The sequence below is a fragment of the Ruegeria sp. H6 genome, assembly GCF_056532975.1.
This window is the reverse complement of the sequence record NZ_JBQFOA010000017.1, coordinates 1-56,566: the sequence shown is the minus strand read 5'-3', so window position 1 is coordinate 56,566 and position 56,566 is coordinate 1. Positions and strand designations below refer to the sequence as shown.

Sequence of the window (56,566 nt, the reverse complement as noted above, 5' to 3'; positions counted from 1 at the left end):
AGCAGGCTGCCGACCACAGCAATCACATAAAATACCAACGAACCGGCTATGGCCTGAAGTTCGGGGTCCGGCAAGGGAAACAGGAAATTTGACAAAAGATGCAAGATCGCATTCAAAACGACGGCCAATGCCATAGCGATCCAAAGCGTTTCGCGCGCCAGGTTGAGACCCAACAGCCACCGGGCGGCTTCGGCGGGGTTAGTGACTGTCGTGGTAACAAGCGTGCGCAGAGAAATCGGTGTCATGCCTTGCGGCCCTCCGCCCGGATCAGTCCGGATATCCAAAACCACACGAACACCGCAAACCACAAAAAGCCCACGATGGAAAGGGCTGGGCTGGGGCCAATGAATCCGGCCACCAAGCCGTTCAGCAGGATCAAGGGTGCAGTGGCCAAAAGCGCCCAGAACAGCGCCAGCCGTGCACCAAATGAGGTGCCGGAGCCGCCGAACAAGCGTGCAATCAGATGCGAGATCCAGGCGATCAGATAGAAGACCAAGGGCAGAATGATCACGGTTCCCAAAAGTGCGCCACCCATCTGAGCGCTCAGATCCAACCCCTCAAGATGCGCTTTGCGCGCCAAACCGGGCAGCTGTGCGACAAAGGCGATCACACAGAAGGCCATCACAAAAGCCAAAGCCCGATCTTCGCGTTGCCCCATATCCAGAAGCCGGCGCACAACACGCCCCGGCCCCAGATAGGTTGCCACTATGTCAGACGTCAGCGGCATCAGCGGCGGCGGGCCAACCAGCCTTGCAACCGCGTCACGATGGCCTCGGCAAGCCCCTCATCTTCGATCTCTTCTACCGCTTCGGCCAAAAACGCCAGGGTCAGCATATCGGTTGCATCCTGCACCGGCACGCCGCGCGAGCGGAGGTAGAACAAGGCGGTCTCGTCGATTGCGCCCGAGGTCGACCCGTGCGAACAGGCAACGTCATCGGCATAGATCTCAAGCTCGGGCTTGGCCAGAAACTGGCTATCGTCATCCAGCAACAGCGACTGGCTGATCTGATAGCCATCTGTTTTCTGAGCGCCTTCCTTGACCAGAATCTTGCCCTGAAACACGCCGGTGGCGCCGTTGCGCAGCACTTTCTTGAAAACCTGGCGGCTTTCGCAATTCACCGCGTCATGGGTAACAAAGACCGTGTCATCATGGTGAAACTCGCCATCGCCGACACAGGCCCCGGCCACATGCGCCACGGCATCGTCACCGGTCAGTTCAATCACCTGTTCATTTCGGGTCAGAACACCATTCACCGTCAGTGTGAACGATTTGTAAACGGACTCTGCCCCCAAACGGGTGAACATATGAGTCGCCGCGCGACGTTCGTGATCCCGCCCTTGCGCGCGCACATGGTGGAGCGTTCCGCCATCTGCGATATCGATCTCCATACACTTGTTGAACCGCGACGCTGCAGGCCCATTTTCGAGGATTGTCGCCTCGGCCCCGGTCTCCACGCGAATGACATGGTGCAGGATTGCGTCCGAGGTTTCCGATTCATGACGGTAGATCAAGCTGATCGGCTTGGACGGCTTGCCGGTTACGTGAATGACCACGCCATCCGAGGCAAAGGCCGTGTTCAGGGCCGCCAATGGCCGTTGAACCGGCACCTGCCCGTTCGCTTCTAGCGTGCCATACAGGTCCTTGGCCCAATGGATGTCCTTGCAGCACACATCCTCAAGCCGGTCGATGGTCACGCCTTCCAGGGTCAGGTCGTCAGATAGATCGGGATTGAACACGCCATCGACAAACACGATCTTGAGGCGATCAAATTCATCGAACATCGGGCTTTCGTCGTTTGAAAAAACGGCTGCCGAAGGTGCCTCGGCAGACACCAGAGTGTCCGGGCGCGTGTATTTCCAGTATTCGTCCCGACGGCCCGGCAGGCCCATGGCCCGAACCCGCTCCAATGCCGCTTCGCGCGCTTTGCGCGTGCACCCGGCGTCAGGTATGGTCAGAGCGGCCAGACGCTCTTCGGTGGCGGTCTGTTTTGCTTGCGGCAGGGCCATCAGTTCACCTCGGCCAGAATATCTGCATAACCGTTGTTTTCAACTTCCAGTGCCAGTTCGGGGCCACCGGATTTCACGATCCGACCGTCAGCCATGATGTGAACGACATCCGGTTTGATGTGGTCCAGAAGACGCTGATAATGCGTGATCACCAGGAACCCACGCCCTTCATCGCGCAAAGCATTCACGCCTTCCGACACCAGTTTCATCGCGTCCACGTCGAGGCCCGAGTCGGTCTCGTCCAGAATGCACATTTTAGGTTCCAGCATGGCCATCTGAAGGATTTCGTTGCGCTTTTTCTCACCGCCCGAAAAGCCGACATTCACCGGCCGTTTCAGCATATCGGCATCGATCTTCAGCGCCTTGGCTTTCTCGCGCACCAGCTTCAGGAAGTCCGCCGCCGACAATTCCTCTTCTCCACGCGCCTTGCGCTGCGCATTTACCGCGGTGCGCAGGAACGTCATGTTACCCACACCTGGGATCTCGACCGGGTATTGGAACGCCAGGAATACACCCGCTGCCGCGCGCTCTTCCGGCTCCATCTCCAACAGGTCTTCTCCGGCCAGAGTGGCCGACCCATCGGTGACTTCATACCCATCGCGGCCAGAAAGCACATAGCTGAGCGTCGACTTGCCCGACCCGTTCGGCCCCATGATCGCATGTACCTTGCCAGCCTCGACCGTCAGGTCCACACCTTTGAGGATCTCTTTGTCTTCTTCCTCAAGTTTCACGTGCAGGTTTTTGATTTCCAGCATGTTTTTCTCTCTATCTCATAAGCGCCGCTCTTTTGCGGACGGTATTTGTTGACGATCTTGGTCAGTCTTCAACCAAGAAGTTTGATCGCTCCAAGCCCAACTGCCATGCCAGCAAAAGCTCCAAGTGCGAAACTGCTAGGGGTCTTTCCATTTGCCGAGATTAAGTGTCGCGCGGTCAAAACAAACCAAATCGGAATAACCACGAACCATGCTATCGACAAAAGCGCCACTGGGGCTCCATACAGGCCCGGTGTATCGCTATTTCGAATGCTCTCGGGTGCCATATCCGAAATCCGTTGGATGTTGTTGAACAACCAGCAGACGCCAAATGATGCGACCAATCCCCAGCTAAACATACCGGCATTAATCGTCCGGATATTACTCGCAGGCCTTACTAGTTCAGTTGCCGATGTGTTGCTTGCGCCAATTCTTTCCAGACGCGCCTGAAAATTCTCATTGGGCATGTTCAGCCAACCGACCCTTCAAGCGAGATCGCTACCAGTTGCTGCGCTTCCATGGCGAACTCCATCGGCAGCGCTTGCAGGACGTCCTTGCAGAACCCGTTGACGACCAGCGCCACGGCCTCTTCTTCGTCCATGCCACGCTGACGGCAGTAGAACAGTTGATCGTCATCCACCTTGGATGTCGTCGCCTCATGCTCCACGCGCGATGAGTTGTTCTTGACCTCGATATACGGGACCGTATGCGCCCCGCATTTATCCCCGATCAGCAAACTGTCGCACTGGGTATAGTTGCGGCTGTCCTTCGCCTTGGGATGCATCGACACAAGCCCGCGATAGGTGTTTTGCGCCTTGCCGGCACTGATCCCTTTCGACACGATCCGCGACTTGGTGTTCTTGCCCAGATGAACCATCTTGGTGCCGGTATCAGCCTGCTGATAGTTGTTGGCGATGGCGATCGAATAGAACTCACCCTGGCTGTCATCGCCGCGCAGGATGCAGGATGGGTATTTCCAGGTCACGGCCGAGCCGGTTTCGACCTGCGTCCACATCACCTTGGACCGGTCGCCCCGGCAATCGGCGCGTTTGGTCACGAAGTTATAGATGCCGCCCTTGCCGTTCTCATCCCCGGGGAACCAGTTCTGAACGGTTGAGTATTTCACCTCGGCGTCTTCTTCGATGATGATCTCGACCACCGCGGCGTGCAGCTGTGCGGTATCACGCTGCGGTGCGGTGCAGCCTTCCAGATAGGACACGTAAGAGCCCTTGTCGGCGATGATCAGTGTCCGCTCGAACTGGCCGGTGTTCTCCGCATTGATCCGGAAATAGGTGCTCAGCTCCATCGGGCAGCGCACACCCGGCGGCACGTAAACGAAAGACCCGTCCGAGAACACGGCCGAGTTCAGAGTCGCATAGAAATTGTCGGAAACCGGCACAACAGACCCGAGGTATTTCTTGACCAGTTCGGGATGCTCGCGAATGGCCTCAGAGATTGAACAGAAAATGACCCCGGCCTTTTTCAATTCGGCTTGAAAGGTCGTGCCGACCGACACCGAGTCAAACACGGCATCGACAGCCACCTTGCGGCCTTCCGCCGGCGCGTCCTCGGCGCCTTCGACACCGGCCAGAATCATCTGTTCTTTCAGCGGGATACCCAGCTTTTCATAAGTCGCCAACAGTTTGGGATCGACCTCGTCCAAGGATTTGGGCTTTTCCTCCATCGATTTCGGACGGGCATAGTAATACTGATCCTGAAAGTCGATCTTGGGATAGCTGACCATCGCCCAGTTCGGCTCATCCATCTGAGTCCAGCGTTCAAACGCGGCCAGACGCCATTCGGTCATCCACTCGGGCTCTTCGTTCTTTTCCGAGATCAGACGGACGATATCGGGGTTCACGCCCTTGGGCGCGTATTCCATTTCGATATCGGTTTCCCAGCCGTATTTATATGTGCTGACCTCGCGCACCGCATCCACGGTTTCCTGATCGACACCCTCTTTCACCTGGGTCTGGTCCAAAGCGGCCATAAGTTACCCTCCGTCAGATCACGCGGCGCGCGCGCGATGCTTTTTCTCTTTTTCCAGCCACGTTTCGGCGAAACGCAGCACGTCTTCTTCCGTCGTCTCCGGCCCCAGCGACACGCGTATTGCGCTGGCCGCTGTCACCTCGTCGTATCCCATCGCGGTCAGAACGGCGCTTGCGCGCACTTTCCCGCTTGAGCAGGCAGAACCAGCGCTGATCGCAAATCCTGCCAGGTCCATCTGCATGACCTGTGTTTCGCCCTTCCAGCCCGGTGTCGCAAAACACAGCGTGTTCGGCAGCCGATCCTGACCTTTCCCGACAAAAATAGTCGCTTGTGATCCAGCCTCAAGGGCCTTTTCTAGAATATTTCTAAACTCCGCAACCTTTTCCCAAACACCATTTGCCAAGTCTTTGGACGCAGCTTCAGCTGCGGCCCCGAACCCCGCTATTCCAATGACATTTTCCGTGCCCGAGCGCCGACCCATTTCCTGACCACCGCCTTTGATTTGTGCGGGCAGATCCGTGCCGCGTTTCATCACAACCGCACCGATCCCTTTTGGCCCGCCCAGTTTATGGGCCGAGACCAGAGCCATCCGCACACCAAGCCAGTTGAAGGCCACGGGCAGCTTGCCAAAGGCCTGCGTAGTATCGGTGACGGCAAGACCTTCGGGTAGCTGCTGGACAATACCGGTTTCGGAATTGGCCAGTTGCAAGGTCGCCTGCGTCGGCTCGAGCACCGACACGGTGCCATCTTTAGAAACGGGTAAATCTTCAATAATCCAGGATCTTACGGCATCATGCTCGACTGCAGCGCCGTGCAATCCCTGCCCAGCCAGTGACAGCGCTGCGCCTTCCGTCGAACCCGAGGTAAAGACGATATCTGCACCATCCGCCCCAAAAGCCGCAGCGACCTGCGCCCGCGCACGTTCGATTACCGCCTTGGCAGCGCGACCTTCGGCATGGACCGAGGACGGATTCCCGCACTGCTCCATCGCTGCGATCATGGCTTCGCGCGCTTCGGGGCGAAGCGGGGTGGTCGCATTATGATCCAAGTAAACACGCTTCATAGATATATCTTTTTCGACGGGCATCCGGGCCCAGTTTCAAAAACCGCTCGGGTCACGAGGCTAGTCGTCCACGACGGCAAACAGGTTGGGCACCGCAGGACACGGGGCAAGGCCGTTGTCGATCACGTCAGACAACCGGGTCTGATGCAGGAATACGTACACATTTGCGCTCAGGCTCTCCCACAGACGATTCGTCAGGGATTGCGCACGGCTGCCGGAGGAACCGCCAGAGGCACCTGCCCCTTTGTGCATCGCGTCCACCGTCTCGTCCACAGCGGCCAGAATGTCGACCACGCGGATATCTTCAACCGGACGCGCCAGCCTGTAGCCACCGCCCGGGCCGCGCACTGAAGATACCAGTTCGGCCCTGCGCAGCTTGACGAACAACTGCTCAAGATAGGGCAACGAGATATCCTGACGGTCCGAGATTTCACCCAGGGTCACCAGCTTGTCCGACGGCTGCAGCGCGATGTCAGCCAGCGCAACCATGGCATAACGGCCTTTCGTCGACAGCTTCATTTCATTCCCCTTCGGCAAGAACAGCGCGAAAACATTGACGCCGCCGCAGCCAGTGCGTATCTCCCACTGACAGCGTATTTGCGCAACATAGATGTAATTAGAACCGTTCTAAAGTACCCGATGATTACCGTCAAGATAGTCTCGGGTCCGATACGGCAAAAAACAGGACCAAAGCACACATGCCCGAGGTGATTTTTCCCGGACCCGAAGGCCGTCTGGAAGGCCGCTACCACCCGCAAAAGGAAAAAGACGCGCCGATCGCCATCGTGCTGCACCCGCACCCCCAATTCGGCGGGACCATGAACAACAAGGTGGTCTATAATCTGCACTACGCGTTCTACAATATGGGCTTCACCGTGTTGCGGTTCAATTTCCGCGGCGTGGGCCGCAGCCAGGGTGAATATGACCAGGGCGTGGGCGAGCTGAGCGATGCCGCGTCAGCGCTGGATTATCTGCAATCCATGAACAACAACTCCAAGCATTGCTGGGTTGCCGGGTTCTCGTTCGGCGCGTGGATCGGTATGCAACTGCTGATGCGGCGGCCCGAGATCACGGGCTTTATCAGCGTATCGCCCCCCGCCAACATGTATGACTTTTCGTTCCTTGCGCCCTGCCCTTCGTCGGGCCTGATCATCAACGGAATGTCTGACCGTGTCGCGCCGCCCTCGGACACAGCGGCTTTGGTCAACAAGCTGCACGAACAAAAGGGCATCACCATTACCCACAACGAAGTCGAAGGCGCGGACCACTTCTTTCAGGATCGGCACATGGACACGCTGATGACCGATGTGACCGACTACGTCAAACGCAGGCTCACCGAGAATACGCGCTGATGTCGGATACGATCGGAACGCTGGCCGCAAAGCTGGCCGAAGACACAATGAAAGTCATGGACGAAACCGGCGAAGATCGATTCTACGTCGAAGTCGGCGAAGTGCTGGGCGCAGCCTCGCAATCTCTGGAAGAGGCGTTTTTGACTGAAATCCGGGTCCGTTTGGCCGAACGTACCGCACGTCAATACGTTGTCAAAAAGCTGACGGATCATCGATCAAAGCTCAAGGCGATCGAAAAGAAATAGCCTCAGAATACTTCCGTAACCCACTGAGAAGAAATAATAAGGAGCACACGTGCTCCTTATTAGTGTCGCTCGGCCGGCGCTACACAGGAAACTCTATCAACCGTTCAACACTTTGGGCTGCATCTATGTCGACGGACCCCCCGTCTGCAAGCCACCCTAACGCCGCGATCAAAACCGAAACGATGATGATCGACTTTGCAAAAGTCGTCATTTTATCAAACTCGTTACAATGTTTACTAAAAACTGCCCCTTCCTTATCACAGACTTACACACGTGCGAAGTCGGGATTACCTGACCTTTGGTCAACCTTACCCCTGCCACGCATGCCAGGACTTCATCTGCCGAGCCTTCGGGATCTTGTTTAAACCATGTCGCCAATGCGCGCTGAGGACATTGAGAATGCCCAAAATCTATCTGATCCTTTTGCTGGCTGTTGCCGCTGAAACCATCGGAACCACCGCCTTGCAGGCGAGCCAGCAATTTACGCGGTTGCTGCCGTCGGCTGTTGTTGTCGTGGCATATGGCATATCTTTCTATCTTTTGGGTCTGACCTTGAAACACATGCCTGTTGGTATCGTTTACGCGATATGGTCCGGGCTTGGGATCGTGCTGATCGCGCTGATCGGATTCGTCGTGTTTGGCCAGAAACTGGATTGGCCCGGAGTGTTGGGTCTGGCGCTGATCCTGTCCGGCATTCTCATCATCCATGTTTTTTCCAAGACCGCAGGGCATTGAACACGGGTTAGGGCTGGTAACTTTGAGCAAGCCGCGATATGCGCCGGGCCAACTTCCCGTTCAAAGGCTGACCTCTCATGGACCTGCGCAATATCGCCATTATCGCTCACGTGGACCACGGCAAGACGACCCTGGTGGATGAGCTGCTTAAACAATCCGGTGCATTCCGGGAAAATCAGGCCGTGGCTGAGCGCGCCATGGACAGCAATGATCTGGAGCGCGAACGCGGCATCACCATCCTTGCCAAGGCTACGTCGGTCGAATGGAATGGCACCCGGGTCAACATCGTTGACACCCCGGGCCACGCCGATTTCGGTGGCGAGGTTGAGCGTATTCTCAGCATGGTCGATGGCGTTGTCCTGTTGGTGGATGCCGCCGAAGGCCCGATGCCACAGACCAAGTTCGTGACCTCCAAAGCGCTGGCGCTTGGCTTGCGCCCGATCGTGGTTCTGAACAAGGTCGACAAACCCGACGCCGAGCCAGACCGCGCTCTGGACGAATGCTTTGACCTGTTTGCCAACTTGGGCGCAGATGACGACCAGCTTGATTTCCCGGCCATGTATGCCTCGGGCCGTTCGGGTTGGGCCGATATGGAGCTGGACGGACCGCGCAAGGACCTGAGCGCCCTGTTCGATCTGATCGTTGATCACGTCCCCGCCCCCAGCCAGGTCGAGAAAAAAGACGAACCGTTCCGCATGCTGGCCACAACCTTGGGCAGTGACCCGTTCATCGGCCGTATTCTGACTGGTCGCGTTGAAAGCGGTACGCTGAAAGCAGGCGACAGCCTCAAGGCGCTAAGCCGTGACGGCACGGTGATTGAAAGCTTCCGCGCGTCGAAAATTCTGGCCTTCCGCGGCCTGGCACAGCAGCCGATTGATCAGGCCGAAGCGGGTGACATCGTCACGATTGCGGGCATGAGCAAAGCCACCGTGGCGGATTCGCTTGTGGCCCCGCAGGTTGAAGAGGCCCTGCCCGCACAGCCCATCGATCCGCCCACCATCACGGTCACTTTCGGTATCAACGATTCACCGCTGGCAGGTCGTGACGGTAAAAAGGTGCAATCCCGTGTGATCCGTGATCGCCTGATGAAAGAGGCGGAATCGAATGTGGCCATCCGCATTACAGACACTCCGGGCGGCGAAGCCTTTGAGGTTGCCGGTCGTGGCGAGCTGCAGATGGGCGTTCTGATCGAGAACATGCGCCGTGAGGGGTTCGAACTCAGCATCTCGCGCCCACAGGTTCTGTTCCGCGAAGAGAACGGTCAGCGGCTGGAGCCTATCGAAGAAGTCACCATCGACGTGGATGATGAATACTCCGGTTCGGTGATCGAGAAGGTCACAGGCGCGCGCAAAGGTGAGCTTGTCGAAATGCGCCCCGCAGGCGCCGGCAAGACACGCATCATCGCTCATGTGCCCTCTCGGGGTCTGATCGGCTATCACGGCGAATTTCTCACCGACACGCGGGGAACTGGCGTTCTGAACCGCGTCTTCCACGACTGGGCCCCACACAAAGGGCAGATCCCGGGTCGCCGCGCCGGTGTGCTGATATCGATGGAGAACGGTCAGGCCGTGGCTTATGCGCTTTGGAACCTCGAAGAGCGTGGTCGCATGTTTGTTGGCCCCCAGACAGACGTTTATCAGGGCATGGTGATCGGCGAACACTCGCGCGATAACGATCTTGAGGTGAACCCCCTCAAAGGCAAGAAACTGACAAATGTGCGGGCAAGCGGTTCGGACGACGCTGTGCGCCTGACGCCGCATGTACAGTTTTCGTTGGAAGAAGCTATCGCGTACATTGATTACGACGAACTGGTCGAAGTGACGCCGAACGCGATCCGTTTGCGTAAGCGACACCTTGACCCGCATGTGCGCAAACGCATGGCCAAAGCGTCCTGATATCGTCCACGGAACGGCAACAATCGAAGCTCTGTGACATTTTTGCTTACCTTAGGAGAATTCCGTCAAAACCTAAGCCTCAGCGCAGTGGGGGCTTAGGTACTGATTAATCACACTACTCCCCCATAGGTAGAGTCACATTTGATGCTTCCTTAAGCTTTTTCCCCTTGTGTTTCGGGCCAAAGCAAGATGAATGTGTGTTAATAATATGGCGTCGTGGCTTAAGCGACATCGAGTTTTTAACGAGTTCCAAGGAGTAGCGAGATGCGTTTTCTGCCTCGTGTATTTACTATTGCAGTTGCGACAGCAGCCTTCCCGGTGCTGTCATCCCTTCCGGCCCAAGCTTCGGAAATGTGTACCGTGCGCACCGCGAAACAATCGGTTTCGTCGAAGACTTTGTGCGCATGTGACGTGGTCAGCTCGCGAATGCTGAAATACATTCAGCGCCGTGCCGATTTCGAGAGCATTCTGGAAAGGACGCTGATTGATTGTCCCGCCTTTGCTTCGGTCCTGACGGATTTCCCGACAGCCAGCACCAACGCCAACGCTCAGCGTTCCGGCGACGGTCCGGCTGACGAAAGCGAAGTTTCCGAGCTTTCGACAACAGTCACAAGCGGTGGTCCGAATAACAATCCGCCGTCGGACAACCCACCAAGCGATCCGCCGCAAGATCCGCCAAGCAACCCGCCGCAGGATCCGCCGGAAGATCCTCCAGCAAACCCAAAGCCGCCGACCAAAGATGATGATGTAAAGAAGCACAAGAAAGAAGCCAAAAAGAACAAAAGACGCGCTGACAAGCACAGAGACAAGGCTGACGGCTACAGAAAAGAGGCCCAGGACAATCGGTCGAAAGCCAAGGACCTGGCGGACCAAGCCAAGGAACAACGCGACAAGGCGAAACGGAAGAAGGCTGACATAGACTTCCTGCGTTCGCACGGTGACAAGGAAAGTGCCAAAAATCTGAAAGATGATTTGGTTCGTTACCGTGAAAAGGCCAAGGAGCTGAGAGAAGAAGCTAAAGCCTCCCGCAAGGACGCCAAGAAAAACTCCAGCAAGGCCAAGCGGCAGCGGGACAAGGCCAAAGCTCATCGGCAAAAGGCACGTGAACACCGCGCAGCGGCCAAGAGTAAAAAGAACAAGTCTTAATACTCTGACTTTCCACTAAAAAAGGCGGCCCTCGGGTCGCCTTTTCTCGTCTTCAATTTGCTATGTGATCAGCTGCGGCCGTAAACGCCAACCCAGTTGCGCGGCTGATTGGGGTCCTGCATCCGCAGGAACAGATATCGGGTCGCGGCCCAGGGTTTGATGCGGTTGGTCAGATTGTCCAGGACGAGGTCACCTTGGCTGGATCGATAGACCAACACCGCATGTGCGTTGCGCCGCGTGTCCAATACGGTGGCCAGTAGTAGTTTGCTGGGGTCGATCCCGGCCTTGATCAGATCCCGTTTCTTCAAGAGCGCGAAATCTTCGCAGTCACCGCCCAGCGAGGTCGGTAACGCCCAATGTTCGCGCCGTTTATATTGAGACTGATCCGTAATTTCGCGCGTCGAGGCATTTACCCGCCGGTTGATCTGTTTGACCAACTGCAGCTCATGATGGCTGGACATGCGGACCGAAGTTGTCTTGGCGCAGGCCCAGTCATACTGATAGCAAAGCTGGCGCGCGCCAGATGGCGGTGGCGAGGCGACCGCACTTTGAATAAAGGCTGACCCGGTGGCCGATGCGACAGTGCCTGTGAAGAGCGATGCACACAGCACTGCGGCGGCGCAAATTGCGCGTCCTGAAAACCCAGCAGCGTGCTCTGAGACGCCGTCTCGATCAACTTCCACGGTTGTCATGCCTGTCCCTCAATCCTGTTTTTCCGTTCGAGCAGAGTACCGCAGGATTTTATTCGGCTTTTGGAAAGTATCCGTAAACCTGACACCCTGAGCAATCCTCCGTCAAGCTGAGTGGGAAAAACGGCGGAATTTCGTCATTTTTGATGACCATTTCCGCGCAACAAAATGGCAAACCGCGTCACAATGTTGTTGTCCACAATGCCTGAGCAACAAGGCACAAGATTTAACGTATTGAAAATAAACAAAACCCCACCAAGCGAAGGCTCGGCGGGGTCATATACGTGTCAATTTTGAATTATCGCGATCAGGCGATGCCCGACCCTTGGGTGATTCTCAATCAGTGATCTCAACCACGACAAGTTCACGCTCGCTCGCGCCGCGCGCATGATCTAGGGCTTTCTGGTACTCGGGCGAATGATAGCAATCGACCGCGGCCTCAACCGACGGAAAACGCGCGACGACATTTCGGGGCCGTTCTTTGCCCTCAAGCTGCACATACCGTGCAGCGCGCGCGATGAAAGTACCGCCATGCGCGGCGATGGCCGGACCGGCCAATTCCGCATATTTCCCATACGCATCCGTGTCGGTAACCGTAACATGCGCGATCCAGAGTGCCGCCACTTTATCCTCCCAAAACGTGTTCTGCCGCCTTGATCGCCGCATCGGCGTTCGAAGCATCCTTGCCACCGCCCTGGGCCATGTCGGGCCGGCCTCCGCCGCCCTTACCGCCCAGTTCAGCAACCGCCGCGCGCACCAGATCCACCGCAGACAGCGTGTCGGTCAGGTCCGGAGTAACTCCCGCGGCAACAGCGGCCTTGCCACCGGTATCCGCGATCAAGAGCACCGCGCCAGACCCAAGCCGGCTTTTGTGTTCATCGATCAAAGCAGGCAAATCCTTGCCGGAAACCCCGCTCAGTGCCTGCGCAAAGAACGCAACACCATTCACATCGCGGGCCTCGGAAACTCCCTGCCCGGCACCGCCTGCCATGGCCAAGTCCCGGCGCAATTGCGCGACTTCGTTCTGCAATGCCTTGCGTTCGTCCAGCAGACTTTTGACACGCGAAACCACATCATCGGGCTGCGCCTTCAATTCAGTTGCGATCTGGGCCAGGCGGTGATCCTGGGCCGACAGATATTCAAACGCTCTGTCCCCGGTCAGGGCCTCAATCCGGCGCACACCCGCGCTGCTGGCGCTGTCACCCAGCACAACGAACGTGCCAATGTCGCCGGTCTGGCGCACATGGGTGCCACCGCAGAGCTCGATCGACCAGGTTTCGCCGTCCTGCCCTTTGCCGGTCGGGGCCTTGCCCATCGACACGACGCGCACCTCATCGCCGTATTTCTCGCCGAACAACGCTTGCGCGCCGAGCTCGCGCGCATCGTCCGGCGTCATGATACGCGTTTCAACGGTCGAGTTCTGACGGATGAAATCATTCACCTCGCGCTCGACCTTTTTGACTTCTTCCGAGGTCAAAGCTTTGGAGTGGCTGAAATCAAACCGCAGCCGGTCCGAGGCGTTCAGTGACCCACGCTGCGCGACGTGATCGCCCAGCGTTTCGCGCAGCGCCTCGTGCAGCAAATGCGTGGCCGAGTGGTTGGCCCGGATCGCAGTGCGCCGCGCATGATCCACCTCAAGCTCGACCGAGTCGCCTTTTGTGATCGCCCCATGATCGACACTCACGCGATGGGCATAGATTTTGCCTTCGGCGAACTTCTTGGTGTCTTCCACTTTGGCCACATCGTTGCGGTCATCAAGGCGGCGGATCTCGCCCGAGTCGCCGACCTGACCGCCGGCTTCGCCGTAAAACGGGGTCTGGTTCACAACCACCCAACCGCTGTCGCCCTGCTTGATCTCATCCACCAAAGCGCCGTCAATCACCAGCGCGGCAACCTGTCCTTCGGCCTTCTCGGTCTCATAACCCAGGAAGTCTGTCGCCCCGGCGCTGTCCAGCACATCAAACCAAACCGCAAGGTCGGCAGATTCACCCGAACCGGCCCAGGCCGCGCGTGCCTTAGCCTTTTGCTCGGCCATGGCGGCATCAAACCCATCCGTATCGACCGTGCGCCCTTTTTCCCGCAGCGCGTCCTGCGTCAGGTCCAGCGGGAAACCATAGGTGTCATAGAGTTTGAAGGCAGCCTCACCCGGCAAAGGGGCATCCTCGGCCAGGCCCGCAACCTCGTCGTCCAGCAGTTTCAGACCCCGATCCAGGGTCTGTTTAAACCGGGTCTCTTCCAGCAGCAGCGTTTCTTCGATCAGCGCCTGCGCCTGTCCGAGCTCAGAATAATGAGCGCCCATCAATTGCACGAGGGTCGGGACAAGGCGGTGCATCACCGGGTCTTTCGCCCCAAGCAGATGTGCATGGCGCATCGCGCGTCGCATGATCCGCCGCAGCACATATCCACGCCCGTCATTCGACGGCATGACCCCATCGGCAATCAGGAAAGAGGTCGACCGCAGGTGATCGGCAATCACACGGTGATGCACGTTCTGATCACCATAAGGGTCAACGCCCGTCACGTCCGCCGACGCCTCGATCAGCGTTTTGAACAGATCGGTGTCATAATTGTCATGGCTGCCCTGCAACAGTGCACCGATCCGTTCCAGCCCCATGCCGGTGTCGATTGATTGCATATCCAGCTCGACCATCGAACCGTCTTCGAACTGTTCGTTCTGCATGAAAACGATGTTCCAGATTTCGATGAACCGGTCACCGTCTTCTTCGGCCGATCCCGGAGGGCCACCCCAGATATGGTCGCCGTGGTCATAGAAAATCTCGGTGCAAGGTCCGCACGGGCCCGTCGGCCCCATCTGCCAGAAATTGTCACTGGTGGCGATACGTATGATCCGGTCTTCGGGCACGCCGACCTTTTTCCAGATATCAAATGCCTCGTCATCGGTGTGATACACCGTGGCCAGCAGGCGGTTCTTGTCGATGCCGAATTCCTTTGTGATCAGGTTCCAGGCAAACGGGATCGCCTCGGGCTTGAAATAATCACCGAACGAGAAATTCCCCAGCATCTCAAAGAAGGTATGGTGCCGGGCGGTATAGCCGACATTGTCCAGGTCATTGTGTTTACCACCGGCGCGCACACATTTCTGCGCGGTGGTCGCGCGCTTGTAGTCGCGTGTTTCGACGCCGGTAAACAGGTTCTTGAACTGAACCATGCCCGAGTTGACGAACATCAAGGTCGGGTCATTTCGCGGGACCAGAGGGCTGGACGCAACCACCTCGTGCCCCTGCTTGTCAAAATAGTTCAGAAAGGTCGATCGGATATCGTTCAGCGTGGGCATCTGGGCTCTCTCGGCGGGCAATCTGTTGTTCGAACCTCGGTTTATCCCCGTCCCTGCGGAGTGTCCACAGGATAGACCCGTGCTTTGAAGGACTAATCCGGTATCTTCACAGATGGCCAACTATGCTTAGAAACTGCGAATGCCCCGCGCCGCGCCATCCTGGAACGAAACAAGGCGGCCCGACCGGACCGCCCTGCTCAACGTATTCTCAGCACTTTTGGGGTGCCGGGGGATTTCTGCTGTTCCCATCAGCGACTGTTCAAGCCTCTAATATATCGTCATCCTCAGCCGCGGCACCGGGTGGCATGTCAAAGTCCAGACCATGGGCCGCGCGGATTTTGTCTTCGATCTCAAAGGCTATGCGGTCATTGTCCCGCAGGTATTGCTTGGCGTTCTCACGCCCCTGCCCGATCCGTTCGTCGCCATAGCTGAACCATGATCCCGACTTTTCGACCACACCGGCCTTGACGCCCAGATCCAACAACTCACCCATCTTGCTGATGCCTTCGCCATACATGATGTCGAATTCCACCTGCTTGAACGGCGGCGCCACCTTGTTCTTAACAACCTTGACGCGGGTCTGGTTGCCAACAACTTCGTCACGATCCTTTATCGCGCCAATGCGGCGAATGTCCAGACGGACCGAGCTGTAGAACTTCAGCGCGTTCCCACCAGTTGTGGTTTCCGGGCTGCCGAACATCACGCCGATTTTCATCCTGATTTGGTTGATGAAGATCACCATGCAGTTCGAGCGACTGATTGATCCGGTCAGCTTACGCATCGCCTGGCTCATCAAGCGGGCCTGAACGCCCACGTTGCTGTCGCCCATGTCGCCTTCCAGCTCGGATTTCGGCGTCAGTGCCGCAACCGAGTCGACCACAACCATGTTCACCGCTCCCGAGCGTACCAGCGTATCGGTGATCTCAAGCGCCTGTTCGCCGGTATCGGGTTGCGAGATCAGCAGCTCATCCAGATCGACACCTAGTTTGCGAGCATATTGCGGGTCCAGCGCGTGTTCGGCATCGACAAAGGCACAAACCCCTCCGCGTTTCTGCTGTTCCGCGATACAATGAAGCGTCAGCGTGGTTTTGCCGGAGCTTTCCGGCCCGTAAATCTCGACAATCCGGCCCATCGGCAAACCGCCGATACCTAGCGCAATATCCAGGCCCAGAGAACCGGTCGAGCTGGCCTCGATATCCTGTTTGGCATCTTCGCCCAGCTTCATGATCGAGCCCTTGCCGAACTGCCGTTCGATCTGTGCCAGCGCGCTGTCGAGCGCCTTTTGCTTGTCTGCGTTTTTCTTGTCGCTCATCGTCAGAAGATCCGCCATTGTCCTGTCGCTTTCCCTTTTGTCACACCCTTGAACGGGCGGCAATCGCTGCTTTGTTCGCCTCTTGTTCCTTATGGGACCAAAAAGAGAACATTTCAATAAAAACTTACAGAACCAACTGTTCTTCAATTGTATTAAAGACTCGTTTACAACACTCAGAAAGAACAAGAGCGTTGATAGCAAAGGGCAAAATGCTGATTTTTTACAAAGAGCGACTCGCGCTTTTGTCCGTTCCCAAGACCGGCAGTACCGCCTATCAGGCTGCGTTGCGCGATCGGGCCGATCTGGTTGTCAGCAACCCGCCCGACCTCAAGCATGCGACTGTGCGCAGATTTGACAGATTCTTTCAGACCATGTTCCGCAAGGTCTGCCATACCGAGATGGAGATCATGGGCGTTGTGCGTGACCCGATTGACTGGTTGGGCAGCTGGTACAGATATCGCAGCCGTCCGGATCTGGCCGGTCATCCCAATGGCACCCATGATCTAAGCTTTGATGACTTTGTGCGTGGATACCTGCAATCTCCGCGCCCGTCCTTTGCCGATGTCGGCAGCCAAAGCACCTTTTTCGAAACACGCAGCAATGATGCGGGTGAAACACATGTCTTTCGCTATGAGAGTCAGGACAAAATCCTGAATTTCTTGCAGAGCCGCCTGAGCTATCGCATCGACCTGCCCAGGCTGAATGTTTCACCCGACCGCCCGCTTGCCCTGAGCGATGAGACATTGCAGCGATACCGCAACACATGTGCGGTCGAGTTCGACCTGCACGCCGCGGCGCAATAAGCCCCCTAGTTCAACTGCTGGAACACGGCTTCGGTCAACTGGGTCAGGGAAAACGGTTTGGGCAGAAACGCCGCGTCCGGGATCTCGGGGCCGGACGCGCCAAACGCACCTTCGGTATAGCCCGACATAAAGACGACCTTTACCTCGGGCCGGGTTTCCTTGGCCTGGCGCACCCAGGTGGGTCCGTCCATTCCCGGCATCACGACATCGGTGACGAAGAGATCGACATTGAGATCCGCATCCTCCAACAGCCGTAGTGCCTCTTCTGCTGATTCCGCCTCAAGCACAGTGAAGCCTTTCAGGCGCAGCGCTCGGGTTGCGAAAGCGCGCACCGGGGCTTCGTCTTCGACCAGCAAGACAACACCTTCACCCTGACGTGCCGGTTGTTCTTCGGGTTTCTGCGCGACTTCCGGCTCTAGCGTCTGAGCAGCGCTGCAGACAGGCAGAAAGATCGAAAACTCGGTGCCGCGCCCCTGAATGCTGTCCACAAAGATGAACCCACCGGTCTGTTTGACGATGCCATAAACGGTCGAAAGCCCCAGCCCGGTCCCCTCGCCCGTTCGCTTGGTCGTAAAGAATGGCTCGAATATCTTTTGCAGTTTGTCGGCCGGGATACCGACGCCACTGTCCACCACTTTGACCGTCACATATTCGCCGGACGGCACCGTAGCGCGATCCCGGGTCAGCGGTTGTTCAAGCGTCAGCACTTCGGTCTCGATCCTGATCTCTCCGCCCTCGGGCATCGCATCGCGCGCGTTGACCACAAGGTTCATCAAAACCTGTTCCAATTGGCGCTTGTCGGCCCTGACCGACTTTAGAACCGGGTCGTGGCTGAGTGTCAGCCTGACTTTTTCGCCAACCAACCGGTTCAGCAAATGGATCAGATCCGATATCGTGTCGCGCAGGTCCAGAACCTCGGGGCGCAGGGTCTGTTTCCGGGAAAACGCGAGCAATTGGCTGACCAGCGCAGCCGCGCGATTTGCATTCTGGTTGATCTGGATAAGGTCACCATAGTCGAGGTCGTTTTGATCATGACGCAACAGCAACAGATCGCAATGTCCCGAAATCGCAGTCAACAAGTTGTTGAAATCATGCGCCACACCACCCGCCAACTGCCCAACGGCTTGCATCTTCTGGCCCTGGACAAACTGAGCCTCCATCGTCTTGAGCTCGGTCGCGTCGTTCAGAATGGCAATCAGGCAGTCCTCGGCCCCCTGGGTGTAGCGAGACAGCGTGACCTGAACAAACACCTCCTGATCCCGGCGATTAAGGCGCAGAAACTCGGCCCGCGGAACAACGTCTTTCTCATTTGACCGTTCCAGCCAGTCATCCACCGGGTGTCCAAGTGGCTGCATGATGTCGCGAATATTCACCTGACTGGACAAGTGCTCGCCAACCAGACGAACGGCGAGCCGGTTGGTTTCAAGAATGTCCCCGTTCAAGGATAGACGCATTACGGGCACCGGCAAATCAGCCAGAGAGGTGAACCCCTGATGCAGAACGCTGCCGTCCAACTCAGCCAACAGAAAATGCCGCACCGCGCTGCCCTGATCCAACGCGGCGGCGTGAACAGGTATCGCACGATCCGCAGTTTTGACTTGCCCGATACCACCGTTCCAGGGCAATCCGGCCTGAACCATCTGCGGTCTCAGACCCAACAAGTCAGCCGCGGCCGGATTGGTGCTTTGTACGGTTCCGCATTTCGCAAGGGTCACAACGGGGAAATCCGCCGTTTGCCAGCGGTCGTCCGAAAGGGTCTGAAACCGCCAATGAACAAGGTCCTTGTTCAGCCGCGTAGCGGTAACAGCGATTGTTCCGTCACGCATGGCGATCCGGTCCTCGGCCTTGTCATGTTGATCCAGTCGTGATTGCAGTCGCAACAGAACAGATGCCGGAACAGGCAAAAGCGCACGCAGGCTATGTTCAAGGCTTTCCCCCGGAAAAGCGCGAAAACGGATTTGTGCGTGAGAATTCGAAACCTGTACCACCCCTCGCAAGTCAGCGACAACGCTGGGATGGTCATCCGGTTCGATCATCGAAGCCAATGCCGCGCGCACCTTTGACCGAGTAGCGCGGTTAAACCAATACCTGGCTTTGACGCCAACCGCGGTCAAAATCAGAGAAAGCCCCACTACAAGGAACGTCGCATTCAGATATTGAGGAAAGGAACCGACCAGTGAGAGCAAGCAAAGTATGACCGCAAAAACCGACAAAGTCAGGCAGCGCGGGATTGTCGACAGGAAGGGGCCCCCGACCCACGGGGAGGACTCTGCGGTATTCGACATAAAGGGCTCGAAACTGTTTTTGATATGAAAGACTCGAAGTGGTTAACCTCGACTTAACAGCGAGCAAGAAGATCACACAATCAAGAGTTGATGACTAAACTACAGCTTTCGCCTTAAGTGTGACGAAAAGAACCCGTCTGACGAAGGCGAAACCGTCCAGGTTTTCTGGAAGCATGCTTCCCATAACGGCATCTCGGACAAAAACTGCGCGACGGCCGCGGCATTCTCGGCGTGCAGAACCGAACATGTGGCGTAAGCCAGAATGCCATCTACACTGACCAAAGACTGAGCATCGCGCAAAATCTCACCTTGTATGCGCGTCAGCTCGACCAAACGCTCAGATGTGAGCGCCCATTTCCCGGCCGGTGCCCGACGCCAGGACCCGCTGCCAGAGCAAGGCGCATCTGTCAGCACGATGTCAAAAGGCGCCGCCTCTGTCAGCTTTTCCGAAGACAGAAGCTTGATCTGCGCCCCCGCGCGTTCAGCGCGCGCAGGCAGATCTTTCATGCGGTTTGGGGATTTGTCATGGGCAAAAACCTCGACCCCCTCGGGTCGAGCCGCCAGCGCAAGGGCCTTGCCGCCCCCGCCAGCGCAATAATCCAGCACCCGCATGCCCGGGCGTAACGGCAATTCCGCGACAACAGCCTGACTGGCCGCGTCCTGTAACTCGACGAGCCCGTTCTGATAGGCCGCACTCTGGGCGATTTTCCGGGCGCCTGCCGTAACCTCAAGCGCGGTGTCGCATAGGGCATGGGACCGGGTTTCGATCCCATCGGCTGCCAAGCTTTCAGTGGCGCGGTTCAAGTCGGATTTCGCCAGATTGACACGTAGGTGAACCGGTGCCCTGGTTTGCAACGCTTGGGCGGCGACTTCGGTTTCACCTGCAAGAGACCGCGAAAATTCGGGCCACAGCCAATCGGGAATATCCAGACGCTCGGCCTCTGATTCAAAGTCACGCATGTCATCGTGAACGGTCAGAGCGTCCGGCGCATATCGCTCGCCCGTGAACAGATCGGATGGGTCGCGCGCTTGCGCTCGCAATGCACCGATCATCAAACCCCGCCCGGTGCCAGACCCACCAAGCGCCGCAAAGGACCGCTTGCAACGCAACGCATCAAATACATGATCACGGATCGCTGCCCGGTCTTTGGACCCCGCAAAACGACTGCGCCGCGCCCAGCCGGTCAGCGCTTTCTCAACCGGGCTTCCGGCAAGAATGTCATCGAGGATTTCAATCGATGCCTGAACACGGGCCGCGGGTGTCATCGTCTGATGGGTCCTTTGGGTCGAGCCCTCTACATCACGCGGTAGTTGGGGCTTTCACGGGTGATCTGTACGTCATGCACATGGCTTTCCTTCAGGCCAGCACCCGTGATCTTGACGAAATTGCAGTTCTTGCGCATCTCGTCGACGGTTGAACATCCGGTATAGCCCATGGCAGCGCGCAGGCCCCCGACCAATTGGTGAATAACCGCGCTGGCCGAGCCCTTGTAAGGCACCTGCCCTTCGATCCCTTCGGGCACCAGCTTGTCGTTGGCCGCGTCCTTCTGGAAATAACGATCTGCCGAACCGCGCGCCATTGCCCCCAAGCTGCCCATGCCGCGATAGGATTTGAAAGACCGGCCCTGATACAGGATCACTTCTCCGGGGCTTTCATCCGTGCCCGCGATCATCGACCCGACCATGGCACAGGACGCGCCTGCCGCGATGGCCTTGGCGAAATCACCCGAAAACTTAATGCCTCCATCCGCGATCACCGGCACATCGCCGGCAGCAGATGCGCAATCCATGATTGCCGTCAGCTGAGGAACGCCGACACCGGCCACCATCCGCGTCGTACAGATTGAGCCCGGGCCGATGCCCACCTTGATCGCATCCGCGCCTGCATCGATCAGCGCTTTGGTCGCCTCGGATGTTGCCACGTTTCCGGCGATGATCTGTACTTCGTTCGACAGGGTTTTAACACGCTTCACCGCATCCAGAACGCCCTGAGAATGCCCATGTGCGGTATCCACCACAATGATATCAACACCGGAATCCACCAACTGTTCGGACCGCTCAAAACCCGCGTCCCCGACCGAGGTTGCAGCGGCGACCCGCAAGCGACCCAACCGGTCCTTGCACGCAGTGGGGTTCAACACGGCTTGTTCTGTATCTTTCAAAGTCAGCAGACCGGTCAGCTTACCCGCGCCATCCACAACCAGCAGCTTTTCGATGCGGCGGGCCCGCATCAGGCTTTTGGCCTCTTCCAGATCCGCAGGCTCTTGCAGCATCGCGAGATTGTCTGAGGTCATCATCGCCTTGATCGGCGTATCGTCAGAGGTTGCAAAACGCATGTCGCGGTTGGTGACGATACCGACAACGCGGCCATCTTCTTCCACAACCGGGAACCCGGTGAAGTTATAACGTTCAACCAGCGCCTGCGCATCAGCAAGCGTCTGATCGGCGCGCAGGGTCACGGGATTGTAGACGATGCCGGATTCGAACCGTTTGACACGGCGCACCTCCCGGGCCTGCTCTTCGACCGAAAGGTTCTTGTGCACCACCCCGATCCCGCCGGCCTGCGCCATCGCGATTGCCATGCGCGCCTCGGTCACCGTGTCCATGGCCGAGCTGAGCAAAGGTATGTTCATGGTGATTTCTCGCGTCACGCGCGTTGCCGTATTCGCCGTTGCAGGCAGCACGGAAGATGCGCCCGGAACCAGAAGAACGTCGTCGAAGGTAAGTGCCTCACGAATCTGCATTTGAAAACCCCATGCAAAAGCCCGTTTGACGGCGACCCTATTGCATGGATTGCAGCCAAGGAAAAGCCCTTGCGACCAAGTTGTTGTAACCCGCGCGGTGTTGCCGCGGCAGAAAACGACGCAAGCGGTGCAAAACGTGCCGCTGAATGCCCTTTCCCTTCGCGTTCAAACCCATATGTTCCCCGGCATACGCGCGAATACAAAGGCAGGCCATCCATGACCACCGATCCACTTGTCGTCTTCACCCCATCCGGCAAACGCGGGCATTTTCCGGTGGGCACTCCGATTTTGACCGCTGCCCGTCAGCTTGGCGTCGATCTGGATTCGGTCTGCGGCGGGCGTGGAATTTGTTCCAAATGTCAGATCACGCCCAGTTATGGCGAGTTCCCCAAGCATGGCGTAACCGTCTCCGAGGATGCGCTGAGCGAATGGAACGCGGTCGAGCAGCGCTATGACGATAAGCGAGGCCTGAAACCGGGGAGGCGTCTGGGCTGTCAGGCATCCGTGCAGGGCGATGTGGTGATCGATGTACCGCCTGAATCTCAGGTCCACCGTCAGGTCGTGCGCAAGGCGGCTGCGGCGCGTGCCATCACCATGGACCCAGCCACGCGGCTATATTTTGTCGTGGTGGAAGAGCCCGACATGCACTCCCCCACCGGCGATCTGGAGCGGCTGGAACGCGCCCTGCGAGAGCAGTGGAAGATCGACGCCGTTACCGCTGATCTGTCGCTGATGTCCAAGCTGCAGCCTGTGTTGCGCAAAGGCAAATGGGAAGTGACCGTCGCGGTCCACAAAGGCCACAAGGATGAGGTTGCGCGTGTTGTCGAAATCTGGCCCGGTCTGCATGAACAGGGCCTCTATGGTCTGGCCATCGACCTCGGCTCGACCACCATCGCCGCGCACCTGACCGATCTGGAAACCGGTGAGGTCAAGGCGTCCTCGGGTCTGATGAACCCGCAGATCCGGTTCGGCGAAGACCTGATGAGCCGTGTGTCCTACGCCATGATGAACCCCGGCGGCGATGCCGAAATGACCAAGGCAGTGCGCGAGGCGATCAATGATCTGACCACCTCAATCGCCGAGGAAGCCGGGATCGACGCCGCGCTGATCGTGGAAACAGTGTTCGTGTGCAACCCCGTAATGCACCACCTGTTGCTGGGCCTAGACCCGGTAGAACTGGGACAGGCCCCGTTCGCGCTGGCCACGTCCGAGGCGATGGCCCTGCCCGCCCGCGAAATGGACCTAACCAATATGAACCCGCGCGCGCAGGTCTATATCCTGCCCTGTATCGCGGGCCATGTGGGGGCCGATTGCGCCGCCGTGGCGCTGTCGGAAGAACCCGGCAAATCCGAAGACCTTGTGTTGATCGTCGATGTGGGCACCAACGCGGAAATCCTGCTGGGCAACACCACCCGCGTTCTGGCCTGTTCCTCGCCCACCGGCCCGGCATTCGAGGGCGCGCAGATCAGCTCCGGACAGCGCGCCGCGCCCGGCGCCATTGAACGGATCGAAATCGATCCCATCACCAAAGAGCCCAGATTCCGCGTCATCGGGTCCGACAAGTGGTCGGATGAGGACGGGTTTGACGTCGACATCGCCACCACCGGCATAACCGGCATCTGCGGTTCGGGTATTATCGAGGCGGTGGCCGAGATGCGCATCGCGGGTCTGCTGGACGAAAGCGGCCTGATCGGATCGGCCGAGCAGACCGGCACCGCGCGCTGCATCCCTGAGGGCCGCACCCATTCCTATCTGATCCACGATGCCAGCGCCGAAGGCGGTCCGCGCATCACCGTGACCCAAGGCGATATTCGCGCCATCCAACTGGCCAAATCCGCGCTTTACGCGGGGGCTCGCCTGCTGATGGATGAGATGCAGGTCGATACCGTCGACCGCGTGGTTCTGGCCGGGGCGTTCGGGGCACATATCTCGACCAAACACGCAATGGTTCTGGGCATGATCCCGGATGCACCGCTGGACAAGGTCTCCAGCGCAGGCAACGCCGCAGGCACCGGCGCGCGGATTGCGCTGTGCAACATCGGATCGCGGGCCGAGATCGAACGGGTCGTACGCGAAATCACCAAGGTCGAAACCGCGATTGAGCCGAAGTTCCAGGACCATTTCGTCGCTGCGAATGCGATCCCGCATAAAACCGATCCCTTCCCGGAACTTGCGCAGGTCGTCACCCTGCCCGCGCCGTCCTTCAACACCGGCGGCAGCGACTCGGAAAACTCTGGCCGACGTCGCCGCAGAAGGTCATAGTCGCCTCAACCAAAGGAGGCGAACATGGCAGAGAACGAGGAACAGGCGGAATTCTGGGGCAGGTCCGCGCAAGGCGCCAAATGGTTGACCTTTGAAGATCAGCTTGATCATGCCTTTGCACCTGTTCTCGATCTGGTTCTGAACCGGGCCGCGCTGTCGTCGGGCATGCGCGTTCTGGATATCGGCAGCGGCACCGGGGTCAGCTCAATCGCTGCGGCCCGCGCGGTTGGTGCAGACGGTCACGTTTTGGCCGCTGACATTTCGCAGCCTTTTCTGGACCGCGCGGCCAAACGTGCTGAAAGCGGCGGGTTGCGGACAATCACGTTTCAGCACGCGGACGCTCAGACCTATGCATTTGAGCAGGGTCTGATGGATGCCGCAATTTCGCGGTTCGGGGTGATGTTCTTCAACGACTCGGTCGCGGCTTTCCGAAACATCGCATCTGCCCTGAAACCCGGCGCGCAAATGACCTTCGCCGCCTGGGGGCCGCTGGCCGACAACCCCTGGTTCAAGATCCCTCATGTCGCCGCCGTTCAGCGAATGGGCCAACCGCCCCGCGTGGACCGCTATGCACCCGGACCGCTGGCGTTCCACGATCTGGACCACGTCAAAAGCCTGATGACACAGGCCGGGCTGTCCGACGTGACCGGCGAAGCGGTGCAAGTGAATCTGACGGGTTTTGGCGGCGTCGAAACCACTGCTCACTTGGTGACACGCGTTGGCCCTGCGGGCCGCGTTGTCGCGCATTTCGAAGGGGATGAGACCGATACGAACGCCATTCAAGCCACGGTCGCGGAAGAGTTTCGCCAGTATCAATCTGGGTCTGATGTCCTGATCCCGGCGACGATCAACCTGTATCAGGCCAGACACCCTGAATGACTGGAGCGGGTAACGGGAATCGAACCCGTAACAAGAGCTTGGGAAGCTCGTGTGATACCTTTTCACCATACCCGCAACTATAGTTTGGTTAGCCCTCGTCGCCATTGAAAGCAAGCGGCAATCGTATCCAGGTTTCCTCTGCATCTATACAATATTGCACTTGAGGTCCTTCGCGATGTTCGCGTTTCTAAATGTCATCAAATAATTCCGCCGACGCGACCAATCGTTGTGAGACGCAAGATTCGACTGCCGGTTCACGGATATGCAGTGTTGCGTCGAATGCTGTGTTTGGGATGACGGCGTCTTCCTCGCAGATCAGCAACCTGTCATCTTTGACACCACATGCGCAAATGGCCTTGGAAGATTCCGCCAGATCTGATTTGCCATCTCAACGCACCTCGGGGATAGCGCAGTGCGCTCGGTATTCAACTGTAGTGGAGCCAATGTCTCAAAGTGTGTTTGTATAGGTCGCGGTGAACGCGCGCGGGACAATGCCAGAGTCAGCAATCGCGAACCGATCCGCAGAAAGAAAATGGGAACTCAGTCACGTCGGACCATGACAACACTTGGAGACGAACCGCGCATTTTGGGAAAATGGCTAATATCCTCACTGCCGGAACTGACTGGGATTACATCGCGATTAGCGGATTGTGCCATGGCGGCCAATTCTTCCTCGATGTGGTGGTCTGTAAGGTCCGGCCAATCAGCTGCGCCGCTGATAAAACCAAGCTCGCGAAGCTCGCGGCTAAGTGAGCCCAATTTTATCTCAGCAGACAAATCATGGCCTGACCGGCGACTACCTGCGGTAGACCAAAACCTCCCGAGATGCTCCAGTTCATGGCAGTTTTTGCGGCCAAAGTATTGCGCCTGCCTGACCATCTGTTTCGCCTCAGTCCCAGGGCGGCGCTTGATGATTCCAACCTTGCTGTCCCTTGAATTAGAGTATGTTACTAGGTGGAATGGGCTGCCATCGGGTCCAAGGATACTGTCAGCGCTTACATAATGCGCCAATTGCTCACTCCATGAGTGCCGTTCAGGGTGAAAAATCTTGTAACCTTCCTCGACCAAATAGTTTTCGATCAAACGTTCACCCAAAAAAATGCGCCCATGTTTTCCGAAAGTACCGGAGCGTGAGATATAAAGCTTGCGTGCACCAGTGCCCTCGACGTCACGTCGGATTCTCTTTGACACGAAATCGCGAAATTCAGGGGCACCGAACATGAGGCGGTTAATACCACAGGCCTGTGGTGGGACGATAAGATGCTCTGCTCGATAAAAGGTGTCCGCCAGTTTCCAAGGAATGTCCGGCAAATCCATGACTTCCCTCAGCCTTGCGTGCACCTTATCGACGCCACCCTGACCAGTTCCGGGATCGGCAGTAAAAAACAACACTCCATCGATTGGATCATCGATGTGATCCAGTGCCCAGATTCGACCGATTGACTCGGTTAGCGTATGCCCAAAATGTTCGTGAATACGACCACCGAAAAGCCATCGACCAGCTAAGTCAACAATCCGTTTTCGGCGCGGATGCGACCGCAATACTGTGGCAGACCGATTGTGGGACAACCAGCAAATCGCCTGATCAATCACCTGACGCTCTGAATCATAGACAGAAGCACGGATTTGCCACCCCTTTGCTTTCGGTTGCTGCGCCAAAACCGCTTTGTCGTAGTGGGAGATTTTGGATGCAATTGGTTTGTCTGGCTCCAGACTATAGCGTCTAGGTTGCTCATATCTGGACGTGATGGCTGCTTGGTCAAATGGCGTTTTCGCGCGATCGGGTGTCTTGAACGTGATCACTTGCTCAGCGCTACTATACTCGTCAATGACAAACCCTTTGCGTGCCAATACCTCCTTGCAATCATGAACTCGTTTTGCGCCATAAATCTTCGGGTGAAACTCGACCAAAATTAAGTCAATGTGTTCGAGATTCATCTTAGTGAGAAGATCAAGTTCCGAGCCTTCAATGTCCATAACCAGTACATTGTGTGGAAATGCGGCCCTGACATCATCGTAGTGAATTGTCGGAACTTCGAACGTTTCTTCTTCTGCTGTCTCTTGCTCATTGTTTGCATTGGCAGAACTCATGAACCATGGGTTGATAGAAAGCGGAAGCAATGCGCCGCCTACTTCGGTCGGGTCCGCGACAACAATCTGATTGCGCACCGAAATACGGTCCGAAATTCCATTGTGCGTATGCAGCTTCGCTATGTGCGGCAAGAGGAGAGCATTGCCTTCAAAACTCAATATTTTAAGAGTCGGAACATTCTTTGAGAATGCAGCACTTACCAAACCCACACCCGTCCCCAACTCGACCACTCGATCGGTAGCCCTGAGGTTTGCCAGTCCGGCCTCGACCTTTGGACGCTCATAATCATGACTTCGGATACATTTGTAATGCGATCGCCGAAACCATGGTGCCTTAAGCACCTCTACGCCATGAAAAGTGGCCACTACTTCGTTTTCAGCTGTCATTCAGGTCTGCCACTTTTGGGTGTTGTTTTGATCAAGCCATTCAGATTACCCCGCTCGCGCGCCCGGGCGCATGAGTCGGTGGCGATTCTATATTCTTTTCTATTGTTGACAATAATTTGGGTTCATCCAGCCAAACACTGGCAGACAATTTACGCTGGTACGGACATTCAGAACAGTGGTAATATTTGACTTGTCATTTGCAAATTTGTTTTTGTTCTTGAGAATTTGAAATCCACCCGATTTCACCCCTTGCCCAATGTCCCGATATCCCCAAGCCTAACTCGACCGATCGTAGTTCATCGATCCTACCATTTTCGATGTGTCGTCGTTGTTGCAGGGTTGGGTGCGCAAGTCGCGAAAATCTGCAAACCATCCCGTACCGTCGAGCCGTTGATAATGGCATCTTCTCACCAAAGACTGAAAACGGTTGCCGACTGACAGGCTACCATTACATCATACCCGCCGCGGTGGATTGGATGCCCTGCGACGCTGCTGGGTTCAAGCCAATTGGCCGCTCAATCCGTTCTCGCACGCAAGCTGTCGATCAACTCCTTGTCCACATCAAGGACCTGACCGGCGGCTTCTAAAGTCTTGTGATCCAGATGTTGCGGGTTCAGGTCAACATCCTTAGAAAATGCCTCAACAACGGCTGTCATCGCCTTGATCCGTGCATATTTTTTGTTGTTGGCCGGTATCACATGCCATGGGGCAATTTCTGTTGAAGTCCGGGCAAGCATCTCGTTCACCGCCACTTCGGTGTCCTGCCATTTTTCACGATTGCGAAAATCCTCATAGGTCAGCTTCCAGCGTTTCAGAGGGTTCCGCAGCCGTTCGGCGAAACGCGCGGCTTGCTCTTCAGGTGAAATGTGGAAGAAGAGTTTGACGATCCGCGTATTGTCATCGACCAACATGCGTTCGAAATCATTGATCTCGCGATAAGCGGCCCGCCAGCGCTCTTCCGGCGTGAACTTCTCGATCCGCTCGACCAGCACACGGCCATACCAGCTGCGGTCAAAAGCGGAGATGGCACCTTCGGGTGGCAGACGCTCCCAGAACCGCAGTAAATAGTGACGATTGAGGTAATAGTTGCGCGGCGCTCCGATGGGCCACACCTTAAAGCTGCGCGGGTCCAGCGCTTGGCTGATCCGGCGGATCGTGCCGCCCTTGCCGGCCGCATCCCACCCTTCGAACACTAGGACACCCTTGAGGCCGTGAAACAAAAAGGCCTGTTGAATAAGCGCAAGCTGCGCCTGTAGCGCGACCAATTGTTCCAGGTATTCGCCCTTGGGCAGTTTGCACGACAAATCCGCGTCGGCGAGTTTCGGAGGTGTGTGGGACATCAAAGCTCCTGCAAATCTTTACGCTTCCTTTGTGCGATTTTGCGGGCAGCGGCGATGTGTTTCCTTGATCCGTGTCAAACAAAAAAGCCGGGCGCTGGGCCCGGCCTTGTGTTGGTTTCAATTCGGATCAGGCGCGACGGCGGCGTCCGCCACCGCGGCGACCGCCCGCTCCGCCAGCGGCGGCTTCTTCGGGCGACTTGTTGAACCGGATCCATTCACCGCCATGCGCGTCGTTGTTGGTCAGCAGGTTGGCGGCGCGAATGGCCTCCATCTCTTTGCCCGCGCGTGGCAGGGTCGAGCCCAGACCGAACATCTGAACGAAGGTTTCGTCATCCATGCCTTCGGGCAGGATGATGCCTGCGGCAGCAACCTGTTCTTTTTTCTCGGCAATACGCTTTTGCGTCACTGGCAGAGCCACCGGGTTCATGATCGCCGAGGTCATACCGGCCCCCATCGCCATCGGCAGGAACGCGTTGTTGATGCCATGACGGTTCGGCAGACCGAACGAGATGTTGGACGCGCCACACGTGGTGTTCACACCCAGTTCCTCACGCAAACGACGCACCAGCGCGAACACCTGCTGGCCGGCAGTCGCCATGGCGCCGATGGGCATAACCAGCGGGTCGACCACGATGTCATGGGCCGGGATGCCGTGGTCGGCGGCGCGTTCGACGATGGTCTTTGCAACCGCAAAGCGCACGTCAGGATCTTCGGAAATTCCGGTATCGTCGTTCGAGATCGCCACCACCGGGACGTTGTATTTCTTGACCAGCGGCAGAACCAGCTCCAGACGTTCTTCCTCACCGGTGACCGAGTTCAGCAGCGGACGGCCCTCGGCTGCCTCAAGACCGGCCTCCAGAGCACCGGGAACCGACGAGTCGATGCACAAAGGCACCTCAACCAGACCTTGGACCAGTTCGACGATCTTGCGCATCAGCGGCGGTTCGGTTTCGTTCGGGTTGGGGTTCGAGTTGTAGACAACGCCCGCATTGATATCCAGAACGGTCGCGCCCGCAGCGACTTGTGCCAAAGCGTCTTTTTCGACAGTCGAGAAATCGCCTGCCTCCAACTCAGCCGCCAGTTTCTTGCGGCCTGTCGGGTTGATCCGCTCACCAATTACACAGAACGGCTCGTCAAAGCCCAGAACGGCTGTTTTTGTTTTTGATTCTACGACTGTACGCGTCATGTCCGTTCCTTAGGAGTTTACTGGCTTTGCCGAAGCGCCGCCGTTGTTGATCGCCCAATTGGCGTTGGTTTTGATGCCACCAAGCGGGAAGAAATGCACATTGGTGATGTTGAAATCCGGGTTGGCTGCCTTGTGATTGGCCAGTTCGGTCAGAACATCCGTGGGCTCATAGGGCAGCAGCAGCTTGGAGACATCCATAGCGCGCTTTTGCAGCACTTTCAGCGACGGGCCAACGCCACAAGCGATGGCGAATTTGATCAGGGTCTGTAGCTTGGCCGGACCGGCGATCCCGATATGGACGGGGATGTCGATGCCCGCCTCTTTCAGGCTGTCCGCCCATGCGATGATCGGCTTGGCGTCAAAGGCAAATTGCGTCGCCAGCGCCATTTCCGCATCGGTGGTTTCGCTGAATTTCTGTTTCCAGCGCAATGCATCGTCGACGTTCTTGGTCGAACCATCCGGGTCAATGTCCTTGTTCCCTTCCGGGTGGCCCGCCACATGTAGACGCTTGAAGCCCGCCTTGTCGAACAGACCGGATTCCAGCAGCTGCATCGAGCTGTCGAAATCCCCATGCGGCGTGGTCACGCCACCGGCCAGCAACAGCGCCTGATCAACACCCGCTTCGCCCTGATACATGGAGATCCAGTTTTCCAGTGTCGCGGCATCCTTGATGACGCGCGCCGGGAAATGCGGCATGACCGGATAACCCTCGGCTGCGATACGCTTAGCGGTCTTGACCATGTCCTCGATGGGCGTGCCTTCGATATGGGCGATATAGACGCGAGTACCTTCAGGCAGCAGCGCGCGGAAATCGTCGACCTTTTCGGCGGTGCGCGGCATCACCTCGATCGAATAGCCCTGCAAAAAGGCTTCGACGGTCGGGTTCACCGGGCCGTTTTCAACGGCATCACGTTTCTTGAAGTTCAGCAAAGCCATCGCGGCCTCCCATAAAGATCTGGGGCTCATGCCCAACCGTCATTGGCGATCAGCGCTTTGATGCGGTCCTGATCGTACTCCGTTTCCAAACGCACGGCCTGCGCCTCGGCAATCTCGGACGGGTCGCCATCGACTGCAAAAGGCTCGGCCTTGCGCCATTCGGCCAGGTAGGCATCGCTGTCCTTGGCATTCACCTTCATGGCCGCGCGGTCGATGGCTTGCTCGAACCGTTCCTCCAACTGCCGCTTGGCCCCACGACGGCCTTTGCCGACGATGACCTGAGCGGGAATGTCGCGCCAGTATACGATGGTGACGTCAGGCATTGCTGTGATTCCTCCTTACCCGATGGCTCGGTTCTAAACTTCAATATCGGGGCAAGTCGGTCGAATTTCGACACACGGCGTTTTCACAGCGACGTTTTTGCCCCGCCAGCGGATAGAGCGCTCATACACGGGTGCGCCGGAACCCCACAGCGCAAAATTCTCAGCTTGGTGATGAATGCGATGCATAAAAGCGCAAAAACCCCGGGCAAGACAGCTCGCCCGGGGCCAATTTTCTGGACCTTTGGAAGATGTTAGCCGACCAGGCCGCCGTCTTCGCGGGTCACGGCGATGATGGCCGAACGTGGCACCGCATCACCGCCTTCCGGCCAGTGACTGTTGCCGTCCTCACCCGGATGCTGAATGCCCACAAACATGGTGCGGCGATCCGGCGACCAGCTGAGGCCAGTGATCTCGCATTCGTTTGGGCCAACTAGAAAGCGGCGGATTTCTCCGGTCACCGGGTCACCGGCCAGCATCTGGTTGTTGCCCTGCCCTTCGAAATCGCCTTCGTTGCCATAATTACCGTCAGTCTGGATCCACAGCAGGCCATTGCTGTCGAACTTGATACCGTCGGGCGAGTTGAACATGTTGTCCTGGTTGACGTTCTCTGACCCTGCATAGGCGTCGCTGTGCACGGTCGGGTTGCCCGCCAGCACATAGAGATCCCAGGCAAAGCCCGGCGCGGTGTGATCCGCGTCATTTGGCCACCAGCGCACAATCTGACCATAGTTGTTTTTCTCGCGCGGGTTCGGACCGTTGACCGACGTGTCGTCGCCACCGGCATTCGGTTTGACGCCCCGGTTCTTGTTGTTGGTCAGGGCGCAATAAACCTCGGCCTTGTTGGGGTTGGCGGTGATCCATTCGGGGCGATCCATGGTGGTTGCACCCACCGCCGATCCGGCCTGACGGGTGTGAATGCAGATTTCCGCGGCCGATCCCATGCCGGTTGTCGCGGGCGTCAGCTCCAGCCATTCACCGGTGCCGTCATCGTTGAACTTGGCAACTGACAGAGTGCCGTTTTCCAGCAGCGCGTTGGTGTCTGCACCCGGCGCGAAAACGCCGTCGGAGACAAAGCGATACATGAACTCGCCACGCTCATCATCGCCCATATAGACAACGACACGACCATCGCTGTTCACGACCGCTTCGGCGTTTTCGTGCTTGAATCGGCCCAGAGCGGTCAGTTTGCGTGGGGTTGAGTTCGGATCGGTCGGGTCGATTTCGACGATGTATCCCGCGCGGTTTGGCTCGTTCGGGTTTTTCGAGACATCAAACCGGTCATCGATCTTGGCCCAGCCATAGCCCCAATCACTGGCAGACACGCCATAGCGCTTGAGTTCCGGGCTGACCTCGTGGTTTTCATCCTCGGCAGAGAAATAGCCGTTGAAGTTTTCCTCACAGGCCAGATACGTGCCCCAAGGAGTCATGCCGTTGCCGCAGTTGTTCCAGGTCCCTTTTGTCATGGTGCCGGTCGCATCCGCCGCCGTTTTCATCAGGTCATGGCCCGCAGCCGGGCCGGTAATGGTCATATCGGTCTGCGGCGTGATCCGGCGGTTATAAGGGCTGTCTTTGACAATGGCCCATTTGCCGTCGGTATTGGCAATCTCAACAACCGACACACCATGCGCCATCATGCCCTTCGCAACATCATCATCCGAGGCTGCCTTGGCATCCGGGTTGTTGCCCCACAGAATATCACGGTTGGTATATTCGTTGTTCACAACCAGCAGAACATGGCCGTCATGAAAAAAGACGTCCTGTCCGTCGGTGTTGTCGCCAAAGGCGCGTTCCTGGCTGGCGGCTGTTCCGCGCGTGGCCGGATCGAACTCTGGCGCATCGGACCACAGCGGATCCCCCCAGCGCACCATGACCTCGGCCTTGTACCCTTCGGGCACGACAACCGTATCGGCGGTTGAGGTCGGGATCGCGGTAAAGGCAAAGCGATCCGAGGCCGCACGCGCAGCCGAGGGAACCAGCGACCCGCCCAAAGCGGCAAAACTGCCAAGGGCAAGAACGCCGCCCATGAATCCACGGCGCGACAAAGCGCTTTCGACAATACGATCAAAATCGCACTCTTCCGGGCGCGGGTTTACCACTTCATCATAATCATCAAAGGAAAGGGGGCGGTTATCTTTCATGGCGTGCTCCGTTGTCTGGCTGCTTGCTACAAGAGAATCCGATAACGCAGATTCGGCACTCACATCGCACCTGACTATGAACGCCATGTGACAAAGCTGCGAATTGCAAAAATTGAATTTGCTTGCACGTCGGCTATACCCCGCCTAGGGTCAAAACAACTCGAAAATCGGAGGGCGTGAAGATGGCGCCCAAGCGTCCCAAAGGTGCGGGCGCGTTCCCGAAAGCGGTCGAAAGCCCCGCGCCGGCAAGACCCGATCCGGATGCACTCTATGCGGCACTGGATCTGGGGACAAATAGTTGCCGCATGTTGATCGCCCAGCCCAAGGGCAGCGGGTTCCATGTGGTCGACAGCTTCTCCAAATCCGTGCAACTGGGCGCGGGTCTGGAACGCACCGGACGGCTGTCGCGGGCGTCCATGGCGCGTACCGTGCAAGCCCTGCGCATTTGCCAGCAGAAACTCAAACGCAACAAGGTCAAGCGGATGCGCCTGATCGCGACCGAGGCCTGTCGGCGCGCCAAGAACTCGCGCGATTTCATTCGCCAGGTCAAACGCGAGACCGGTCTGACGCTTGAGATCATCCAGGCCGAAGAGGAAGCGCGTCTGGCTGTTATCTCTTGCGCGCCGCTTGTTTCGACCAAAACAGAACAGCTGTTGGTCGTGGACATTGGCGGCGGCTCGACCGAGCTGGTGTGGATCGACATTTCCTCGGTCCCGCGCCGCGATCGTCCTGCCGCGATCATGCGGCTGCACAACGGTTTTCATGCGGCCGAAAGCCCGTTTCCCGCCGCAAAAGTCGTGGATTGGATCAGCGTTCCGCTGGGCGTCGCCACGCTGCGCGATCAGTTCAACGATGTCGAAAACGACTCGGCCCGCTTTGCCCTCATGAGCTGGTTTTTCGAAGAACATCTGGCCGATTTCGCGCCCTACAAGGACGAACAAGCGCGCGAAGGTTTTCAGATCGTTGGCACCAGCGGAACGGTAACCACGGTTGCCGCCTCGCATCTGGGGCTCAAACGCTATGACCGCACCAAGGTGGACGGGCTGCGCATGACCAGCGATCAGATTGACAAAGTCATCCGCGGCTATCTAGAACTCGGGCCTCATGGCCGCCGTCACGATCCGCGTATCGGTGACGACCGGCAGGCCCTGATCATGTCCGGCTCGGCGATTTTGCAGGCCCTCTTGCGCTGCTGGCCCACCGACCGCCTTTCCGTGGCGGACCGGGGGCTGCGCGAGGGTCTGCTCTATGCGCAGATGAGCGCGGATGGCGTATTGGAAGACGGACCGTTTTGATGGCAAAATCGCCGAGTGGAAAAAACAGCTCAGGTCGCGGACAGCGTGATCTGAAGGTCAAGGTCAAGACCGCGCGGGGGCGCAAGCTGAGTTCGACGCGATGGCTCGAACGGCAGTTGAACGACCCTTATGTCAAACGGGCTCAGGCCGATGGGTATCGCGGACGGGCAGCCTATAAGATACTGGAGTTAGACGACAAGTTCCGGTTTCTTGTGCCCGGCGCGCGGATTGTTGATCTGGGTTGCGCACCCGGCGGGTGGTGTCAGGTTGCAGTGAAACGTGTGAACGCGTTGGGCGAGAAATCCGGCAAGCGGATCGGCACGGTTCTGGGCATCGACCTGCAAGAGGTTGAGCCGGTGGCCGGGGCCGAAACCCATGTTCTGGACTTCATGGAAGATGACGCCGACCAGAAGGTAAAGGAATGGCTGGGTGGCAAGGCTGATGTGGTGATGTCGGATATGGCGGCTGCATCTTCGGGCCACAAACAGACCGACCACCTGCGCATCATGGCGTTGTGCGAAACGGCGGCGTATTTTGCGTTTGACGTGCTGGAAGAAGGCGGCACTTTTGTTGCCAAGGTTCTGGCCGGAGGCGCAGAGGGCGACCTGCAAAAACTGCTCAAACAGAAATTCACCAAGGTCGCGAATGTGAAACCGCCCGCGTCCCGCTCGGACAGTTCCGAGAAGTTCGTGGTTGCAACCGGGTTTCGCGGCTGAATGTCTTAGTCCAGATCGATCTGACCGGCGACAAGGCGCTGCTCGCGCAGCGACGCTGCGGCGATCCCTTGCAGCAACAACGCATCCCCGTGGTTCACATCTGCTGGCTTGCGCGCGCGCAGCTCATCAATGCGTTGATCCAGCCTCTCTTTTCGGGGGCCAGCGACGGGATGTACAAAAGTAGCAGAGCGACCGGACATGTTTCACCTTTTAACGACGTGTAACTTACCTTTCGTCTACGGGTGAAATTTGCCGGGAACGTGGCGCAATTCGGCCCGTTCGGTGCCTTTTCAGCGCCCGAACTGCAAAGCCAGCTGCAAAAGGGCCGGATCCTGCGGCAGGATTTCAAGCCCTTCTTCCAAGGTGGAAATCGCGGCCTCTGGTCCACGATTGATATGCGCCAATTGCACCAACATCGGCCAGGCCTCTGCCCGCTGAGGGTCCAGTGTCACAACTTCGCGGAACGCATTTTCGGCGGCGGGCGCATTGCGCATGGTCAGGGCCAGCCCGCCAAGAACCAGATGCGTTTCGGGGAAATCCAACCTGTTGGCTATACTGGCCTGCCAATCGGCCATCCCGGCCTGAGAGGCCGCGCGCTGGTCGTCAGACAGGGCTTGAGGGGGGATGTCCAGAAACAGTTTGGCGGTTGAAATCCGCACATTACGCATGGGATCGGACAGCAACGGCTCAAGCCGCGCGACCCGGTTTGGCAAGGGTGCCGGGCGTTGCAGAGGGACCGCGTTCGCGCGCACCAAAGGATTTGGGTCCTTCAAAGTATCGGCGGTTTGTGTGGCCAGTTCCTCATCCGCAAAAGGTTGCAGCAAAAACAAGGCTGTGGCACGCACGATGCCTGGCTGACCCTCGTCCTGCGCAATCGTCAGCAAGCTTTCCGGATCATCCAGCCGCCCCAGGGCCGAGGCCTCAAACACCGTACCATAGTGAGGCCCACGTCGGTTTGAATTCGGATACCAATCCGACACCTTTGCGGCCGCCCAGATCTGAGTTTTGTCGCGGTGGCATTCCGTGCAGGCGTCGCCGCCCAATGCAAGATCCGGACGGGGTATTCGAAAGCTGTGATCCCGCCGCCCGTCCACGCCCATATAGGTCCGTTCGATCATATGGCAGCTTTTGCATTGCGCGCCTTCGGAGCCCTCGGGGTGGTGGTGATGTTCGGGCGTGTCATAGTTCTGCAAGGCAAGCGAGGGAAACTCGGGGTTGCCTGCGGGCGAATGACACTGTGTGCAGACGCCATTTCCATCCGCAATCAACTCGGCCCGGTGGGCGTCGTGACAGTCCATGCACCCCACACCCTTGTTGTACATCTTCGATTGCAGGAACGAGCCGTAAACATAGACCTCATCCAGTATCTGACCGTCAGGGTGATAAAGACCCGGTCTCAGCACCGCCAGATTATAAGCATCGTGATAGGCGGTGCCCGGTAGCGGATTGCCATCCGCCAACGCCTCGCGTCGGGAATGGCAGCCAGCGCATTGCTGGATTTCGGCCTCGGTCTGGCCCCTGCCCCAGCTCATCGGAAAACCGTACTCGTTCAAGCCGTCCGCCAGCGACTTACCGGTCACCCAGTCCAAATGGGCCGAGGCCGGTCCATGGCAGGCCTCGCACCCGACACCGATTTCGGCCTGCGAAGATGCATATTGCCGCGTTGAACCGTCATAGTCCTTAACAAACCCTGTGGCATGGCATTCGGCGCATCTGGCGTTCCAGTTCTTGTAGGGACCGGTCCAATGCAGCCCATCATCCGGCGGCAAATCCTGATCGGGATAGAGGTGAAACCAGCGCTGGTTCTCTGTGTCCCAAACAACGTCAAAGCTCTGCAATCTACCGGGCTCGGTCTCGAACAGGTATTGCTGCAAGGGTTCGATCCCGACGACGGAATGAACCGGGTATTCAGTGACAGACCCATCCTTTTCCGTCACCTCTGCCAATGGCAGTCCAGCGGCCAAGCGAAACGAGACGGACATGCCGTCATGATCAAACACGGTGCCGTTGAAATCCGCCACGACCGAACCGCTTTCAACATTGGTCCAAGCCAACGCGTGGTGCGAGGTTTCCCAGGCTGCGACCTCATCCTGATGGCATTCAACACATGCCTCGGACCCCACGTAATCCTGCGCAGCAACTGTTCCGGCGCAAACCAACAAAGCTGCGAACGCGGCGCCTGTGAACCTCATTCCGTGCCATCCTCGTCGCGAAGGTCCATCAACGCACCGTTATATTCAGCACCCAGGATCAAGATCGCGGAACACAGATACAGAAAAATCAGGGCGGCCATGGCGCCGGCCAACCCGGCATAGGTTGCGCTGTATTCTGCGAATTTCGAGATATAGACCGAAAAACCCCATCCGCCGGCGGCCCACAGGCCAAGGGTCAGAATCACACCCGGCAGTATCTGGGACAGCTTGTGCCTGCGTGTCGGCAAAATCAGATGCGCCAAGATCACGATGATCGCGGGCAGTGCCACCGTGAACGTCCAGCGCAGCCGATCCACCGAAAACCACCCATCCAGATTTACAGCCGTTTTTTCTGAAACGAGGCGCGTATAGACCGGCAGCACCACCTCGACCGCGGCGATGACCAGAATGGCCGCGCCGCCGATGATGACGATGACAAAACACATCAGACGCGTTTTCCAGAACGGCCAGCTGTCAGTGTCATGATAGGCCTGGGTCATGGCCTTGCGCACAGCGACCACCCCGTTCGAGGCAAAGAAGATTGCCAGCAAACCACCCAGGGTGATCACACCGGTCCCGGATCCGTCCAACACCGCGCGCAGCTCTGATACGATTGGCTGGGCCACATCCTTTGGCCACGCGCCAAAAATCAGCTCGATCAATTCGTCGGTGACGTAATCCTGTGACAACGCCCCTGCCAATGCCACGGTGAACAGCGCAAAAGGAAAAACGGCCAACATCAGGGACATGGCGACATGGCTGCTCATGACGAAACCGTTTTTCTTATCAAACCGGCCCAAGGCCAGCCCGAGGGCCCGCACATAAGGATTGCGCATGTGAATCGGCAAAGACTTCATATCACGACCCTACAGTGCAATCGTCCGTCTTCGGAACCGTATAAACGACACGGACCACAAATTTGGCCCCATAACCGCCTGAGCGGATTGCATAAACGCGCAGCCATGTGCAGGATTGTGCCCAAGACGCCGGAACCGCGGTTCCGAAACACTCAGTCAAGGCAGGTGAATGACCCCAGAGCCCAAAGACACACTCAGCCATCCGCGATCGAAATTGCCCGTTGTCCGGGACATTTCGATCGTGGCAACGCTGGTTGTACTGGGGCTATACGCGGGCGCGGCCTTTCTGGTGCCACTGACCATGGCGCTGCTGGTCAACGTGTTGATCATCGCGCTGGCGGACCGGCTGATGGCGATTGCACGGGTTCCGATCTGGCTGGCAAATATTGCCGGTGTCACCGTGGTTCTGGCCGGATTGTTCATGATCATGTATGTCCTCGGCAGTCAGGCAACACAATTTGCCCGCACGATCGGCACCTACGAATCCCAATTTGACGGGGCCGTGAACCGAATTGCCGGATTGGTCGGCAATGACGTGACCGCCTTTATTCGCGACAACCTGATCAGTCTGGATATGACCTATGTTGCCCGCGTCTTGCTGGGCAGCGCGACCTCGTTGCTTAACCAGTTCTTCCTGATCAGCCTCTATGTCGCCTTTCTGATGGCCGAGCGTCTGGCCTTTCGCAAAAAGATCCAACTTGCGGCAGGCAACCCGCAATTGGGCTCCGAGTTTGCCTCGGTCCTGGATGCGATATCTTTCAGCCTGCAACGCTATGTCGGGGTCAAGACCCTCATCAGCCTGATCACCGCCGGTATCAGCTATACCGTCTTCCGCGTTTTGAACCTGGAATATGCCGAGACATGGGCCGTGCTGACCTTCGCGCTGAACTTCATCCCTTCAATCGGGTCGATCATCGCTGTGGTGTTTCCGGCCCTGATCGCGCTGGTGCAATTCGACAGCATCGTTCCGTTTCTGGTGATCGTGTTGGGCTGTGGCACCATACAATTCCTGATAGGCAACTTCCTCGACCCCGCTATGCTGGGCCGGTCGCTGAATATGTCGACCTTTCTGGTCATTCTGGCGCTGACATTCTGGACAACCGTCTGGGGCCTGATCGGCGCGTTCCTCAGCGTCCCGCTGACGGTCTGTATCCTGATCATCTTCAGCCATATCCCGGCACTGCGACCGGTGGCGATCATGATGTCGCTGGATGGCCGATTGGGCGAAGAGGATGAGCCACGCCGCTCCGCCTAGTGAGGCCATCTGAACTCGTGCTGGATTGAAAGCGGTCAGGCTGCTAACATCCCGGTATTGCGCAATATTACGGATCAGTTTTCCTCCGTACGAACCATCATTCGCTACGGCGCCGATTGGGATTACCAAATGAATGCACTTAATCAGATAAATGATCTTAAATCCCGCATGGGGCAATCGATCATCGGGCAAGCCGATGTCATTGACCGGTTGATCATCGGCCTTCTGGCCAATGGCAATCTGCTGATCGAAGGACTGCCGGGTCTGGCCAAGACCCGGGCCGTCAAAGCAATGGCGCGCAATCTGGATGCCCGCTTTAGCCGTATCCAGTTCACCCCCGATCTACTGCCATCGGATGTGACGGGTACAGAGGTGTTTCAGCAAACCGACCAAGGCGGCACATTTCGGTTCGAACCGGGCCCGATCTTTGCCAACATCGTGTTGGCGGATGAGATCAACCGGGCACCGGCCAAGGTTCAGGCCGCCTTGTTGGAAGCGATGGAGGAACGACAGGTCACGGTATCCGGCACCACTCACAAGATGGAGCCGCTGTTCATTGTCATGGCCACTCAGAACCCGATCGAACAAGAGGGCACCTATCCACTGCCCGAGGCGCAAATGGACCGGTTCCTGATGCATGTGCAGATCACCTATCCGCCGGTCGAAGACGAGGTCGAGGTGATCCGCCTGGTCCGTGGCGAAGATAATGCCGCTGGCAAATCCACGACCAAGGAAAGACCAGAGGCCATCCCGCAAGAGGCTGTTTTCGCCGCGCGGGCGGAGATTGGCCAGATCCAAGTCTCGGACGCAATGGACCGCTACATGGCCGATCTTGTGCAGGCTACGCGTACTCCGGCAGCCCTGAGCGATCAACTCGCAAGCTGGATCGAGGTTGGCGCAAGCCCCCGCGCCTCGCTGGCGCTGGATAAATGCGGACGCGCGCACGCCTGGCTGAATGGTCGCGATTATGTCGACCCGGCGGACATCCGCGCCATTGCACATGACGTCTTCCGCCACCGCATCTCGCTGAGTTTCGAGGCACAGGGGGATGCGAAATCCACCAATGACGTGACCGACGAAATCCTGCGCCTTGTCGCCCTGCCCTGATCAGAAAGGACTGTTCCGCGCATGTCCGCATCAGCCTCAGATCCGAAAGACACCCGCATCCACGTGGATGCGCGGCATCTGACAGGCCTAGGTGCTCGGGCACGACTGATCAGCCTGTTGCCGCGGCAGCCGGCGCGGTCGATCCTGAGCGGTCGGCACGCGTCGCGGCTGCGCGGTCGCGGATTGAATTTTGAAGAGCTCCGCGGCTACCTGCCTGGCGACGACATCCGCACCATCGACTGGAAGGTGACCGCCCGCACCGGCGAACCACACATCAGGGTCTATACCGAGGAAAAAGACCGCCCTGCCCTGCTTTTGACCGACCAACGAGTGTCGATGTTCTTTGGCACCCGCGTGTTCATGAAATCGGTCATCGCGGCCGAAGCGGCCGCCATTGTCGCACACCGTGTTCTGGCGCAGGGTGACAGGATTGGTGGGATCGTGTTCGGCGATACCGATCTGGCGGAACATCCGCCACAACGCCGTCCGGCGGCCCTGACCCGCTATCTGTCCTCGCTTGGCGCTTTGAATTGCAGCCTGCGCGCGGACCAGCGCACCGGTACTGTCAGGCTGAACGACGTGCTGAAACAAGCCACCCGCATTGCACGCACAAACGGGCTTGTTTGCCTGTTTTCAGATTTTGACGGGCTGGACGATCAGTCCGAAAAGTATCTGGCGGAGCTTTCAAACTCCAATGATCTGATAGTGTTCAACATTTCTGATCCGTCCTCGCAATCTCTTTCACCCAATCTGAAACTCACCGTATCCGACGGCGACAAGCAGCTTGAAATCAACAGCACCGACCCAGCACTTTCAAAGCGTATTCGCATGGCGATGCAGGACCGGCTGGCACAGCTGCAAAGCTGGTCCAAGCGCTATGGTTTCCCGGTTGTGCCACTGACGACCGATGTGCCGGCGCTGGACCAGCTGCTGCGGCTGTTTGGCCATTCAGGACCGCACAGATGAGCATCGAGACAAAAGGAAAATCGCTGGTCGACCTGCTCGACATGCTGGAACCCGCCCCGGCGCCTCTGCCCGTTTCGATGGTTCCGCAGACCTGGGGTTGGGCGGTGCTGGGGATTGTCGTGTTTGCCTTCGTGCATGCGATTGTTCTGTGGGTACTCAAAAAGCACCGCGCCAACGCGTACCGGCGCATCGCTTTGGCCGAGGTGTCACTGGCAGCTGATGACGCGGCCAAAATTGCGGCGATCTTGCGCCGAACAGCGCTGGTTGCGTTTCCACGTGCCCAAGTCGCAGGATTATATGGTCAAGATTGGATAAACTTCCTATCCGAACGTGTTGTAAAATATAAGTTATCAGAGAAATCGCGTGACGCGTTGCTGACCGCGCCATATGCCGGGCCATGCACTGATCCAGATCTGACCCAGTTTGCCTGCCACTGGATCAAAACACACAAAGTCGGAGGTGACCGCTGATGCTGTCCCTCGCCAGCCCGTATGCCCTGTTATTGCTGCCTCTGCCATTGGCGGTTTACTTCTTCGTGCCGGCTTATCAGGAAACGGTCCGCTCGATCCGCATCCCCTTCTTCCGGCATGTCGCTGCTGCCGCCAGGGTCGATCCTCAATCCGGGTCGATCACGCGCCGCAGAACGCGACTTGCGACCGGGCTGACCGCGTTGATCTGGCTGCTCATCGTTTTGGCTCTGGCCCGCCCCGAAAGACTGGGGGAGCCTGTCGTGGTTGAAAAATCGGCGCGCGATGTTGTTCTGGCGCTCGATATCTCGGGTTCCATGGATCAGCGGGACTTTACTACGACGGACGGCGCGCCTCAGCAAAGGTTGGCCGCGGTCAAGGATGTTCTGCGAGACTTTATCGCCGCACGCCAGGGTGACCGTATCGCATTGGTCATCTTTGGAACCCGCGCCTTTGTTCAGGCACCATTCACCGAAGATCTGCCGAGCTTGAATGGCTTCCTCGATCAAACTCAAGTTGGTATGGCCGGACCAAACACCGCTTTGGGCGACGCGATCGGGTTGGGCATTCGATTGTTCGAAACCTCGGAAGCGGATCAGCGCCTGATGATTGTCCTCAGCGATGGGGCCGACACCTCAAGCCGTATGACGCCGATAAATGCCGCCGCGATTGCCGCTGACAAAGGCGTTACCATCTATACTGTCGGCGTCGGCGACCCGGAGGCGTCGGGCGAGGATCGGGTGGATCTGGGGGCCTTGCAGGATATCGCCAACCGGACCGGAGGGGCCTATTTCTTTGCCGATGACGAAGCTGCGCTGGCAGAGACCTACCAGCAGATCGACCAATTGAACCCCCGGGTGGTCGAAACACAAAGCTACCGCCCACATGAAAGCCTTGCGCATATCCCGCTTGCTGCGGCGCTGATCTTGGTATTGGCAGGTATGGCGCTGCCGCGCGTCACCCGGAAAACCGCAGGTGTGCTATGAGTATCATCGCGGAATTTCATTTTATCCGAGCGTATTACCTGACCTTCCTGATCCCATCCCTTCTGCTTTGGTGGTGGGTGCGACCCCGCCGCGCAGAAGAATTGGAGCTTCCCAACGGCATCGCACCTCACCTTGCCGCAGCACTGCAACTGGGCACGGATGAGAGACAACGCATCCACCCCATCGATGTCGCCCTGTTGATTGCCGTGCTGGTGACATTTGCGGTGTCCGGCCCCACATGGTCTCGCGCACCAAACCCGTTGGTCGCTGACACCGCGCCCTTGGTGGTCGCATTGAAGGTCACCGAAAGCATGGAGGAAAGCGACATCGCGCCCTCTCGGCTGGACCGCGCCAAATACAAGATCACCGACCTGATCAACGCCCGCGCCGGGGCCAGAACCGCCTTGATCGCCTATGCCGGCACGCCACATCGGGTTGCGCCGCTGACCGAGGACGCAAATGTGCTTCGTCCTTTGCTCGAAGGGTTAACGCCTGCCGTCATGCCCGAGCCCGGCGACGCGGCCTCCGACGCGTTGTCCGTGGCTAACGAGATCCTGGACACCAGCGACACGCCCGGCGCGATCCTGTTTGTGCTGGACGATATGGACCCTGCCCAGGCCTCGGAATTCGACAGCCAAAAGACGCCGGTCTTCTTCCTGACCATGCTGCCGGACGGGGGTCGACTGACCCAGTTGGACCGTATTCCGGGCGCGACCGTCATCCCGTTTTCCAACGATGACCGCGACATCACGCGCCTGCAGCGAGAGGTTCAATCCAGCTATATCAACGCGTTGGACGACGATGATCGACTGGAATGGCGGGATCAGGGTTGGATATTTGCATGGCCAGCAGCCTTGCTGTGTTTGCTTTGGTTCAGGCGTGGCTGGGTGATCCGGATGGCGGCGGTTGCGCTGTTTGCTGTCCAGCCCGCTGGTCCCGCCCAGGCCGATGGGTGGCGGGATTGGTTCCTGACCCCGGATCAACAGGGGCAAATCGCGATGAACCAAAAGCGCTATGCCGATGCGGCCACGCTGTTCCAAGACCCGTACCACAAGGGATACGCATTGCTGCGTGCAGGGAAATACCCCGAGGCGGCGGCGATCTTTGCCGAACAGAACTCGGCCGAAGCCGCATTTGCCGAAGGCATGGCCCGCATCCGCAACCGCGAATATCGCCCGGCCATAACCGCCTTTGAAACAGCGCTGCAACGACGGCCCGATTGGCCCGAAGCGCAGCACAATCTTGAGGTTTCAAAGGCCGTACTCGACTATGTCGAAACCACGCGCGAACAATCGGATACGGGTGAAGAGGCAGGTATCGGCGCGGACGACACCGTGTTCGACAACGACGACAGTCGCGGTGCGGATACGACGGTGACCGCGCCCGAAGACGGTGCTGGTGCGCTGTCGGCAGATCAATGGATCAGCTCGATCGACACCGATATGCAGGATTTTCTTAAAAACCGCTTTCTTCTGGAAAATCAGGAGCAAAGCCAATGAGGTACATCCTGATCCTCATGTTCTTGTTGCTGCCGTCACTTGCTACGGCGCAATCCCATGTGCAGCCCAAGGTGACCATTGAGGCCCCGACCGAGGCGGTGACAGTTGGCCAACCTGCTATCGTGCGGATCAAGGTTCTGGTGCCGACTTATTTGCCATCACCACCGGTTTTCCCCTCGCTGGAACAGGAAAACCTGCTGGTCCGCCTGCCCGAACGCGCCTCGGGCCCGATCAGCGAAGCGGTGGAGGGTGAGACTTGGTCCGGCGTTCAGCGCAGTTATCGCGTGTACCCTTTGCAAACCGGTGCGTTTGATTTCAGCGCACAAAACGTCGCTGTCACCTTTGCCGATCCCGAATCCAACGATCCTGTTCAAGCCTCGGTTTCCTTGCCCCCTGTTACCTTGAATGCAACAATCCCTGACGGTGCGCAGTCTCTTGATCCGCTCATCTTAGCGACGGATTTCAAGGTCGAGCATTTTGTCGATGGCGGGCCCGATGTAGCGTCAGGAGGGGCCGTGACGCGCCGGTTGACGGCCAGCATCACAGGGACAACCCCGCTATTGATCCCTGACCTGATCCCGGCTGCGCAGGATCCGCTGTTGCGCGCCTATCCCAAGGAAGCCAAGGTAACCGAGGCGGAAGAGCGCGGTATCCTGTCCGGCCAGCGCATAGATGAGGTCGTCTATCTGGCCCAGGATGGCGGTCAGGCGCAATTGCCTGCGATTTCTATCAGTTGGTTCAACCTGGATAGCAACAAGGTTGAGACAATAGAGATTCCGTCCGTTGATCTAAACCTTGCCGCGCCACCGCGGGAACCCCCATCTTTGGAAAGTGTTTTTAGGTTAGTACTTTGGGCGGTGATTCTTACCCTTGCTGCATGGGCTTTGTGGAAATGGTTTGCGCCGCGCTATTCCAACTGGAAACAGGATCGAATGCACCGGTATCAGGCGTCTCTGCAATACGCGTTGGACCAATTGGAACAGGCGTTGAAAGACTGTGATTTAACGAGCGCATATGCAGCGTTAGAGATGTGGAAAGCCCGTGGCGACGCATCTCATGCGCGTGGGTTGGAAGACTGCCTCACCCAGATCGGCGCGGCACGGTATTCGAATGATACCCCCCAACACCCCGAGGATTGGAAAGCGGCCCAAGCAGCGCTCAGATCGCTTGATCACAGACATGCGCGAGAGACATCGCCTCTGCCGCCGTTGAATCCCTGAACCTCAGCTTTGGCAACTCGCAATCAAGGCGCTGCGGTCGGTCAGACGCACGCGGCCATAACCGATCTCGATCAGCCCCTGATCCGAGAGCTTGTGCAAACTGCGGTGCAACGTTGGCTGAGAGACGGCGATCATCTGCGCCAGATCTTCTTGCGACACAACGATCCATCCGTCGGATTTAGCAGTGCTTTCGTCCAAATGCAGCAGGCGCAAAACAAGACGCTTTTCCGTCCCGGTCACCGCCATATTGGCCATAATGCGCAGCGCGGTTTGCATGTTCTCATGCGTAAGCGCATAGAACTCCAGAACATATTCCGGTTTGTTGCGCGCAAGACGACCTATGCGCGTGTTGGGAAAGAACAGCGTCTCGGTATCCTGCGTGGCCCCAACACTGACAAGGCGCGATGTTCCGGCAAAAAGGGCTAGATCACCGATCCAGAAACCCGATCCTTCGCGGTGCAAAACAAACTCCTGCCCGTCATCAGCGGGTGCTGTGATCTGAACACCTCCTTGCAGAATGGCGTAAATCCCGTTGGCGGGATCGCCATGGTGATACAGCATCTCATCTTCGGAAAATGATTTTGGAACCGCGCAATCCAGCAGATCATTCTGAAACGCCTTTGTGCGCCCGGAGAACCAGCTTGAGGCGGCAAGTCTTTGATGAATAACGGATCGGTCACGCATTAGAATATCTCAAATTGATCATATGAGGAATTTCGACACCTCATCATCGCATAGACTATTCTTGTTTGATTCCAAATAGACGGTCCATTTTTTTCCGAGAATCAAACCCTTGGTGGCGCTCGTTTCAGTGAAACACGCCGCCCGCAAACAGATTATATCCCGGGACCTTTTGGTTCGCTCAGTTCAGGAGATCATCATGTCACCACCACGCAGTTTTACCGGTCATTGGCACGGCAAACTGAAAAAGCTTGCTGTGGCCACTGTTGCCGTCGCATTGGCATTGCCGGCCTGGGCACAGGATCAAAAGCCGAACATCCTGGTCATCTGGGGTGACGATATCGGCCAGTCCAACATCTCGGCTTACACAATGGGTTTGATGGGTTATCAGACGCCCAATATCGACCGGGTCGCCAAAGAAGGCATGATCTTCACCGACTATTATGGCGAGCAATCCTGCACCGCCGGTCGTTCGTCCTATATCATGGGCCAGTCGGTCTATCGTACCGGCCTGTCCAAAGTGGGGCTGCCCGGTGCCGATCTTGGAATGCAGACCGAAGACCCAACCATTGCCGGATTGCTGAAAGACCACGGCTATGTCACCGGTCAGTTCGGCAAAAACCATCTGGGCGACAAAGATGAACATCTTCCGACAAACCACGGATTTGATGAGTTTTTCGGAAACCTGTATCATCTGAACGCCGAAGAAGAGCCCGAGAACGAAGATTATCCCGGCGACATGGTTCTGGCCGATGGCCGCACCTTCCGTGAGGCTTATGGCCCGCGCGGTGTGATCAAATCCTCTGCGGATGGCCAAATCGAGGACACCGGCCCACTGAACAAAAAACGCATGGAAACCGTAGATGATGAAACCGTCGCTGCGGCGATCGACTTCATCAAACGCGCGCATGAACAGGGCCAGCCCTTCTATGTCTGGTGGAACGGCACACGGATGCATTTCCGCACCCACGTCAAGGACGAGATGCGCGCGCAGGCGAACGAAATCGCCGGACGTGTGATGGATGAGTACAGCGCCGGTATGATCGAACATGATATGCATGTGGGTCAGCTGCTGGACCTGCTGGACGAGTTGGGCATCGCCGACAACACGATCGTTCACTATTCGACCGACAACGGCCCGCATATGAACACCTGGCCTGATGCTGCTGCGACGCCGTTCTGGGGCGAAAAGAACACCAACTGGGAAGGCGGCTGGCGCGTTCCGTCCATGGTCCGCTGGCCTGGTCAGATCGAGCCCGGATCGATCACCAACGAAATCGTGCACCACATGGACTGGCTGCCCACCTATCTGGCGGTTGCCGGAGATCCCGACATCAAGGAAAAGCTGAAAGCAGGTTATAGCTCATCAGGAATGGGCCGCGACTACAAGGTGCATCTGGATGGCTACAACATCCTGCCTTTGTTGACCGGTGAGACGACCGAGAGCCCACGGTCGGAGATCTTCTATTTCTCTGATGACGGAGACCTGACGGCGCTGCGCTATGACGACTGGAAGCTGATCTTCCTTGAGCAGAAGGCCTGGGCAACGCTGCGCGCCTGGATCGAACCCTGGACCGAGCTTCGCATCCCACTGATCGTCAACCTACGCCGCGATCCTTACGAGCGCGCTTACCGCACGTCGAACACCTATTACGACTGGCTGTTGGACCGCGCCTATTTCCTGGTGCCTGCGCAGCAATATGTGGGGAACTTCCTGGCCACATTCCAAGAATATCCCCCACGCCAAAAGGCCGCCAGCTTTAACCTTGAACAGGTTATGGAAAAGCTGAACACGCCGACCTCGAACTAGGATCTGGCCTTTTTGAACAGGATCAGGGGCCGCCAACGCGCGGCCCCTGTCACCTTGAACCGGAGCATTCTCATGAAATCATTGGCCCTGTCTGCCCTTATTGCCGTCCTTCCGCTGGCTGCGCTGTCCGATCCACTGCCAAGCTGGACCGACTCGGCGTCAAAGCAGCGGATCATTTCTTTTGTCGACGCTGTTACCGACCCGCAAAACGCCGACTATGTGACCCCGTCAGAACGCATCGCCGTTTTTGACAATGACGGCACCTTGTGGGCCGAGCAGCCCGTCTATTTCCAGTTCATCTTCGCAATGGATCGGCTTGCGGCCATGGCGGAACAGGACGCCTCAGTCCTGAGCTCTCCGACGCTTGAGGCCGCCGCGCAAGGCGATTTGGCAACAGTTCTTGAGGGCGGTCATAAGGCCCTGATCGAGGTTGTGAACGCGTCCCATTCCGGCGTCAGTGTGGACGCGTTCCAGGCGGCCGTTGCCGATTGGCTGAACAGCGCACGCCATCCCGATACCGGGTTGCCCTATGACCAGATGACCTATCAGCCTATGGTCGAATTGCTGCGCTACCTCAGGGATGAAGAGTTCAAGACATTCATCGTCTCGGGCGGTGGTCTGCATTTCATGCGTGTCTTCGCGCAAGAGGCCTATGGCATTCCGCCCGAACAGGTGTTGGGGACATATGGTGAGACCACCTATGACACCTCGGGCGACAGCCCGACGATCACCAAGGCCGCCGGGATCGCATTCATCGACGACAAGGAAGGCAAGCCCATCAATATCGAACGCACCATCGGACGGCGCCCAATTCTGGCGGGCGGTAACTCGGACGGGGATTTCGCGATGATCGAATGGACCACTGCGGGCGAAGGTCCGCGCCTTGGAGTTCTGATCCACCACACGGATGCCGAGCGGGAATGGGCTTATGACCGCGAAAGCGCCATCGGCAAACTAGTCGACGGGTTGGACAAGGGCCCGGATATGGGGTGGGTCATTGTGGATATGGCGAATGACTGGTCGCGCATCTACACTGGGGCCAACTGACCCCAAAAAAGGCCGCCTTATGTGGACACTACTGCTTTCTTTGATCGTGTTCGCCATGTACTGCACGGCGACGGTGTTTGCTGTGCGTGCCGCTCAGACCGCGCGCACCCCTCAGGGGGCGGTTGGCTGGGTGGTCTTCCTGCTGACCGCTCCTTTTCTGGGCGTGCCGCTCTATCTGTTTCTGGGTCACCACCGTTTTCGCGGCTACCGCATCGCGCGACAGGAAAGCGAGCGTGTGGTTGAAGGGATCAAAACCTTCGCGGACTTCTCCAAGCCGGACGTCGACAGCCTTCGCATCAATACGAAACCCTTCGAGGCGCTTGCGCATTTACCCGTTTCCCGAGGGAACGGAGCAGAGTTGCTGATCGACGGCGAGGCCACGTTTCAATCCATCTTCGACGCCATCGAGACCGCAAAGAACTATATCCTGATCCAGTTCTATATCGTACGCGATGACGCGTTGGGGCAAGAGTTGCAGGACAAACTGATCCATGCAGCGAAACGTGGTGTGCATGTGCGGTTCATGACCGATGCCGTCGGCAGCTATGGTCTGCCCACCGCCTATCTGGACAGGTTAAGAGATGCCGGGATTGATGTTGCCGACCCGCGTGAACAACGCGGGCCCAATCACCGATTTCAACTCAACTACCGCAATCACCGGAAAACCGTGATCATCGATGGCGAGATCGGTTATATCGGCGGGCACAATGTGGGGGTCGAGTATCTGGGCCAAAGCCCCAAGTTCGGGCGCTGGCGCGACACGCATCTGAAGATGACCGGCCATATCGTCCGGCAATTGCAGCTGATCTTTGTCGAGGACTGGCACTGGGCGCATGGCGAGGATCTGATCGACGATCTGGATTGGGCCGGCAGCGAATCCGAGCAGGATATGAACGCCCTGATCGTCGCCACGGGTCCCGGCGATGAGACAGAAACCGGCGCGATGATGTTTTTCTCTGCCATCGCAGCGGCGCAAGAGCGAGTCTGGATTGCCTCGCCCTATTTCGTGCCGGATATCGACATCATGACAGCGCTGCAACATGCCGCACTTCGCGGCGTCGACGTGCGCATTCTGGTGCCCGAGGTGATTGACCATCGTCTGCCCTGGCTGGCGGCCTTTGCCTATTTTGACGAGATCCGCGACTGCGGCGCCCGGGTGTTTCGCTATACCGACGGGTTCCTGCATCAAAAGGCTTTTGTCGTGGATGACAGTCTGGCGGCGGTTGGGACGACCAATCTGGACAACCGCTCTTTCCGCCTGAATTTCGAGGCCATGGCCCTGTTTTTCGACCCCCGCGCAGCACAGGCAGCAGCGAATATGCTGCTGACAGATTTCGACTCCAGCTATGAGCTGACGCGCAAGCTGCCGCAGCAGCCAGCCTATATCCGATACGGCGCGCCGTTGGCACGGCTGTTCGCGCCGATCCTCTAATTCAGGAATTTCTCTTGAAACACACGCGTCATCAGCGCGACCAGGAAGGCCGTCGATAGGCCAAACGCCAGCAACCCGGTGACCGAGGCAAAGGCCCCAAAGATACGCAACTGTTCGCCCAAAACGATGTCGCCATAGCCCAGCGTCGTAAAGGTCACGAGCGAGAAATAAAGCGCCGAATTCCAATCCGGTAACACATCGCCCAAAACCCAGACGATCGCCCAGATCCAGACCTGCACCGTATGCGTGAAGATGATAAATACTAGTGCGACGCTGATCGGACCGGCGGTTGCCAGAATGGCGTTGGTGTTTTCCCAACGATCCATGAGCTTGCGAATGACCAGCACGCACCAGGTCAGCAGCAGGATCTCGATCAGAAAGCACAGGCCCAGATACAGGCTGCCCCAAAAAATCTGTTGCGATAAGGTCATGAACTAAGCCCTTGTTTTTTGCGTCAAACGCCTAATCAGAATGCGCCGTAACGCAAGATTGAACAAGATCATGGTACCATTTGCCGCGACATTTTCTGCGCGCGGCTTGTCCTCTATGGACATCCGACTTCGGCGTTGCACATTGTGACAGGCGCGAATGGGATCAACTGATGCTGCTAAAAATTAAACACCTGCAAAAAACCTATTCGGGCGGGCGCCCTGTCCTTTTGGATGTTTCCCTCACCCTCGACCAGGGTCAAACCCTTGCTTTGACCGGCGAAAGCGGTAGCGGCAAAAGTACGTTGCTGCATTTGGCGGCGGCGCTCGATGGGTTTGATGGGGGCGAGATTTGGCTGAACGACACGGCTTATTCGCCGCTGGACGATGCCGGGCGGGCCGCTATCCGGCGGTGCGATCTGTCTTTGGTCTTTCAGCAATTCAACCTGATCCCGTCGCTTAGCGTTGCACAGAACCTGTCCATTCACGCGCGCCTTGCGGATCGTGAGGACCCCGCCTGGACCACACATCTGGCCGAGACTCTGGGTCTGTCCGACCTGCTGGACCGCTACCCCGAGCAGCTGTCGGGCGGGCAGCAGCAGCGGGTGGCGATTGGTCGAGCTATGGCGACCAAACCCATGCTATTGCTAGCAGATGAGCCAACGGGGAACCTGGATGAAACGGCCAGTCGAGTGGTTTTGGACCTGATGCTGACACTGGTTGCAGAAACGGGGACGGCGCTGCTTCTGGTCACTCATTCATCGGACATCGCCGCGCGGCTGGATCGGCGTCTCCACTTGTCTGGCGGGCAGATCACATGACAGCCGCCGCCATTCAGTTCCTGTGGTCCCATTGGCGGCGCCACAAATTGCAGCTGATCACGCTGCTGACCGGGATCGCGCTGGCAACGGGGCTGTGGTCTGCCGTACAGGCGATCAATGCCGAGGCCCGGGCCAGCTATGCCCGTGCCAGTGGTCAGCTGGCGCTGGGCCAATTCGACGCCTTGCAGGCACCGTCCGGTTTCATCCCGGTCTCGCAATATGTCGCGCTGCGCCGAGCGGGTTGGCAACTGGCCGCCGTGTTGGAGGGCTCGCTTTTGGTCAACGATCAGAGCGTCCGTTTGATGGGCGTGGATATGGTGTCCTATCCTGCGGTACCGGCTGTCACGCAGGCGGAACAAGGCGATGATCCCATTGAACCTGCCGACATTCTGACAGCGCCCGGGCGACTGTTGGTTTCCAATGACGTGGCGCATCTGTTCGACGACACCCCATCTTTCCCACCCGCATTCGCCAGCGCGTCTCTGCCTCCGGGATTTGTCCTGACCGACATTGGCGTTGCTGAACAGCTGTTGGACCGGCAGGGACAGATTTCACGCTTGATGATCCTTGCGGACCAACCTGCAGGGCTCACGCCGCTGTCGGATCTGGCCCCGAACCTGCAGCGGGTGCCTGCCTCGGACCAGCTTGATACCGCACAGTTGACCGACAGCTTTCACCTGAACCTGTCCGCGTTTGGGCTGCTGTCTTTTGCCGTCGGCCTGTTCATCGTGCACGGAACCGTCGGCCTGGCCTTTGCGCAGCGGCGCGGCATGATCCGAACACTGCGCGCGCTGGGTATGCCGATGCGGCGGCTGATCACGTTGCTCCTGTCCGAGCTTGTCTTCCTGGCCTGTATCGGTGGGCTGTTGGGTCTGACCTTAGGCTTTTTCCTGGCGGGTGCACTGCTGCCGGATGTATCGGCTACATTGCGCGGGCTCTATGGCGCGCCGGTGGATGGGCAGTTGTCGCTGCGCCCCCAATGGGCCGCTGCCGGGCTTTTCATGGCACTTGGCGGTACCCTGGTGGCCAGCAGCCAGGCCCTGCTGCGCCTGTCCCGCCTACCCCTGCTGCAAGGCCCCGGATTGCGTGCATGGCGCGGCACTGAGTCCGGTCGTCACCTGTCCGCAGGGATTGGTCTGGCTTTGGGCGCGGTTGGACTGACGCTCTACGCCACAATAGGTGGCCTGATCGGCGGCTTTGCCCTGCTGGCGGGCCTGCTGACCGGGTCGGCCTTGCTGCTGCCCTTACTGCTGTCGCGCGTTCTGAACACCTGCGCCGGAACGGCCAAAGGCCCCGTTGCGCAGTGGATATGGGCGGATATGCAGGCTCAACTGCCGGGCCTGAACCTCGCGCTTATGGCGCTTTTGCTGGCGCTGGCGGCCAATATCGGCGTCGGCACGATGGTGTCGAGCTTTCGGTTGACCTTTATCGGCTGGCTTGACCAACGCCTGACCTCTGAGCTTTACGTGACCGCCCAAGATGAAGACCAGATGCGGGACCTGACAACCTGGCTGGCGCCGCAAGTGGACGCCATTTTGCCGATCCGCCGGACCGAGTTGTCGCATGAAACCGGCCCATTGTTCCTGTATGGCATTGTCGATCACGACACCTATCGCGACCATTGGCCCTTGATCGCAAAGAGTTCAAACGTCTGGTCGGACGTCATGCAAAACGGAGCCGTTTTGATCAACGAACAACTGGCCCGCCGCGCCGATCTGTGGCCCGGACAGGTGCTGGAACTTGCACCTGACAGAGTGCTTGAGATCGCAGGAGTCTATTCCGATTATGGCAACCCGACCGGGCAGGCCATTGTCGCGATGCCGCTGTTTGATGACATCGCACCCGATGTCGGCACGCGCCGGTTTGGCATCCGGATGGACCCGGCGCAGACCGCAGCCATGACGCAGGCGCTGCGGGACCGTTTCGACTTGCCACCTTCCGGCGTGATCCGCCAAGACGCGATGAAGGCACAGTCCATAGCGATCTTTGAGAACACATTTGTCGTAACCTCGGCCCTGAACGTCCTGACACTGGGCGTTGCCGGGTTCGCGATCCTGACCAGTCTTTTGACTCTCTGGACACAACGCCTGCCGCAGATTGCCCCTGTCTGGGCGCTTGGGATGACCCGTGCCCGCCTGGCCTGGCTGGAGCTGCTGCGCAGCGTCCTGCTGGCAGCATTGACGGCCTGCCTTGCCTTGCCACTGGGCCTCAGTTTGGCCTGGGTGTTGCTGGCCGTCGTCAATGTCGAAGCATTTGGTTGGCAGCTTCCGATGTATCTGTTTCCCGGCGCCTGGGCTGGCCTTTTTGCTCTGACGATTTTGGCCGCCGCGCTGGCTGCTGCCCTGCCCGCCCTGCGCCTCAGGAAGGTGCCGCCTGCCGATCTGCTGAGGGTTTTTGCCAATGAACGTTAAGGCGCTGCTGATATGTCTGATCACACCCTTTGCGGCAATGGCGCAGGGCTATGCCGGATTGGGCGGTGATGCAGAAGGGTTCGACGTACCCCGTGCCGGATACACGTTCGAGTTCCCCAGGGATCACGGACCCCACCCCGCCTATCGCATCGAATGGTGGTACCTGACGGCCAATCTGCAAGGCGCAGACGGTCAGGATTACGGCATCCAGTGGACCCTGTTCCGCTCGGCGCTGAAACCGTTTGAGGTTGAGGGCTGGCAAAGCCCCCAGATCTGGATGGGCCATGCGGCAGTGACCACGCCGCAAAAGCACTATTTTTCGGAACGATTGTCGCGCGGCGGGATCGGTCAGGCAGGCGTGACAGCTGAACCGTTCGAGGCCTGGATCGACGATTGGCACATGCGCGGCGACAGCTTTGACGAATTGTCACTTGCCGCCTCTGGGCCGGATTTTGGCTATGATCTCTCGCTCAGCGCACAAGGGCCCTTGGTTTTTCACGGGGACGCGGGATTTTCCGTCAAGTCACAGGACGGCCAGGCCAGTTACTACTATTCGCAGCCGTTCTACGCGATCGAAGGGACCCTGATCGTGGAGGGAACGGAAATCGCGGTCACCGGACAGGGTTGGCTGGACCGGGAATGGTCTTCGCAACCGCTGGCTGCGGATCAAAGCGGTTGGGATTGGTTTTCACTCAGCTTTGAAGACGGGCAAAAACTGATGGCGTTCAAGCTGCGCGGAGATCGTGGCGATTTCACCTCGGCGACATGGATCCATGCGGACGGACAGTCACAGTCGATCCCGAACGGGGCCATCCGGCTGACCCCGCAGGCCACCGACCGCGTGACCGGGCGGGATGTTCCAACGCAATGGCGTATCGAATTGCCTGAACGGGATCTGGATGTCGAAATCCAGGCCCTGACGCCAGACGCGTGGATGGGCACACGTTTCGAATATTGGGAAGGCCCGGTGCGCGTCAGCGGCAGCCACGCCGGGCGCGGTTATCTTGAAATGACCGGGTACTGACGCGGCTATCGCACCACATAGACCGAAGCGGTGGAATGCCTGATAACCCGCGCCGCATTTGGGCCCAGAAGATAATCTTTCAGGTCCGGTTTATGTGCACCAATGACGATGAGATCGCTGTTGGCCTCGTTCGCCGTGCGCAGAATTTCCTGATAGGCGGTGCCCGTTGCGACGATGTGCCGAACCTTGGCATTCCGCTCTTCCCCCAGGGTCGCTGCGCAAGTCGCGATCAGCTTGTCATGGGCAGCGGCAAATGCCTTTTCATGGAAACTGGTGTCGAAAAAGCCCGACACCCAGCTTTCCCCAAAGTCCGGCAGAACCGTCACCACATCCAGTTGTGCGCCATCCAGATCGGCGAGCACGGCGGCACGTTTCAGAACGCCCGCATCCAGATCATCATTGCTGATATCCACGGCACAGAGGACGGATTTTATCATGGTGTTACCTCTTGTTCATTTGTGCGGGCTGCGCGGTTTTTTTGCAGGAAGGCGATGAGGG

The 56,566-nt window shown here is 57.9% G+C and carries 51 protein-coding genes and 1 tRNA gene (1 of these 52 cut by a window edge); 23 read left to right on the top strand and 29 right to left on the bottom strand.

Features of this window, described 5'->3' with window-relative positions; all coding sequences use genetic code 11:
- The 8 genes from ACR0AG_RS20605 to iscR form a co-directional block, all read right to left on the bottom strand.
- A protein-coding gene (locus tag ACR0AG_RS20605; protein ID WP_480842285.1) for a YIP1 family protein crosses the window boundary here: on the bottom strand, window positions 1-245 show its start. The gene continues 349 nt to the left of window position 1, outside the view; the window shows 245 of its 594 coding nt (coding positions 1-245); the start codon lies at window positions 243-245; its stop codon lies beyond the left edge, outside the window.
- Window positions 242-727 carry a YIP1 family protein gene (locus tag ACR0AG_RS20600; RefSeq protein ID WP_480842283.1) on the bottom strand — a complete coding sequence of 162 codons (486 nt, stop codon included), beginning with the start codon at window positions 725-727 and terminating at the stop codon, window positions 242-244. The genes ACR0AG_RS20605 and ACR0AG_RS20600 overlap by 4 nt, the downstream gene beginning before the upstream one ends.
- Window positions 727-2,007 (bottom strand): Fe-S cluster assembly protein SufD, encoded by a 1,281-nt coding sequence (gene sufD, locus ACR0AG_RS20595; protein ID WP_480842281.1) that lies wholly within the window; start codon window positions 2,005-2,007, stop codon window positions 727-729. Before sufD ends, ACR0AG_RS20600 begins: the two co-directional genes overlap by 1 nt.
- On the bottom strand, window positions 2,007-2,762 hold the full coding sequence (gene sufC / locus ACR0AG_RS20590; RefSeq protein WP_480842279.1) for a Fe-S cluster assembly ATPase SufC: 756 nt from the start codon (window positions 2,760-2,762) through the stop codon (window positions 2,007-2,009). The genes sufD and sufC overlap by 1 nt, the downstream gene beginning before the upstream one ends.
- 68 nt (window positions 2,763-2,830) lie before the next feature.
- Window positions 2,831-3,226, bottom strand: a complete 396-nt coding sequence (locus ACR0AG_RS20585) for a hypothetical protein (protein ID WP_480842277.1) — start codon at window positions 3,224-3,226, stop codon at window positions 2,831-2,833.
- Window positions 3,227-3,228: 2 nt separating this feature from the next.
- The gene (gene sufB, locus ACR0AG_RS20580) at window positions 3,229-4,749 is read right to left on the bottom strand and encodes a Fe-S cluster assembly protein SufB (protein WP_480842275.1); all 1,521 of its coding nucleotides are present in this window, start codon (window positions 4,747-4,749) and stop codon (window positions 3,229-3,231) included.
- 18 nt (window positions 4,750-4,767) lie between these two features.
- Entirely contained in the window at window positions 4,768-5,811 is a 1,044-nt protein-coding gene (locus ACR0AG_RS20575; RefSeq protein ID WP_480842273.1) for a cysteine desulfurase family protein, read from the bottom strand.
- 60 nt (window positions 5,812-5,871) lie between these two features.
- Window positions 5,872-6,330: a Fe-S cluster assembly transcriptional regulator IscR gene (iscR, locus tag ACR0AG_RS20570; protein WP_480842271.1), complete on the bottom strand. Its 459-nt coding sequence runs from the start codon at window positions 6,328-6,330 to the stop codon at window positions 5,872-5,874.
- Window positions 6,331-6,509: 179 nt separating this feature from the next.
- Between iscR and ACR0AG_RS20565 the strand changes: the two genes are divergently transcribed.
- Both ACR0AG_RS20565 and ACR0AG_RS20560 read left to right on the top strand, forming a co-directional pair.
- A complete protein-coding gene (locus ACR0AG_RS20565) occupies window positions 6,510-7,163 on the top strand; it encodes an alpha/beta hydrolase (protein ID WP_480842269.1) in 654 nt (217 codons plus the stop codon).
- Window positions 7,163-7,408: a hypothetical protein gene (locus ACR0AG_RS20560; protein WP_480842267.1), complete on the top strand. Its 246-nt coding sequence runs from the start codon at window positions 7,163-7,165 to the stop codon at window positions 7,406-7,408. The genes ACR0AG_RS20565 and ACR0AG_RS20560 overlap by 1 nt, the downstream gene beginning before the upstream one ends.
- 79 nt (window positions 7,409-7,487) lie before the next feature.
- Here the strand turns inward: ACR0AG_RS20560 and ACR0AG_RS20555 are convergent, their stop codons facing one another.
- Window positions 7,488-7,619 (bottom strand): hypothetical protein, encoded by a 132-nt coding sequence (locus tag ACR0AG_RS20555; RefSeq protein WP_480842266.1) that lies wholly within the window; start codon window positions 7,617-7,619, stop codon window positions 7,488-7,490.
- A gap of 188 nt (window positions 7,620-7,807) precedes the next feature.
- On the opposite strand from ACR0AG_RS20555, the gene ACR0AG_RS20550 reads away from it, so the two are divergent.
- From ACR0AG_RS20550 to ACR0AG_RS20540, 3 genes are all read left to right on the top strand, one after another.
- Entirely contained in the window at window positions 7,808-8,143 is a 336-nt protein-coding gene (locus tag ACR0AG_RS20550; RefSeq protein ID WP_480842265.1) for a DMT family transporter, read from the top strand.
- 77 nt (window positions 8,144-8,220) lie between these two features.
- Window positions 8,221-10,038 (top strand): translational GTPase TypA, encoded by a 1,818-nt coding sequence (gene typA, locus ACR0AG_RS20545; RefSeq protein WP_480842264.1) that lies wholly within the window; start codon window positions 8,221-8,223, stop codon window positions 10,036-10,038.
- A gap of 264 nt (window positions 10,039-10,302) precedes the next feature.
- Window positions 10,303-11,184, top strand: a complete 882-nt coding sequence (locus tag ACR0AG_RS20540; RefSeq protein ID WP_480842263.1) for a hypothetical protein — start codon at window positions 10,303-10,305, stop codon at window positions 11,182-11,184.
- 68 nt (window positions 11,185-11,252) lie between these two features.
- Here ACR0AG_RS20540 and ACR0AG_RS20535 read toward each other — a convergent pair whose 3' ends face one another.
- The 4 genes from ACR0AG_RS20535 to recA all read right to left on the bottom strand — a co-directional run bounded on the left by ACR0AG_RS20535 (window position 11,253) and on the right by recA (window position 16,498).
- Window positions 11,253-11,876 carry a transglutaminase-like cysteine peptidase gene (locus ACR0AG_RS20535; RefSeq protein ID WP_480842261.1) on the bottom strand — a complete coding sequence of 208 codons (624 nt, stop codon included), beginning with the start codon at window positions 11,874-11,876 and terminating at the stop codon, window positions 11,253-11,255.
- Between the two features lie 333 nt (window positions 11,877-12,209).
- A complete protein-coding gene (locus ACR0AG_RS20530) occupies window positions 12,210-12,497 on the bottom strand; it encodes a DUF1330 domain-containing protein (protein ID WP_480842259.1) in 288 nt (95 codons plus the stop codon).
- Window position 12,498: 1 nt separating this feature from the next.
- Complete coding sequence (alaS, locus tag ACR0AG_RS20525) at window positions 12,499-15,168, bottom strand: alanine--tRNA ligase (protein ID WP_480842257.1); 2,670 nt, start codon at window positions 15,166-15,168, stop codon at window positions 12,499-12,501.
- A gap of 259 nt (window positions 15,169-15,427) precedes the next feature.
- Window positions 15,428-16,498, bottom strand: a complete 1,071-nt coding sequence (recA, locus tag ACR0AG_RS20520) for a recombinase RecA (RefSeq protein WP_480842255.1) — start codon at window positions 16,496-16,498, stop codon at window positions 15,428-15,430.
- A 191-nt stretch (window positions 16,499-16,689) separates the two neighbouring features.
- Here recA and ACR0AG_RS20515 point away from each other — a divergent pair, with 191 nt between their 5' ends.
- Window positions 16,690-17,283 carry a sulfotransferase family 2 domain-containing protein gene (locus tag ACR0AG_RS20515; RefSeq protein ID WP_480842253.1) on the top strand — a complete coding sequence of 198 codons (594 nt, stop codon included), beginning with the start codon at window positions 16,690-16,692 and terminating at the stop codon, window positions 17,281-17,283.
- Between the two features lie 5 nt (window positions 17,284-17,288).
- On the opposite strand, the gene ACR0AG_RS20510 is transcribed toward ACR0AG_RS20515, so the two are convergent.
- From ACR0AG_RS20510 to guaB, 3 genes are all read right to left on the bottom strand, one after another.
- The gene (locus ACR0AG_RS20510; protein ID WP_480842251.1) at window positions 17,289-19,568 is read right to left on the bottom strand and encodes a hybrid sensor histidine kinase/response regulator; all 2,280 of its coding nucleotides are present in this window, start codon (window positions 19,566-19,568) and stop codon (window positions 17,289-17,291) included.
- A gap of 99 nt (window positions 19,569-19,667) precedes the next feature.
- Complete coding sequence (locus ACR0AG_RS20505) at window positions 19,668-20,834, bottom strand: RsmB/NOP family class I SAM-dependent RNA methyltransferase (protein ID WP_480842249.1); 1,167 nt, start codon at window positions 20,832-20,834, stop codon at window positions 19,668-19,670.
- A gap of 29 nt (window positions 20,835-20,863) precedes the next feature.
- A complete protein-coding gene (gene guaB, locus ACR0AG_RS20500; RefSeq protein ID WP_480842247.1) occupies window positions 20,864-22,312 on the bottom strand; it encodes an IMP dehydrogenase in 1,449 nt (482 codons plus the stop codon).
- Between the two features lie 216 nt (window positions 22,313-22,528).
- Between guaB and ACR0AG_RS20495 the strand changes: the two genes are divergently transcribed.
- Window positions 22,529-24,574 carry an ASKHA domain-containing protein gene (locus ACR0AG_RS20495; protein ID WP_480842245.1) on the top strand — a complete coding sequence of 682 codons (2,046 nt, stop codon included), beginning with the start codon at window positions 22,529-22,531 and terminating at the stop codon, window positions 24,572-24,574.
- A 24-nt stretch (window positions 24,575-24,598) separates the two neighbouring features.
- A complete protein-coding gene (locus tag ACR0AG_RS20490) occupies window positions 24,599-25,453 on the top strand; it encodes a class I SAM-dependent methyltransferase (protein WP_480842243.1) in 855 nt (284 codons plus the stop codon).
- Between the two features lies 1 nt (window position 25,454).
- Here ACR0AG_RS20490 and ACR0AG_RS20485 read toward each other — a convergent pair.
- The 7 genes from ACR0AG_RS20485 to ACR0AG_RS20455 all read right to left on the bottom strand — a co-directional run bounded on the left by ACR0AG_RS20485 (window position 25,455) and on the right by ACR0AG_RS20455 (window position 33,854).
- Window positions 25,455-25,528 (bottom strand) — tRNA-Gly (locus ACR0AG_RS20485).
- 465 nt (window positions 25,529-25,993) lie between these two features.
- The gene (locus tag ACR0AG_RS20480; RefSeq protein WP_480842241.1) at window positions 25,994-27,931 is read right to left on the bottom strand and encodes an FkbM family methyltransferase; all 1,938 of its coding nucleotides are present in this window, start codon (window positions 27,929-27,931) and stop codon (window positions 25,994-25,996) included.
- 515 nt (window positions 27,932-28,446) lie between these two features.
- Window positions 28,447-29,271 (bottom strand): polyphosphate kinase 2 family protein, encoded by an 825-nt coding sequence (locus ACR0AG_RS20475; protein ID WP_480842239.1) that lies wholly within the window; start codon window positions 29,269-29,271, stop codon window positions 28,447-28,449.
- Window positions 29,272-29,398: 127 nt separating this feature from the next.
- Window positions 29,399-30,457: a methyltetrahydrofolate cobalamin methyltransferase gene (locus ACR0AG_RS20470; RefSeq protein ID WP_480842237.1), complete on the bottom strand. Its 1,059-nt coding sequence runs from the start codon at window positions 30,455-30,457 to the stop codon at window positions 29,399-29,401.
- 9 nt (window positions 30,458-30,466) lie between these two features.
- Entirely contained in the window at window positions 30,467-31,393 is a 927-nt protein-coding gene (locus ACR0AG_RS20465) for a methylenetetrahydrofolate reductase (RefSeq protein WP_480842300.1), read from the bottom strand.
- A gap of 26 nt (window positions 31,394-31,419) precedes the next feature.
- Window positions 31,420-31,716, bottom strand: coding sequence for a virulence factor (locus ACR0AG_RS20460; protein WP_480842235.1), 297 nt, complete (start codon window positions 31,714-31,716; stop codon window positions 31,420-31,422).
- 251 nt (window positions 31,717-31,967) lie between these two features.
- A complete protein-coding gene (locus tag ACR0AG_RS20455) occupies window positions 31,968-33,854 on the bottom strand; it encodes a PhoX family protein (protein WP_480842233.1) in 1,887 nt (628 codons plus the stop codon).
- A gap of 182 nt (window positions 33,855-34,036) precedes the next feature.
- Here ACR0AG_RS20455 and ACR0AG_RS20450 point away from each other — a divergent pair, with 182 nt between their 5' ends.
- Together ACR0AG_RS20450 and ACR0AG_RS20445 are read left to right on the top strand one after the other, a co-directional pair.
- Window positions 34,037-35,149, top strand: coding sequence for a Ppx/GppA phosphatase family protein (locus ACR0AG_RS20450; protein ID WP_480842231.1), 1,113 nt, complete (start codon window positions 34,037-34,039; stop codon window positions 35,147-35,149).
- On the top strand, window positions 35,149-35,865 hold the full coding sequence (locus tag ACR0AG_RS20445; protein WP_480842229.1) for an RlmE family RNA methyltransferase: 717 nt from the start codon (window positions 35,149-35,151) through the stop codon (window positions 35,863-35,865). The genes ACR0AG_RS20450 and ACR0AG_RS20445 overlap by 1 nt, the downstream gene beginning before the upstream one ends.
- A 5-nt stretch (window positions 35,866-35,870) precedes the next feature.
- On the opposite strand, the gene ACR0AG_RS20440 is transcribed toward ACR0AG_RS20445, so the two are convergent.
- The 3 genes from ACR0AG_RS20440 to ACR0AG_RS20430 all read right to left on the bottom strand — a co-directional run bounded on the left by ACR0AG_RS20440 (window position 35,871) and on the right by ACR0AG_RS20430 (window position 38,893).
- Window positions 35,871-36,065: a hypothetical protein gene (locus ACR0AG_RS20440; RefSeq protein ID WP_480842228.1), complete on the bottom strand. Its 195-nt coding sequence runs from the start codon at window positions 36,063-36,065 to the stop codon at window positions 35,871-35,873.
- Between the two features lie 90 nt (window positions 36,066-36,155).
- Complete coding sequence (locus tag ACR0AG_RS20435; protein ID WP_480842226.1) at window positions 36,156-38,057, bottom strand: cytochrome c3 family protein; 1,902 nt, start codon at window positions 38,055-38,057, stop codon at window positions 36,156-36,158.
- Entirely contained in the window at window positions 38,054-38,893 is an 840-nt protein-coding gene (locus ACR0AG_RS20430; RefSeq protein ID WP_480842224.1) for a YihY/virulence factor BrkB family protein, read from the bottom strand. Before ACR0AG_RS20430 ends, ACR0AG_RS20435 begins: the two co-directional genes overlap by 4 nt.
- Window positions 38,894-39,083: 190 nt before the next feature.
- Here ACR0AG_RS20430 and ACR0AG_RS20425 point away from each other — a divergent pair, with 190 nt between their 5' ends.
- The 7 genes from ACR0AG_RS20425 to ACR0AG_RS20395 all read left to right on the top strand — a co-directional run bounded on the left by ACR0AG_RS20425 (window position 39,084) and on the right by ACR0AG_RS20395 (window position 46,414).
- The gene (locus tag ACR0AG_RS20425; protein WP_480842222.1) at window positions 39,084-40,169 is read left to right on the top strand and encodes an AI-2E family transporter; all 1,086 of its coding nucleotides are present in this window, start codon (window positions 39,084-39,086) and stop codon (window positions 40,167-40,169) included.
- A gap of 129 nt (window positions 40,170-40,298) precedes the next feature.
- Window positions 40,299-41,276, top strand: a complete 978-nt coding sequence (locus ACR0AG_RS20420) for an AAA family ATPase (RefSeq protein ID WP_480842220.1) — start codon at window positions 40,299-40,301, stop codon at window positions 41,274-41,276.
- Window positions 41,277-41,297: 21 nt separating this feature from the next.
- Window positions 41,298-42,242 carry a DUF58 domain-containing protein gene (locus ACR0AG_RS20415; RefSeq protein ID WP_480842218.1) on the top strand — a complete coding sequence of 315 codons (945 nt, stop codon included), beginning with the start codon at window positions 41,298-41,300 and terminating at the stop codon, window positions 42,240-42,242.
- On the top strand, window positions 42,239-42,712 hold the full coding sequence (locus tag ACR0AG_RS20410; RefSeq protein ID WP_480842216.1) for a DUF4381 domain-containing protein: 474 nt from the start codon (window positions 42,239-42,241) through the stop codon (window positions 42,710-42,712). Before ACR0AG_RS20415 ends, ACR0AG_RS20410 begins: the two co-directional genes overlap by 4 nt.
- Window positions 42,712-43,695, top strand: a complete 984-nt coding sequence (locus ACR0AG_RS20405; RefSeq protein WP_480842214.1) for a VWA domain-containing protein — start codon at window positions 42,712-42,714, stop codon at window positions 43,693-43,695. The genes ACR0AG_RS20410 and ACR0AG_RS20405 overlap by 1 nt, the downstream gene beginning before the upstream one ends.
- Window positions 43,692-45,194 carry a VWA domain-containing protein gene (locus tag ACR0AG_RS20400; protein ID WP_480842213.1) on the top strand — a complete coding sequence of 501 codons (1,503 nt, stop codon included), beginning with the start codon at window positions 43,692-43,694 and terminating at the stop codon, window positions 45,192-45,194. The genes ACR0AG_RS20405 and ACR0AG_RS20400 overlap by 4 nt, the downstream gene beginning before the upstream one ends.
- Window positions 45,191-46,414, top strand: coding sequence for a hypothetical protein (locus ACR0AG_RS20395; protein WP_480842211.1), 1,224 nt, complete (start codon window positions 45,191-45,193; stop codon window positions 46,412-46,414). The genes ACR0AG_RS20400 and ACR0AG_RS20395 overlap by 4 nt, the downstream gene beginning before the upstream one ends.
- A gap of 3 nt (window positions 46,415-46,417) precedes the next feature.
- Here the strand turns inward: ACR0AG_RS20395 and ACR0AG_RS20390 are convergent, their stop codons facing one another.
- Window positions 46,418-47,098 carry a Crp/Fnr family transcriptional regulator gene (locus ACR0AG_RS20390; protein WP_480842209.1) on the bottom strand — a complete coding sequence of 227 codons (681 nt, stop codon included), beginning with the start codon at window positions 47,096-47,098 and terminating at the stop codon, window positions 46,418-46,420.
- Between the two features lie 196 nt (window positions 47,099-47,294).
- Between ACR0AG_RS20390 and ACR0AG_RS20385 the strand changes: the two genes are divergently transcribed.
- The 3 genes from ACR0AG_RS20385 (at window position 47,295) to cls (ending at window position 51,384) form a co-directional block, all read left to right on the top strand.
- Window positions 47,295-48,905, top strand: coding sequence for an arylsulfatase (locus ACR0AG_RS20385; RefSeq protein ID WP_480842207.1), 1,611 nt, complete (start codon window positions 47,295-47,297; stop codon window positions 48,903-48,905).
- A 72-nt stretch (window positions 48,906-48,977) separates the two neighbouring features.
- The gene (locus ACR0AG_RS20380; RefSeq protein WP_480842205.1) at window positions 48,978-49,952 is read left to right on the top strand and encodes an HAD family hydrolase; all 975 of its coding nucleotides are present in this window, start codon (window positions 48,978-48,980) and stop codon (window positions 49,950-49,952) included.
- Between the two features lie 19 nt (window positions 49,953-49,971).
- Entirely contained in the window at window positions 49,972-51,384 is a 1,413-nt protein-coding gene (cls, locus tag ACR0AG_RS20375) for a cardiolipin synthase (RefSeq protein ID WP_480842203.1), read from the top strand.
- On the opposite strand, the gene ACR0AG_RS20370 is transcribed toward cls, so the two are convergent.
- Window positions 51,381-51,815, bottom strand: a complete 435-nt coding sequence (locus ACR0AG_RS20370; protein WP_480842201.1) for an ion channel — start codon at window positions 51,813-51,815, stop codon at window positions 51,381-51,383. The genes cls and ACR0AG_RS20370 overlap by 4 nt on opposite strands.
- 170 nt (window positions 51,816-51,985) lie before the next feature.
- On the opposite strand from ACR0AG_RS20370, the gene ACR0AG_RS20365 reads away from it, so the two are divergent.
- The 3 genes from ACR0AG_RS20365 to ACR0AG_RS20355 are packed head-to-tail and all read left to right on the top strand — an operon-like array spanning window position 51,986 to window position 56,068.
- Complete coding sequence (locus ACR0AG_RS20365) at window positions 51,986-52,633, top strand: ABC transporter ATP-binding protein (RefSeq protein WP_480842199.1); 648 nt, start codon at window positions 51,986-51,988, stop codon at window positions 52,631-52,633.
- Complete coding sequence (locus tag ACR0AG_RS20360; protein WP_480842197.1) at window positions 52,630-55,044, top strand: FtsX-like permease family protein; 2,415 nt, start codon at window positions 52,630-52,632, stop codon at window positions 55,042-55,044. The genes ACR0AG_RS20365 and ACR0AG_RS20360 overlap by 4 nt, the downstream gene beginning before the upstream one ends.
- Window positions 55,034-56,068 carry a lipocalin-like domain-containing protein gene (locus ACR0AG_RS20355; RefSeq protein ID WP_480842195.1) on the top strand — a complete coding sequence of 345 codons (1,035 nt, stop codon included), beginning with the start codon at window positions 55,034-55,036 and terminating at the stop codon, window positions 56,066-56,068. The genes ACR0AG_RS20360 and ACR0AG_RS20355 overlap by 11 nt, the downstream gene beginning before the upstream one ends.
- Window positions 56,069-56,073: 5 nt before the next feature.
- On the opposite strand, the gene ACR0AG_RS20350 is transcribed toward ACR0AG_RS20355, so the two are convergent.
- Window positions 56,074-56,505 carry a universal stress protein gene (locus ACR0AG_RS20350; protein ID WP_480842193.1) on the bottom strand — a complete coding sequence of 144 codons (432 nt, stop codon included), beginning with the start codon at window positions 56,503-56,505 and terminating at the stop codon, window positions 56,074-56,076.
- Between the last annotated feature and the right edge of the window lie 61 nt (window positions 56,506-56,566).

What these genes read in the sequence shown, in the direction of transcription:
- ACR0AG_RS20540 (WP_480842263.1), top strand. Translation starts at nt 10,303, where the DNA reads ATGCGTTTTCTGCCTCGTGTATTTACTATTGCAGTTGCGACAGCAGCC.
- ACR0AG_RS20355 (WP_480842195.1), top strand. Translation starts at nt 55,034, where the DNA reads ATGAACGTTAAGGCGCTGCTGATATGTCTGATCACACCCTTTGCGGCA.
- ACR0AG_RS20385 (WP_480842207.1), top strand. Translation starts at nt 47,295, where the DNA reads ATGTCACCACCACGCAGTTTTACCGGTCATTGGCACGGCAAACTGAAA.
- ACR0AG_RS20420 (WP_480842220.1), top strand. Translation starts at nt 40,299, where the DNA reads ATGAATGCACTTAATCAGATAAATGATCTTAAATCCCGCATGGGGCAA.
- ACR0AG_RS20515 (WP_480842253.1), top strand. Translation starts at nt 16,690, where the DNA reads ATGCTGATTTTTTACAAAGAGCGACTCGCGCTTTTGTCCGTTCCCAAG.
- ACR0AG_RS20450 (WP_480842231.1), top strand. Translation starts at nt 34,037, where the DNA reads ATGGCGCCCAAGCGTCCCAAAGGTGCGGGCGCGTTCCCGAAAGCGGTC.
- ACR0AG_RS20370 (WP_480842201.1), bottom strand. Translation starts at nt 51,815, where the DNA reads ATGACCTTATCGCAACAGATTTTTTGGGGCAGCCTGTATCTGGGCCTG.
- ACR0AG_RS20380 (WP_480842205.1), top strand. Translation starts at nt 48,978, where the DNA reads ATGAAATCATTGGCCCTGTCTGCCCTTATTGCCGTCCTTCCGCTGGCT.
- cls (WP_480842203.1), top strand. Translation starts at nt 49,972, where the DNA reads ATGTGGACACTACTGCTTTCTTTGATCGTGTTCGCCATGTACTGCACG.
- sufD (WP_480842281.1), bottom strand. Translation starts at nt 2,007, where the DNA reads ATGGCCCTGCCGCAAGCAAAACAGACCGCCACCGAAGAGCGTCTGGCC.
- ACR0AG_RS20410 (WP_480842216.1), top strand. Translation starts at nt 42,239, where the DNA reads ATGAGCATCGAGACAAAAGGAAAATCGCTGGTCGACCTGCTCGACATG.
- guaB (WP_480842247.1), bottom strand. Translation starts at nt 22,312, where the DNA reads ATGCAGATTCGTGAGGCACTTACCTTCGACGACGTTCTTCTGGTTCCG.
- ACR0AG_RS20475 (WP_480842239.1), bottom strand. Translation starts at nt 29,271, where the DNA reads ATGTCCCACACACCTCCGAAACTCGCCGACGCGGATTTGTCGTGCAAA.
- ACR0AG_RS20465 (WP_480842300.1), bottom strand. Translation starts at nt 31,393, where the DNA reads ATGGCTTTGCTGAACTTCAAGAAACGTGATGCCGTTGAAAACGGCCCG.
- ACR0AG_RS20555 (WP_480842266.1), bottom strand. Translation starts at nt 7,619, where the DNA reads ATGACGACTTTTGCAAAGTCGATCATCATCGTTTCGGTTTTGATCGCG.
- ACR0AG_RS20600 (WP_480842283.1), bottom strand. Translation starts at nt 727, where the DNA reads ATGCCGCTGACGTCTGACATAGTGGCAACCTATCTGGGGCCGGGGCGT.
- ACR0AG_RS20575 (WP_480842273.1), bottom strand. Translation starts at nt 5,811, where the DNA reads ATGAAGCGTGTTTACTTGGATCATAATGCGACCACCCCGCTTCGCCCC.
- ACR0AG_RS20415 (WP_480842218.1), top strand. Translation starts at nt 41,298, where the DNA reads ATGTCCGCATCAGCCTCAGATCCGAAAGACACCCGCATCCACGTGGAT.
- ACR0AG_RS20365 (WP_480842199.1), top strand. Translation starts at nt 51,986, where the DNA reads ATGCTGCTAAAAATTAAACACCTGCAAAAAACCTATTCGGGCGGGCGC.
- ACR0AG_RS20585 (WP_480842277.1), bottom strand. Translation starts at nt 3,226, where the DNA reads ATGCCCAATGAGAATTTTCAGGCGCGTCTGGAAAGAATTGGCGCAAGC.
- ACR0AG_RS20430 (WP_480842224.1), bottom strand. Translation starts at nt 38,893, where the DNA reads ATGCGCAATCCTTATGTGCGGGCCCTCGGGCTGGCCTTGGGCCGGTTT.
- ACR0AG_RS20395 (WP_480842211.1), top strand. Translation starts at nt 45,191, where the DNA reads ATGAGGTACATCCTGATCCTCATGTTCTTGTTGCTGCCGTCACTTGCT.
- ACR0AG_RS20550 (WP_480842265.1), top strand. Translation starts at nt 7,808, where the DNA reads ATGCCCAAAATCTATCTGATCCTTTTGCTGGCTGTTGCCGCTGAAACC.
- ACR0AG_RS20490 (WP_480842243.1), top strand. Translation starts at nt 24,599, where the DNA reads ATGGCAGAGAACGAGGAACAGGCGGAATTCTGGGGCAGGTCCGCGCAA.
- ACR0AG_RS20360 (WP_480842197.1), top strand. Translation starts at nt 52,630, where the DNA reads ATGACAGCCGCCGCCATTCAGTTCCTGTGGTCCCATTGGCGGCGCCAC.
- ACR0AG_RS20350 (WP_480842193.1), bottom strand. Translation starts at nt 56,505, where the DNA reads ATGATAAAATCCGTCCTCTGTGCCGTGGATATCAGCAATGATGATCTG.
- alaS (WP_480842257.1), bottom strand. Translation starts at nt 15,168, where the DNA reads ATGCCCACGCTGAACGATATCCGATCGACCTTTCTGAACTATTTTGAC.
- typA (WP_480842264.1), top strand. Translation starts at nt 8,221, where the DNA reads ATGGACCTGCGCAATATCGCCATTATCGCTCACGTGGACCACGGCAAG.
- ACR0AG_RS20460 (WP_480842235.1), bottom strand. Translation starts at nt 31,716, where the DNA reads ATGCCTGACGTCACCATCGTATACTGGCGCGACATTCCCGCTCAGGTC.
- ACR0AG_RS20455 (WP_480842233.1), bottom strand. Translation starts at nt 33,854, where the DNA reads ATGAAAGATAACCGCCCCCTTTCCTTTGATGATTATGATGAAGTGGTA.
- ACR0AG_RS20560 (WP_480842267.1), top strand. Translation starts at nt 7,163, where the DNA reads ATGTCGGATACGATCGGAACGCTGGCCGCAAAGCTGGCCGAAGACACA.
- ACR0AG_RS20400 (WP_480842213.1), top strand. Translation starts at nt 43,692, where the DNA reads ATGAGTATCATCGCGGAATTTCATTTTATCCGAGCGTATTACCTGACC.
- ACR0AG_RS20445 (WP_480842229.1), top strand. Translation starts at nt 35,149, where the DNA reads ATGGCAAAATCGCCGAGTGGAAAAAACAGCTCAGGTCGCGGACAGCGT.
- ACR0AG_RS20495 (WP_480842245.1), top strand. Translation starts at nt 22,529, where the DNA reads ATGACCACCGATCCACTTGTCGTCTTCACCCCATCCGGCAAACGCGGG.
- ACR0AG_RS20405 (WP_480842214.1), top strand. Translation starts at nt 42,712, where the DNA reads ATGCTGTCCCTCGCCAGCCCGTATGCCCTGTTATTGCTGCCTCTGCCA.
- sufC (WP_480842279.1), bottom strand. Translation starts at nt 2,762, where the DNA reads ATGCTGGAAATCAAAAACCTGCACGTGAAACTTGAGGAAGAAGACAAA.
- ACR0AG_RS20390 (WP_480842209.1), bottom strand. Translation starts at nt 47,098, where the DNA reads ATGCGTGACCGATCCGTTATTCATCAAAGACTTGCCGCCTCAAGCTGG.
- ACR0AG_RS20510 (WP_480842251.1), bottom strand. Translation starts at nt 19,568, where the DNA reads ATGTCGAATACCGCAGAGTCCTCCCCGTGGGTCGGGGGCCCCTTCCTG.
- ACR0AG_RS20505 (WP_480842249.1), bottom strand. Translation starts at nt 20,834, where the DNA reads ATGACACCCGCGGCCCGTGTTCAGGCATCGATTGAAATCCTCGATGAC.
- recA (WP_480842255.1), bottom strand. Translation starts at nt 16,498, where the DNA reads ATGGCGGATCTTCTGACGATGAGCGACAAGAAAAACGCAGACAAGCAA.
- iscR (WP_480842271.1), bottom strand. Translation starts at nt 6,330, where the DNA reads ATGAAGCTGTCGACGAAAGGCCGTTATGCCATGGTTGCGCTGGCTGAC.
- sufB (WP_480842275.1), bottom strand. Translation starts at nt 4,749, where the DNA reads ATGGCCGCTTTGGACCAGACCCAGGTGAAAGAGGGTGTCGATCAGGAA.
- ACR0AG_RS20425 (WP_480842222.1), top strand. Translation starts at nt 39,084, where the DNA reads ATGACCCCAGAGCCCAAAGACACACTCAGCCATCCGCGATCGAAATTG.
- ACR0AG_RS20440 (WP_480842228.1), bottom strand. Translation starts at nt 36,065, where the DNA reads ATGTCCGGTCGCTCTGCTACTTTTGTACATCCCGTCGCTGGCCCCCGA.
- ACR0AG_RS20480 (WP_480842241.1), bottom strand. Translation starts at nt 27,931, where the DNA reads ATGACAGCTGAAAACGAAGTAGTGGCCACTTTTCATGGCGTAGAGGTG.
- ACR0AG_RS20470 (WP_480842237.1), bottom strand. Translation starts at nt 30,457, where the DNA reads ATGACGCGTACAGTCGTAGAATCAAAAACAAAAACAGCCGTTCTGGGC.
- ACR0AG_RS20565 (WP_480842269.1), top strand. Translation starts at nt 6,510, where the DNA reads ATGCCCGAGGTGATTTTTCCCGGACCCGAAGGCCGTCTGGAAGGCCGC.
- ACR0AG_RS20535 (WP_480842261.1), bottom strand. Translation starts at nt 11,876, where the DNA reads ATGACAACCGTGGAAGTTGATCGAGACGGCGTCTCAGAGCACGCTGCT.
- ACR0AG_RS20435 (WP_480842226.1), bottom strand. Translation starts at nt 38,057, where the DNA reads ATGAGGTTCACAGGCGCCGCGTTCGCAGCTTTGTTGGTTTGCGCCGGA.